40 protein-coding genes and 4 tRNA genes are annotated in these 50,765 nt (G+C 38.6%); 11 read left to right on the forward strand and 33 right to left on the reverse strand.

Annotated elements, in window-relative coordinates:
• Positions 1-4: 4 nt before the first annotated feature.
• The 14 genes from I6F66_RS10715 to I6F66_RS10780 all read right to left on the reverse strand — a co-directional run bounded on the left by I6F66_RS10715 (position 5) and on the right by I6F66_RS10780 (position 11,887).
• Positions 5-80: transfer RNA gene (locus tag I6F66_RS10715), tRNA-Lys, on the reverse strand.
• A gap of 83 nt (positions 81-163) precedes the next feature.
• Positions 164-239, reverse strand: a tRNA-Lys gene (locus tag I6F66_RS10720).
• 24 nt (positions 240-263) lie between these two features.
• A tRNA-Lys gene (locus I6F66_RS10725) sits at positions 264-339 on the reverse strand.
• A gap of 226 nt (positions 340-565) precedes the next feature.
• A complete protein-coding gene (gene ybgF / locus I6F66_RS10730) occupies positions 566-1,315 on the reverse strand; it encodes a tol-pal system protein YbgF (protein ID WP_024590479.1) in 750 nt (249 codons plus the stop codon).
• 13 nt (positions 1,316-1,328) lie between these two features.
• Entirely contained in the window at positions 1,329-1,871 is a 543-nt protein-coding gene (pal, locus tag I6F66_RS10735; protein ID WP_007580392.1) for a peptidoglycan-associated lipoprotein Pal, read from the reverse strand.
• 34 nt (positions 1,872-1,905) lie between these two features.
• A complete protein-coding gene (tolB, locus tag I6F66_RS10740) occupies positions 1,906-3,264 on the reverse strand; it encodes a Tol-Pal system beta propeller repeat protein TolB (protein ID WP_197175639.1) in 1,359 nt (452 codons plus the stop codon).
• Between the two features lie 9 nt (positions 3,265-3,273).
• Positions 3,274-4,200, reverse strand: coding sequence for a cell envelope integrity protein TolA (tolA, locus tag I6F66_RS10745; RefSeq protein ID WP_007580388.1), 927 nt, complete (start codon positions 4,198-4,200; stop codon positions 3,274-3,276).
• Positions 4,201-4,204: 4 nt separating this feature from the next.
• Positions 4,205-4,633 (reverse strand): protein TolR, encoded by a 429-nt coding sequence (gene tolR, locus I6F66_RS10750; protein WP_007580386.1) that lies wholly within the window; start codon positions 4,631-4,633, stop codon positions 4,205-4,207.
• A complete protein-coding gene (gene tolQ, locus I6F66_RS10755; RefSeq protein ID WP_007580384.1) occupies positions 4,620-5,324 on the reverse strand; it encodes a protein TolQ in 705 nt (234 codons plus the stop codon). Before tolQ ends, tolR begins: the two co-directional genes overlap by 14 nt.
• Before the next feature lie 1,067 nt (positions 5,325-6,391).
• Positions 6,392-7,399: a Holliday junction branch migration DNA helicase RuvB gene (ruvB, locus tag I6F66_RS10760; protein ID WP_138585712.1), complete on the reverse strand. Its 1,008-nt coding sequence runs from the start codon at positions 7,397-7,399 to the stop codon at positions 6,392-6,394.
• Between the two features lie 7 nt (positions 7,400-7,406).
• Entirely contained in the window at positions 7,407-8,024 is a 618-nt protein-coding gene (ruvA, locus tag I6F66_RS10765; protein ID WP_002960647.1) for a Holliday junction branch migration protein RuvA, read from the reverse strand.
• Positions 8,025-8,026: 2 nt separating this feature from the next.
• Positions 8,027-8,551 (reverse strand): crossover junction endodeoxyribonuclease RuvC, encoded by a 525-nt coding sequence (gene ruvC / locus I6F66_RS10770; RefSeq protein ID WP_002960649.1) that lies wholly within the window; start codon positions 8,549-8,551, stop codon positions 8,027-8,029.
• 131 nt (positions 8,552-8,682) lie between these two features.
• On the reverse strand, positions 8,683-11,184 hold the full coding sequence (locus I6F66_RS10775; protein WP_197175640.1) for an ABC transporter permease: 2,502 nt from the start codon (positions 11,182-11,184) through the stop codon (positions 8,683-8,685).
• Positions 11,174-11,887 carry an ABC transporter ATP-binding protein gene (locus tag I6F66_RS10780; RefSeq protein WP_165728877.1) on the reverse strand — a complete coding sequence of 238 codons (714 nt, stop codon included), beginning with the start codon at positions 11,885-11,887 and terminating at the stop codon, positions 11,174-11,176. Before I6F66_RS10780 ends, I6F66_RS10775 begins: the two co-directional genes overlap by 11 nt.
• Here I6F66_RS10780 and I6F66_RS10785 point away from each other — a divergent pair, their 5' ends adjacent.
• From I6F66_RS10785 to I6F66_RS10805, 5 genes are all read left to right on the forward strand, one after another.
• Positions 11,888-12,511 carry an arylesterase gene (locus tag I6F66_RS10785; protein WP_165728852.1) on the forward strand — a complete coding sequence of 208 codons (624 nt, stop codon included), beginning with the start codon at positions 11,888-11,890 and terminating at the stop codon, positions 12,509-12,511.
• 111 nt (positions 12,512-12,622) lie between these two features.
• A tRNA-Pro gene (locus tag I6F66_RS10790) sits at positions 12,623-12,699 on the forward strand.
• Between the two features lie 355 nt (positions 12,700-13,054).
• Entirely contained in the window at positions 13,055-14,713 is a 1,659-nt protein-coding gene (locus tag I6F66_RS10795) for an Hsp70 family protein (protein ID WP_197209260.1), read from the forward strand.
• An 88-nt stretch (positions 14,714-14,801) separates the two neighbouring features.
• A complete protein-coding gene (locus tag I6F66_RS10800; protein WP_197209261.1) occupies positions 14,802-16,904 on the forward strand; it encodes a CDC27 family protein in 2,103 nt (700 codons plus the stop codon).
• Entirely contained in the window at positions 16,897-17,652 is a 756-nt protein-coding gene (locus tag I6F66_RS10805) for a DUF1266 domain-containing protein (RefSeq protein ID WP_024593049.1), read from the forward strand. The genes I6F66_RS10800 and I6F66_RS10805 overlap by 8 nt, the downstream gene beginning before the upstream one ends.
• A 91-nt stretch (positions 17,653-17,743) precedes the next feature.
• On the opposite strand, the gene I6F66_RS10810 is transcribed toward I6F66_RS10805, so the two are convergent.
• Both I6F66_RS10810 and I6F66_RS10815 read right to left on the reverse strand, forming a co-directional pair.
• Positions 17,744-17,992, reverse strand: coding sequence for a hypothetical protein (locus I6F66_RS10810; RefSeq protein WP_007580368.1), 249 nt, complete (start codon positions 17,990-17,992; stop codon positions 17,744-17,746).
• Positions 17,993-18,095: 103 nt separating this feature from the next.
• On the reverse strand, positions 18,096-19,733 hold the full coding sequence (locus I6F66_RS10815; protein ID WP_197119437.1) for a cyanophycinase: 1,638 nt from the start codon (positions 19,731-19,733) through the stop codon (positions 18,096-18,098).
• A gap of 260 nt (positions 19,734-19,993) precedes the next feature.
• Between I6F66_RS10815 and I6F66_RS10820 the strand changes: the two genes are divergently transcribed.
• The 3 genes from I6F66_RS10820 (at position 19,994) to I6F66_RS10830 (ending at position 21,993) form a co-directional block, all read left to right on the forward strand.
• The gene (locus I6F66_RS10820) at positions 19,994-20,581 is read left to right on the forward strand and encodes a hypothetical protein (RefSeq protein ID WP_197209262.1); all 588 of its coding nucleotides are present in this window, start codon (positions 19,994-19,996) and stop codon (positions 20,579-20,581) included.
• Between the two features lie 97 nt (positions 20,582-20,678).
• Positions 20,679-21,593 (forward strand): zinc dependent phospholipase C family protein, encoded by a 915-nt coding sequence (locus I6F66_RS10825; protein WP_165728862.1) that lies wholly within the window; start codon positions 20,679-20,681, stop codon positions 21,591-21,593.
• Between the two features lies 1 nt (position 21,594).
• Entirely contained in the window at positions 21,595-21,993 is a 399-nt protein-coding gene (locus I6F66_RS10830) for a hypothetical protein (RefSeq protein WP_024593055.1), read from the forward strand.
• A gap of 79 nt (positions 21,994-22,072) precedes the next feature.
• Here the strand turns inward: I6F66_RS10830 and I6F66_RS10835 are convergent, their stop codons facing one another.
• Together I6F66_RS10835 and I6F66_RS10840 are read right to left on the reverse strand one after the other, a co-directional pair.
• Positions 22,073-24,343 carry an EAL domain-containing protein gene (locus tag I6F66_RS10835; RefSeq protein WP_197119436.1) on the reverse strand — a complete coding sequence of 757 codons (2,271 nt, stop codon included), beginning with the start codon at positions 24,341-24,343 and terminating at the stop codon, positions 22,073-22,075.
• Between the two features lie 126 nt (positions 24,344-24,469).
• Positions 24,470-27,319 (reverse strand): UvrD-helicase domain-containing protein, encoded by a 2,850-nt coding sequence (locus I6F66_RS10840; RefSeq protein ID WP_197209263.1) that lies wholly within the window; start codon positions 27,317-27,319, stop codon positions 24,470-24,472.
• A gap of 282 nt (positions 27,320-27,601) precedes the next feature.
• Here I6F66_RS10840 and I6F66_RS10845 point away from each other — a divergent pair, with 282 nt between their 5' ends.
• A complete protein-coding gene (locus I6F66_RS10845) occupies positions 27,602-28,339 on the forward strand; it encodes a hypothetical protein (RefSeq protein WP_024593058.1) in 738 nt (245 codons plus the stop codon).
• Between the two features lie 114 nt (positions 28,340-28,453).
• A complete protein-coding gene (locus tag I6F66_RS10850; RefSeq protein WP_197119434.1) occupies positions 28,454-29,374 on the forward strand; it encodes a M14 family metallocarboxypeptidase in 921 nt (306 codons plus the stop codon).
• 67 nt (positions 29,375-29,441) lie between these two features.
• Here I6F66_RS10850 and ccoG read toward each other — a convergent pair whose 3' ends face one another.
• From ccoG to I6F66_RS10900, 10 genes are all read right to left on the reverse strand, one after another.
• Positions 29,442-30,824, reverse strand: a complete 1,383-nt coding sequence (gene ccoG / locus I6F66_RS10855) for a cytochrome c oxidase accessory protein CcoG (protein ID WP_197119433.1) — start codon at positions 30,822-30,824, stop codon at positions 29,442-29,444.
• 145 nt (positions 30,825-30,969) lie between these two features.
• On the reverse strand, positions 30,970-32,388 hold the full coding sequence (locus I6F66_RS10860; protein ID WP_024593061.1) for a sigma-54-dependent Fis family transcriptional regulator: 1,419 nt from the start codon (positions 32,386-32,388) through the stop codon (positions 30,970-30,972).
• Between the two features lie 93 nt (positions 32,389-32,481).
• Positions 32,482-33,786 carry an AarF/ABC1/UbiB kinase family protein gene (locus I6F66_RS10865; protein WP_024593062.1) on the reverse strand — a complete coding sequence of 435 codons (1,305 nt, stop codon included), beginning with the start codon at positions 33,784-33,786 and terminating at the stop codon, positions 32,482-32,484.
• Between the two features lie 68 nt (positions 33,787-33,854).
• Entirely contained in the window at positions 33,855-34,409 is a 555-nt protein-coding gene (locus I6F66_RS10870; protein ID WP_197119431.1) for a DUF1439 domain-containing protein, read from the reverse strand.
• Between the two features lie 371 nt (positions 34,410-34,780).
• On the reverse strand, positions 34,781-37,462 hold the full coding sequence (locus I6F66_RS10875) for a DUF349 domain-containing protein (protein ID WP_197119430.1): 2,682 nt from the start codon (positions 37,460-37,462) through the stop codon (positions 34,781-34,783).
• Positions 37,452-37,733, reverse strand: coding sequence for a YeaC family protein (locus I6F66_RS10880; RefSeq protein ID WP_007378333.1), 282 nt, complete (start codon positions 37,731-37,733; stop codon positions 37,452-37,454). The genes I6F66_RS10875 and I6F66_RS10880 overlap by 11 nt, the downstream gene beginning before the upstream one ends.
• Before the next feature lies 1 nt (position 37,734).
• Positions 37,735-38,061 (reverse strand): hypothetical protein, encoded by a 327-nt coding sequence (locus tag I6F66_RS10885; RefSeq protein WP_024593065.1) that lies wholly within the window; start codon positions 38,059-38,061, stop codon positions 37,735-37,737.
• 139 nt (positions 38,062-38,200) lie between these two features.
• Positions 38,201-39,703, reverse strand: coding sequence for a sodium:alanine symporter family protein (locus I6F66_RS10890; protein ID WP_197119429.1), 1,503 nt, complete (start codon positions 39,701-39,703; stop codon positions 38,201-38,203).
• Between the two features lie 376 nt (positions 39,704-40,079).
• Positions 40,080-41,207: a M14-type cytosolic carboxypeptidase gene (locus tag I6F66_RS10895; protein WP_010554015.1), complete on the reverse strand. Its 1,128-nt coding sequence runs from the start codon at positions 41,205-41,207 to the stop codon at positions 40,080-40,082.
• Between the two features lie 183 nt (positions 41,208-41,390).
• Positions 41,391-42,833 carry a glyceraldehyde-3-phosphate dehydrogenase gene (locus I6F66_RS10900; RefSeq protein ID WP_197209264.1) on the reverse strand — a complete coding sequence of 481 codons (1,443 nt, stop codon included), beginning with the start codon at positions 42,831-42,833 and terminating at the stop codon, positions 41,391-41,393.
• Between the two features lie 174 nt (positions 42,834-43,007).
• On the opposite strand from I6F66_RS10900, the gene I6F66_RS10905 reads away from it, so the two are divergent.
• Entirely contained in the window at positions 43,008-43,808 is an 801-nt protein-coding gene (locus I6F66_RS10905) for a DUF2989 domain-containing protein (RefSeq protein WP_165728873.1), read from the forward strand.
• Positions 43,809-44,094: 286 nt separating this feature from the next.
• Here the strand turns inward: I6F66_RS10905 and ihfA are convergent, their stop codons facing one another.
• The 5 genes from ihfA to I6F66_RS10930 all read right to left on the reverse strand — a co-directional run bounded on the left by ihfA (position 44,095) and on the right by I6F66_RS10930 (position 49,892).
• A complete protein-coding gene (ihfA, locus tag I6F66_RS10910; RefSeq protein ID WP_002960690.1) occupies positions 44,095-44,394 on the reverse strand; it encodes an integration host factor subunit alpha in 300 nt (99 codons plus the stop codon).
• Positions 44,395-44,396: 2 nt separating this feature from the next.
• Complete coding sequence (gene pheT, locus I6F66_RS10915) at positions 44,397-46,784, reverse strand: phenylalanine--tRNA ligase subunit beta (protein ID WP_002960691.1); 2,388 nt, start codon at positions 46,782-46,784, stop codon at positions 44,397-44,399.
• 15 nt (positions 46,785-46,799) lie between these two features.
• Positions 46,800-47,780, reverse strand: a complete 981-nt coding sequence (gene pheS, locus I6F66_RS10920) for a phenylalanine--tRNA ligase subunit alpha (protein WP_182734245.1) — start codon at positions 47,778-47,780, stop codon at positions 46,800-46,802.
• A gap of 346 nt (positions 47,781-48,126) precedes the next feature.
• Positions 48,127-48,837, reverse strand: coding sequence for a DnaA regulatory inactivator Hda (gene hda, locus I6F66_RS10925; RefSeq protein ID WP_007580342.1), 711 nt, complete (start codon positions 48,835-48,837; stop codon positions 48,127-48,129).
• Complete coding sequence (locus I6F66_RS10930) at positions 48,837-49,892, reverse strand: DUF2066 domain-containing protein (RefSeq protein ID WP_197119427.1); 1,056 nt, start codon at positions 49,890-49,892, stop codon at positions 48,837-48,839. The genes hda and I6F66_RS10930 overlap by 1 nt, the downstream gene beginning before the upstream one ends.
• Positions 49,893-50,765 lie beyond the last annotated feature (873 nt).

Genomic DNA, 50,765 nt, shown 5'->3' on the forward strand with positions numbered 1-50,765 from the left:
AGAATGGTGGGTTATGATGGATTTGAACCATCGACCAATTGATTAAAAGTCAACTGCTCTACCAACTGAGCTAATAACCCGCTCTATGCGCTTATTCAATTATGAATGAAGCTTACGTATATCCGCCGATTGATGCCACACACTATTCACAAGGAATAAAGAATGGTGGGTCATGATGGATTTGAACCATCGACCAATTGATTAAAAGTCAACTGCTCTACCAACTGAGCTAATGACCCGCTCTTATATAACTTTTCATAGAATGGTGGGTTATGATGGATTTGAACCATCGACCAATTGATTAAAAGTCAACTGCTCTACCAACTGAGCTAATAACCCGCTCTTTTTGTCGCATTTCGAGTGGGGTAACCATTCGTTTGCTGCGGGCGCTTATAATACTTATTTATAAAATGAGTGCAACCGAAATTGTCTCTTTTTTTAAGTTTTTATGTCTAGATGCACAAAATTAAACCGTTTGTGCTCAAACTACATGCAAATCCAAGATTCTTCGAGAGTTTCCATGTAGTTTGCTCGCCCTAACTAGAAATTTAATCGCTAGTGAACTTTAGTTTCCTAAACGATCAGTTGCTAGTTTTGCAGCGGTTGTACTTGGGTATTGATTGATAAGATCGCTCAATATTTTTTGCGCTTGCGCCGCTGAACCTTGATCTTGTAAAAGTGTGCCTAACTTTAGCATCGCATCTGGGCGTTTATTAGAATTTGGAAATTCGTTCACAACGACTTTAAAGTGCTCTACTGCTTTTACACCATCATTTTTAATAGTAAGCAACTGCCCTAACCAATAATGCGCATTAGACGCATAGACAGAGTTTGGGTAGGTAGTTAAAAACGTTTGAAATTCAGGAATCGCTTGGTCATAGCGTTTATCTTTCATTATTAACGCAACAGCGCGCTCATAGGCTTCGTTTTCAGATAAGTCACTGCTATAGGTCTGTGCATTGCTTTGTTGTGTGTAATCAGTTGCGGGAGCTGCTGCTGGCTGTGTATAAGCCTGGCTCACGCGGTTTTCAATTTCTTGATACAACTCACGCTGACGCTGCAGTACTTTTTCAAGCTTGTAGCTTTGCTCTTCGGTTACACCTCGAATTTGGCTTACTTCGTCTTGTAACAAGTTAAGCTGTTGCTGTAACTCAACTTGCAAAAAGTTACGCTGTTGCATCATATTCTCAAGCGACGCTAATCGCTTCTCAATACTTGATTGTGAACTCGCAGCTTCTGAAACAGGAGCGGGAGCAGCCATTAACTGGGTGCTCCCGCTCAATATCATGGCTGCCAAAATAATTTTCGGCTTCATAATATCTCTTATCTTAGTAAACTAGTACCGCACGGCGGTTTTTAGCGAAAGCTGATTCAGTGCGAGACTTAACCATTGGCTTCTCTTCACCGTAGCTTACCACTGACATTTGGCTAGCTGAAACACCTAAGCTTAATAAGTATTTTTCAACTGCTTGGCCACGGTGCTCACCTAATGCAATATTGTACTCTGGCGTACCGCGCTCATCTGCATGGCCTTCAATTAGTACTTTAACTGATGAGTTTTGAACTAAAAACTCAGCATGTGCACGAAGTAAGTCTGCGTACTTGCTTTCAACTGTCGCAGTATCAAAATCAAAGTATATTACTTGCTCTTGACGAAGTGCTTCGTACTTTTGACGAAGTTGTTCTTCTGCTTGTTGCTCAGGAGAAATTGTAGCAACTTCAACCGTATCAGTGTTAGTTGATTGCTCAACAACGCCTTGATTTGATTGGTTTGCAGCACCTTCATCAATATCTGAAGATGAGCTACAAGCTGCTAATGTCATTACTGGCACAGCAATTAGCAGGCCTTTAAGTATTTTGTTAAGTTTCATTGAGTAGATTCCTATTTTGAGTAAACCAGTAATATTACTGTAAGTATGGCGACCAAGCTGGTGCCTTTACTTGTCCGTCTAGCACAGGTAACCGTGCCTTAAAGCGGCCGTCCATCGATACTAGCGCAAGTACCTGTTTATTATTATGAAGCGTGCTATATATAATCATCGAACCATTTGGCGCTATGCTCGGTGATTCATCTAGGCGTGTTCTCGTTAATACTTGGAACGCGCCTGTAGCCAGCTCTTTCTTAGCAAGATGGTACTGCCCGTTGGTACGGTTAACCATCACTAATTCTTTTCCATCTGGTGAGATAGAACCCGCAAGGTTCATATCGCCATCAAAGGTAAGTCGTTTAGACCTACCTGTTTTTAAATTTAACTTATAAATCTGAGCATTACCACCCCTTTCAGATGTAAACACAATATCTTGACCATTAGGGTGCCAAGATGGTTCAGTATCTATGCTACGGTGATTTGTTAAGCGTGTTTCTTTGCGTGTAGCTAGGTCAAGCAAGTAAATTTCTGTTGCACCCGTCTTGTCCTTAGAAAGCACTAATAATAGCTTTTTACCATCTGGCGAAAACTGCGGTGCACCATTGATACCACGGTAGCTTGCTATTATTTCGCGCTTACCTGTGTATATATCTTGAATGTAAATTTGGCTTTGACGATTTTCAAACGTTACATACGCTAACTTAGTACCATCTGGTGACCACGCTGGCGACATTAAAGGCTCTTTTGAGCGAAGTAATACTTGCTCATTAAATCCGTCATAATCTGCAACAACTAACTGATAAGGCTTATCATCATTATCACGTACTATTACATAGGCAATTTTAGTTAAAAATGCGCCTTTTTCACCAGTCAATCTTTCATAGATAACGTCACTGATTCGATGAGAGTAACGGCGAAAACCACTTTCACCAATAACACTTTCACGCGCTTCCAAAATATGATCTTGGCTTTTAACTAGCTTACCATTACTCATCATTTGTGTGTTGCCACCGGTAATTTGGCCGCGGATCACGTCAACTAACTCATAACGCACTAAGTAACGCCCATCAGTTTGCTGCTCAACTTCGCCCACTAATATCGCTTCCACACCTTTATTAACCCAAGATGCGTAATCAATTTCGCTATCTTTGGTTGGCTGTTGTGGCATTTGCGCTACATCTACAGGCTTAAATTTACCACTGCGCATTAAATCGGCAGCAATAACACTGCTTAATTTTTCAGGGATTGGGCCAACACCTTGGTACTTAAAAGGTACTATAGCAATGGGCCTTGCACCGTCTACACCCTCAGTTATTACAATTTCAAGTGCTGCATTAGCAACACCCACAAACCCAAACAGTAAAACTAAACAGGCTATTTTTATTTTGTTGAACATATCATTCCTTTAAAATTCTGGCTTGATTGTTAAATTAATATTCTTAAGTTGTTCGAATACGTCTTTATCTTTAGATACCGGTAATGTGTCGGCCATGCGCACTGCTCTTAATGCAGCTTCACATACCAACTTATCGCCACCTAATGATTTAACTTGCGTTACTAAACCATTAAAACCTAAACGAATATTTACTCGGCACTGTTGGTTTTTCATTTTTTCATCAATCAATAAGTTTTGCTGAATACGCGCCATAATTAATGCACGGTACTTATCAACTTCGCTTACCACTTGTTGTTGACGTATTTTACTACGGGCAGCCTGCTCTTTGGCAAGTTGCTCTTGTAACATTTGCTCTTGCATTGCTTGCTGGCGTTTACGTTCGGCCTCGGCTGCACGCTCTTTTGCTTCTTCTTCACGTTTTTTACGTTCAGCTTCTGCTTTTTTAAGTGCGTCTTCTTCGGTTTTACGCTTATCAGCAGCAGCTTTTGCTGCACTTTCAGCTTCTTGCTTTTGCTTTTCAGCTTGCTTAGCTTTAGCGCGCTCTTTTTGCTCAATGGCACGTGCTTTTTTAGCTTGTGCTTGCGCCTCGGCTGTTTCTTTTTCTTTAGCTTTACGTTCTTGCTCTAGCTTTTTAATATGCCTAGATTCAGATTCGCGTTGCTTACGTGCATTGGCCGCTCTGCGTTCTAAATCGCGGATACGTTTGTCTTCAGCACTTTTTTTATCTTTTTCTTTCTTTTGAAGTTCAGCAATTTTTTGCTCAACTTGTTTTTGATCAACTGTAACGGCTGATACTGCTTTATCTGGCGTAGGTATAGCCGAATTAAGCGTTACTTCCATTACTTTAGGTGCTGGCGGATGAATGTTTGCAGACGCATACAAAAAACCACCAATTCCTAAATGAAGTACTATCGATTTTACTACTGAACTATTCATACAGCTACTTCCCCTCAAAGGATTCAGTCATTAATCCTACTGATGGTACGCCTGCATTTTTCAAAAAATCCATTAGTAATAATACTTCTTGATACGACACCTTACCCGAGCCTTTAATCATAACTGGCACGTCAGGGTTTTTCATTAACTGTAATTTTATAACCGCAGCAACATCAAGTGCTTCCATAGGCTCTTCAGGATCAGTACCTACGCTTACATAATATTTACCCTCTGCATCAATTGAAGCAATAATGGGCGGAGTATCTTTAGTATCAACTAAATCAGACTCTTCCATTTTAGGTAAATCAACTTTTACACCGTGTGTAATAAGCGGTGCTGTTGCCATAAATATAATAAGTAATACCAACATTACATCAATGTAAGGTACTACATTAATTTCTGCGACCGGACGGCGCTTTTTACGCTGATACATTCGCTTGTGCCTCTATTTGTGTAGCTGCTTGACGGTGTAAAATATTAGCAAACTCTTCCATAAAGTTAATATAGTGAGACTCAAGCTTTTCAACACTGTTTGAAAAGCGGTTATAAGCAATAACGGCCGGAATTGCCGCGAATAAACCCATAGCAGTCGCAATAAGTGCCTCTGCTATACCGGGTGCTACCATTTGTAATGTAGCTTGCTTAACTTCACCTAGTGCAATAAAGGCATTCATAATACCCCAAACTGTACCAAACAAACCGATGTACGGACTAATAGAACCTACCGTTGCTAAAAACGATAAGCTAGATTCAATTTTTTCAATTTCACGAGAAAGCGCAACACGCATAGAACGATGCGTCCCTTCCATAACAATACTCGCACTTTGAAATGTATTCTTTTTATGACGAGCAAACTCTTTAAAGCCTGAAGTAAATAAGGCTTCAATACCTTGAGACTGACCGCTGCGTGACGATATTTCGTTATACAATTTACTTAGATCAATACCAGACCAAAATTTTTGCTCAAATTTCTTAGCATTTGATAGTGCATCTGATATTGCTTTTTTACGCTGAAATATAATTGTCCACGACATTACAGACATGGCAACTAGCCCTAACATCACTAACTGAACAAGCAAGCTTGCTTCTAAAATTAGGTCTAAAAAATTAAGCCCTGATCCCACGTTAAACTCCTAAGTAATTTCAAAATACGGCAAATTGGTTAATTTGTGTAAATATGACCGTTTATACGGTCAAAAGTTGCATCTAGTGTATCTAGTCCATTTCAAGCTGACAACGGTATTGCTATGAATAGGCAACAAAAAACGTTAAAAAACAGCTTTAGTTGGCATTTCCCTTTGCCTCAGTATTTTATTTAATCTTTTAAATAAACTCGCTAACTATAAATATGCGTAAATATATAAGTAAAACGTCATAAAATGCGCCGTTTATTCAAAATAAGAGCATAAACACTCAAAACCTATAAGCCTTACCTTCACGTAACAGTAAAACTAATACCGAGCCACATCAAAAGAAATAACTTAAGCCATAAATTTCATTAACTTATAAATTTAACGATTAATTAACGCGCAAGATTCAAACAACAATAAAATTCACCGAATTAGTTTTTCTAATCCGAAAATACAAATTTTCTAGTTTGAACAAATAAAGGTTCTTACGTATTATTCTCCCATACCGAACTAGCGCACCGAATGAGATAGTTTCATTAAGCCAAGTTCTTAGTAATAGGATATTTTATCGTATTACATTGTTTTACTCTTTATGGATAAAACCAAATTAAGTAAAACATAGTTCCCTAGATTACTTCCTTCAACTTGTTGTTTGCCCGCATTTTTTGCGGGCTTTTTTTTGTCTGCAATTTGGTGCGCTACACACTATATTTATAAACTAGTAATCGCTTTACTCAATCTACGATAAGTAATTCGCTTACTAGTTTGAATGGTACGCAGGATAGCTTCGCTAGTCTTAACGCCCTGTGAATTAACAGTTAACTATAGAGCATATCAGTCTTTTTAAGTAACATTTGCAACAGTGCGTTTAGGTTTTAGGGATAATATCAACCTTCATAAACACTTAAACAATTTAACGAATTAAATAACTCTGTAGTGTTGTTAAAAGCTTTTTGTTTAAAACAATTTAAGCAAATTAGTATAATAGTTTGCGGGTAAGGGATACAAATGCAGTTACCTGCTGCGCACTAAGACACAGCAAGTAATGAATATATATAAGTTTAGTCTTTTTTAGGAAGTAAACCAAAATGGTGATATGCGCTGTCTGACACTATTCGCCCACGTGGTGTGCGCTGAATAAACCCTTGCTGAATTAAAAATGGCTCTATTACGTCTTCTATTGTTTCACGCTCTTCGCCAATAGCAGCCGCTACATTGTCGAGCCCTACGGGGCCGCCCATAAATTTTTCAATTATGGCGAGTAAGTATTTGCGGTCCATATAATCAAAACCACTTTTATCTACGTCAATCATGTCAAGCGCTTGCTTAGCTACTTCGGCATTTACTGTGCCGTCAGACTTTACTTGTGTGTAATCGCGTACACGGCGTAATAAACGGTTTGCAATACGCGGTGTGCCGCGCGAGCGCTGTGCAATTTCGGTTGCGCCATCGTCGCACATTTCTAAATCAAGATAATGTGCAGAGCGCCCTACTATATGTGATAAATCTTCTACAGAATAAAACTCTAATCGCTGCACAATACCAAAACGGTCACGTAGTGGCGATGTAAGTGAGCCTGCTCGCGTGGTTGCACCTATGAGTGTAAATGCTGGTAAATCTAATTTAATAGAACGTGCAGCTGGGCCTTCACCAATCATTATATCAAGCTGATAGTCTTCCATCGCTGGGTAGAGTATTTCTTCAACTTGCGGGCTTAGTCTGTGTATTTCATCAATAAACAGTACATCGCCTTCTTCTAAATTAGTAAGTAGTGCGGCTAAATCGCCCGCTTTTTCAAGTACTGGGCCTGATGTTGTTTTAATGCTTACGTGTAATTCGTTGGCCACAATGTTTGCAAGCGTGGTTTTACCAAGCCCTGGAGGGCCAAATATTAATAAATGATCGAGCGCTTCACCACGGGTTCGAGCAGCTTCAATGAAAATTTCCATTTGCTGCTTAACATGAGGCTGGCCTCTGTAATCGGCTAAAAGTTTTGGTCTTATTGCACGATCTATAGAGTCTTCATTTGTTTTTTCAGTCGCATCAATTAAGCGATCCGCTTCAATCATGGGTTACTCACAACATTGATTTTAAAGATTCTCTAATAAGAACCTCAGTAGACATATCGGGTTTGCTTATCGATTTTACTGCTTTTTGAGCTTGTGGCAATTTATAACCTAACGCAAGCAGTGCTGATACGGCATCGTCTGCTGCATTATTAGCAATTGTCGCATCGCTCATTGGCTCTATTACTGCGCTATCGCTAAATGGCGTAAATAAATCATTGCCCCAATCTTTTAATCTGTCTTTCATTTCGAGTACTAAGCGCTCGGCTGTTTTTTTACCTACACCCGGTAATTTAACAAGCGATGTTGAGTCTTCGTTATTCACACAACTCACAAATTGCTTAGCTGACATACCCGATAAAATAGCTAAACCAAGTTTTGGCCCTACGCCATTTGCTTTTAATAGCTCTCTAAATAAGGCACGCTCAACTTTATTATTAAAACCAAATAATAACTGAGCATCTTCGCGCACTACAAAGTGCGTATAAACAATCGCGTTTTCACCAATTTTTGGTAAATCGTAAAAACAGGTCATTGGCATTTGTACTTCGTAACCTACTCCACTTACTTCGAGTAAGATTTCTGGTGGCTGTTTTTCGACTAAAATACCATTTAAACGGCCTATCATAGTTATTTCCTTAAACGTCCTCTAACGGTTTTGCTTGCGCTACCCGCTAGTTTAATTAAATTTTGTTCTGAGTGAGCATGGCAAATCGCAATAGCCAGTGCATCAGCTGCATCGGCCTGTGGCGTACCGGGTAGTTTTAAAATATTTTTTACCATGTGCTGCACTTGTGTTTTATCAGCGCCACCGTTGCCTACTACCGCTTGCTTAATTTGCCTTGCTGAATATTCAAATACGGGTAAGTCGGCCATTGCAGCGCCCACAATAGCAGCGCCTCTAGCTTGGCCTAGTTTTAAAGCAGAATCGGGGTTGTGCGCCATAAATACTTTTTCAATGGCAAAGGTTTCTGGTGAAAACTGCTCAATAAGCTGTGTAATGCCTTGGTAGATCATTTTAAGTCTAACCGGAAAAGGATGATCGGCTAACTTAATACAGCCACTGCCTAAGTATGTAAATTTAGAACCTTGGTGGGCAACAACGCCATATCCGGTCAAACGTGAACCAGGATCGATCCCTAAAATAATGGCCAAACTTGCATTCTCATTATTGTTATTTTTAAATTACGCTAATAATGCCAGAGCACTGTATAAATTACCAGTACAAAGAAAACAAAAATGCCCACGTGTTAGGTGGGCATTAGAAGGAGCATGTTAGTTTAAGCTTACCCTAGGGCACGCACTAATCCTTGAGTGTTTTGTTTAAGTGTTCGGGCAATCATTAAATAGCCTAAACCTGCTACAAATACGCCGCCCGCTACCGGCCCAATAATCCATATATGTGGGTGTAGCTTACCGGCTAAATCAAACATTTGTTGCTGCACAATTAAAAGCGCTATATCACTAAAAAATGCAGCGACTAAACCGGCTAAACCACCGAGTAATAAAAACTCATACAGGGTCGCGTTTTTAATTAATCGGCTTTTAGCGCCAAGCGTTCGCAGTATTACAATTTCTTGCATACGTTCACCCAAACTAGCTTGCACTTGCGATATAAGTACAAGCGCCCCACACAGCACAACAATAGCCAGTACAAAGCCAATGGCGAGAGAGACTTGCGAAATAGTTGTTTGTATTTGCTTAACAAAATTATCAATGTCAATGGCTGTAATAGTTGGGTAAGTGCGCAGTAACTGGCTAAAGTCACGCTTTTGCTCTGGGTTTATGCGTACCGACGAAATATACGTTGCCGGAAAATCTGCAAGTACATCGGGGCTTAAAATAATAAAAAAGTTAGGTTTAAGCGTGGCCCAATTAACTTTACGAACACTGGTGATTTTAGCGTCGAACGACTGCGAACCAATTAAAAATGTAAGCGTGTCGCCTATCTCAACATCTAAACGCTCAAGCATCGACTCCTCTACTGAGGCTTCAGCCATCGCATTTTCACCAAACCACGTGCCTTGTGTTACTTCATTTTGGTCAGGCACATCTTTAAGCCATGTAAGGTTTAGCTCGCGGCCAATACCTGCACGTGCTTCTTCGTCTTTTTTCTCGTTGTCTTGCAGCGATACAGAACGTGCTACCAACTCGCCGTTTACCGCATTTACGCGTCCACGAATAGTGGGATAAAACTCTGATACCTGAATATCTTTTTGTGCTAAATACTCATTAATTGGCTCAAGCTCATTTTGCGTAATATTAACTAAAAATGCATTAGGCGCATCGTTTGGTAGTTGCGACTGCCAATCAGATATCATGTCGTTTTTAAGTACCACTAAAAACAGCAGTAATTTAATCGCTAACGAAAAACTAATTAACTGTACCGCGTTCACATTTGCACGCTTTTGAATAGATGCAATTGCAAGCGACCAACTGTTACCTGGCTTAAGCCCTAATTTTCGACCGCCACCAAATATTAATTTAGATATCAAAAACAACACACCAATTAGCGCAAGCGTTGAGGCAAACAAAATAAGCGTTATTTTTATGTTGTTACTAAATAACCACATTAATAAAAACACAGTTAGCGCACTCATGCCTAAATGCACACGACTTACTGCCAACTTGTCACCTAAGTTACGGCGCAGCACTCTAAGCGGTGGAATATCAAATAAATCAAATAACGGTTTAATAGAAAACATAACAGCACAAATTACGCCAGTGCTTATAGCCACCAGCCAAGGTTTAAAGCCACCTAAAGGTAGCTCTGTGCCCATACTTTTTGATAAGTAACTTGTTGCTATTTCTTGCAAGCCATAACCAATTAAAAGCCCAATACTTACCGCCATTGCACATACAAGCAATAAATGGAGCATGTATATTTTGCGGATCATTGAACGGCTACCGCCTAGCGTTTTCATCATCGCTACTGGATCGTATTGGCGTTCACAATAACGTTTTGCTGAAACGGCTATAGCCACTGCGGCTAAAATAATACCCAATAAGCCAGCGAGCAATAAAAAGCTCTCTGCGCGGTTTAAACTATTTGAAATAGGTGATTGACGGTCTTTAACGCCGTACCATTGTTGGTTTTCTTTCATTTGTGGTTTGAGCCACTCGTAAAAGCTATTTATGTCAGCCTCACTACCGGCATAAAGTTGGCGGTAATAAACACGACTACCCGGTTGCACAACTTCGGTTTTTGCCACATCGTCAATATTAATAAGCACACGACGGCTGCTTGAAAATACATTAAATGGCGCATCGGGCTCTTCTACAATAACTTTTGAAACATTAAATAATGCAGCGCCAAGTTCTACTTGCGCACCTATATCAATGTTTAAACTGTAAAATACTGACTCACTTAGCCACACATTACCAGGCGCTGGACCGCTATTAGCAACCTTAGTTTCACCTGTTAAGGTATCTTTAACTTTTAACTGCCCTTTTAACGGGTACGCATTAGATGCCGCTTTTACTGAGCTAAACTGCATTTCATCATCGGCAAACAACATAGTGTCGAAGTACACCATTTGCGCCGTTTTTAAATTTTGGCTCTGTGCTTTAGTAATAAAAGCAGTGTCGAGCACATGATCACTGGCTAGAACGCGATCTGCAGCAATAAAAGCACTGCTTTTTTGTGCAATACTTTGCCCTATTCGCTCAGTAACCATCGACAGTGTAAGTACGGTTAAAACAGCAAGTGCGATAGCCGCGCTTATAACGGTTAACTCACCACGGCGAAATTCTCGCGAAAATAACTTAAGCGCTAACTTAACCCACATCGGCAACGTCCTCTACTTCGCTTTTTACCAGTAAACCCGCTTCTATTTGAATAATATGCTCACATTTTTGTGCAAGCCCTTCATCGTGAGTAACTAAAATAAGCGTAGTGCCATGTTGAGTATTTAAATCAAATAATAAGGATTCAATCATTTTACCGTTTTTGCTGTCTAAGTTAGCCGAAGGCTCATCAGCAAACAGTATTTTAGGTGTACCAATAAAAGCACGCGCTATAGCAACACGTTGTTGCTCACCGCCAGATAGCTGCGACGGGTAATGATCAATTCGATGGCTCAAGCCTACTTTTTCAAGTAGAGCTATTGCTTGCTCTTTCGCATCACTTTCGCCAGCAAGTTCTGCTGGTAGCATAACGTTTTCAAGTGCAGTTAAGCTCTGTACTAACATAAACGATTGAAACACAAATCCAATTTTAGCCGCGCGCAGTGCAGCACGTTCTTCTTCATCTAAATTGTGTAATGGCTCGCCATCTAAAAATATTTCGCCGCTGCTTGCAGTGTCCAGCCCTGCTAATAAACTGAGTAACGTAGATTTACCAGAGCCCGACGTGCCAACAATAGCAACAGACTCGCCATGCTTGACATTAAAGCTGATGTCGCTGAGGATGGGCAGCTCACCTTCAAAGGTAGAGACTACTTTAGACAAACCATTAACTTGTATTATATTTAATTGAGAAAGCGCTGACATATGACTCATTCAATCCTACGTTTAGTATTCATTTTATTTTTAGTTATCAAACCGCTGAGTGCAGCAGCCAACAACACGATTTTAATACTCGGTGACAGTTTAAGTGCAGCCTACGGACTTCAACAAGAAGAAGGCTGGGTAAAATTGTTACAAGATAAATACGATGACGAACAAACCGACATAGAACTTATCAACGCCAGTATTAGTGGCGAAACATCTGGAGGCGCCCTACGTCGTTTAGATGCATTGCTTGAGCAATACGAACCCACTCATGTACTTATTGAGCTAGGTGCTAACGACGGTTTACGTGGTTTTCCAGTTAAAAAAATGCAAGCTAACTTAACGTCTCTTATTCAAAAAAGCCAAGCAGCTAATGCGATGACCGCCTTAATGGAGATTTACATTCCCCCTAATTACGGTCCGCGTTATAGCAAAATGTTTACAGACACTTTTACAGACGTTAGCGAAGAAACAAATGCGCATTTAATGAACTTTTTTATGCTAGATATTGCCAGCCAATCTGATCTAATGCAAAACGATAGTTTACACCCTAACAAAAAAGCCCAGCCATTAATACGAGATGAGATGTATGACTCGATCAAAAAGTGGTTAAATAAAGACTAGCCAATTAATACACCGCAAGAGAGCTATTTTATGCCTCTTGCGTAATAAACATCCAAACAAACAATCGCTTATTGATTTTTAAAAAAATACACGTACTATTGCATACAAAGTCGGTATGTGGCGCAGCTTGGTAGCGCACTGTCATGGGGTGGCAGGGGTCGAGAGTTCGAATCTCTCCATACCGACCAATTAACTCCTTTTTAAACAACAACCCTCGTTAATCAAAACCTAACCATCAGTAAACTTTACTTCCAGCAATTCGATAATACTGTATATCTACTTCATATTTTTTTATTATTAATCTTAATACCAACCTGTTTACACTGCACCACTGTGTCTTGTTTTAAAGACCTCTTACTCTCACCAAAAACGTTATCTATTTTAATAAAATAAAGTTAAGCGTATAATTTTCAATCAAATATTAATAATAGGTTTTTAATTAAACTGTACAATGATATCGGTGCGAAACTAAGTTGAATTTAAGGTTCTGTATTAAGTAACTTAGCATAGCGATGATTTAAGTCATTCTGTAAGGGAAATAAAATGAAGATAGGGATAGATCTCGGTACAACTCATAGCGTAGTTGGAATTTGGCAAGATAACGCCGTTAAGCTAATTCCAGATATGGAGGGCAATGTGCTCGTCCCTTCAATTGTTGGCTTGTCGGAAGACAATTATATTCTTGTAGGCCAAGCCGCTAGGGATCGATTAGCAACACACCCTGCACATACCATTTCAGAATTTAAACGTTTTATGGGCACTGATAAAACCTTTTCATTGGGCGAACAAAATTATAGCGCAACGGAATTATCTGCCATTTTATTAAAAAGCCTAAAAGAGCAAGCCGAACATTATTTGCAAGAGCCAATCACTGAGGCTGTTATTTCGGTACCTGCCTATTTTAATAATAAACAACGCCAAGCAACGCAACAAGCCGCTTTGCTTGCAGGTTTAAAAGTTGAGCGATTACTTAACGAACCCACCGCCGCAGCACTCGCTTATGGGCTCGATAATAAAGACTGTGAGCAAACTTACTTAGTACTGGACCTTGGTGGCGGTACATTTGATGTGTCGGTTATTGAGGTGTTTAACGATATTTTTGAAATACACGCCTCAGCAGGTGATAACTACCTAGGCGGTAACGACTTTACTAACGTAATTGAAGAAGACCTTTATAAGAAAAATGATTTATACAGAGGTTTTTTCTCAGATAGTGAAAATCGTAATATTTGGTCTTTGTGTGAGCGCTTAAAGTGCCAATTAACTAACGAGCCAGTAGCGAGTTTTAACTTTGAATATAAAGAAAAAACATACCCATATACTCTCACGCTCGAAGATTACCGTACATTGTGTAGCGAGTTAATAGAACGTATTAAGTTTCCTATTAACCGTGCTATGTCTGACGCCGATTTAACACTTGAAGACGTTGATGGGCTTATTCTTGTTGGTGGCGCTACACGTATGCCTATTTTTCAGCAGCAAATTAGTCGTGTATTTTCACGTATACCACAAACCCAATATAACCCTGACCATGCTATTGCCACCGGTGCTGCAATTCAGGCAGGTATGAGCGCACGTGATAAAGAATTAAAAGATGTAATAATGACTGATGTTTGCCCATTCACTTTAGGAGTTGAGGTAAATAATAAACATGGTCAGTCTGAGTTTTTACCTATTATAGAGCGTAACGCAACTATTCCCGTAAGCGAAACTCGTTCTGTTTATTCAGCTCACCTTGAACAAGAAAAAGTGCTAATTAAAATTTACCAAGGTGAACATTACCTCCCTAAAGATAATGTTTTTTTAGGTGATTTAGAAATAGAGCTTGAGCAGTTAAATATAGTACAAGAGTTATATTTAACTTATACCTACGACCTGAATGGTGTACTTGAGGTTGAAGTGACTAATGTTGCAAGTGGCAAAAAATACCGTACTTATGTAGGTGAAAATGAAGAAAGCCTGAGCGAAAGTGAATTGCGTGAACGTTTTGCACGACTTAACGCACTTAAGGTTTTGCCTAAAGATAAACTGGTAAATACTGCATTTAAAGCAAAATTAGAGCGCTTGTTTCAAGAAAACCTAGGAGATAAAAGGCGTGAAATTGGCGAGGCGATTGGCCAATTTATGGAAGTATTGGAAACACACGATAACCACAAAATAGAACGTATGATCGAAAATATAAAGCGCTATCTTAGTTATTAAAATTAGCTATTAAAGTTAGTTATTAAAGTTAACTAATAAAAAATAGTTTCAGTTAAAAAATTACATGCATTAAATAAAGAGTGAAGTAATGAACCATTGGAAAATATTAGGCATTGAAGCCACAACAGATAAACGCCTTATTAAACTCGCTTATACAGAGCTGCTAAAAAAAACATCGCCAGCTGAGTTCCCTCAAGAATTTAAAGATTTACGCAAAGCATACGAGTTAGCCATTAAAGAGGCTAAACAACCTACTCAAAATGAAGACAAAGCACCCAATCAAGTATTTGAAGACGAGTACGAAAAACAAGGGGTTACTAACGAGTCATTTTTTGATGAAGAAGCGCCCTCCTCTGCATCTACAGAAGTTGAAATTGTTAAGCCTCAACCAATTGAACTCAATTGTGTTCGCTCTATTGCAGAGCTGCAAATAGCGCTCAATGAATTATATTGTAATGTGTCATCTCGTAGCGATGTTGAACAATGGAAGTTATTATTTTCAGCCCCATTATTTTGGGATGTTGATCAAAGTCAGCAAGTCTTATTCACTTTAATTGATTTCTTGTCAGAGCATTACTTTTTATCTGCCACGGTATTTAAGTTTTTAGATGAGAGTATAAAAATCTCTAGCGAACTCGTCACTAGTAAAAATAATCACTACCGTGAACTTGCTATTGCACTGCACCATTATATTCAGAGCCTACCACTGCGTATAGAATCACCATCAAATATTGATGAGGATATTAGCTTTGAACAACTGCATCAGCATCTTCAGTTACGTAACTTAATAGAAGAACAATGTATATATTCTAAGCTGACAGCAAAGCAGCTAATGATATTAATGCAGCGAGTCAATTTGGTATTTTATAATGACGAGTCACTTTATCTTTATGTGGCTAACTATTTATGGACATTGGATGCATACACAGAAATCAGTAAGTTAGTTGGCTCGTTACCGCCACCTACCGATGCAAGCATAGAACACCTGCGAGATTTACAAGCACACGCAGAATTTAAGCTTGAAAACTATGATATTGCACTCACTATTTATCTTGCGCAGCGAGAACTTATAAAAAGTTTTTATGCGATGAAGATGACTAAAGAGATTGGTCTGTGTTATTTGCACCTTAAATATTATGAAAAAGCTTATATATTTTTAAACTCTTATTTTTATATTCGTCCTGAGGAAATAGACCTTCGCTCTGCTTTGATTATCGCTCGTCGATACTACATAAAAGATCTTAAAAAAAATGAGGAAAGTAACGCGCTTAAAATAGCGACGTTGCAATTTGAAAATGGTCGCTATCAAGATGCGTTAATAACGACTCAAACATACTCTTTGGTTTTTGACGCTAATTGTAATTATTTGCAAGCTTTATGCCTTGCTAAGCTAGAACGCTTAGATGAAGCATTTGACGTTTTTATCGCCTTTATGAATCTTCATTTACAAAAGCTGGTAGATCCTTGGCCACTACTCGTTGATTTATTTATCTACTGCCCAGACTCAATTGATTTTAATTTGATAATGGAAACTATAGCTAAAAAAATACAGCCATCTCCTAATAAGTTTTACAAAACCCCTCGTGTACTAGGTTCTGTACAAGAGAATATATACTCACAATTAGAACTCAAAACATTAGATCTCCCAGCGACTGACCATGATGGAAAACCCACTAAACCAATGGGTTATGCCCTATATCCAGATTTAGAGTATAAACAGCAATATGCTTGGGCAATGCTACATGCGTTAATGGCTAAATTAGTAAATATCGAAAACGAAGCTGTTAAGAAGCAAGTAAAACAAGCCGCTATTTATGCGATTAAACAAGCTATGCCAAAAATCACACACCAACCAAGTTGGAGCTTAAAGTTTATTCACTTAGCTTTTGATATAGATGATTTTGATACCTGTATTAAGCTTGTAAACATTGCAATTAGCGAGTTTTCTAATTTACCACAAGCTTACTATTACAAAGGCCGATCGCTAGCGGCGTTAGAGCAATATAATGAAGCAATACCCGTATTACTATTAGCTGCAGATAAATATGGTGATCAGAGGCTTGGGATATACTCACTTGAATTTGCAGTGGAGTGTTGTGAAAAGCTCGTTGAACTTGGGCAACCAATGCATGCTAATTACAACGATATATGCTTAAAACTACAAACAACAAAGGAGATTGTAGATGCATAATCAAAGTGAAGTACCTTGTGTAATTAAGGATGATACGGACTTAAGCTCAGAGCAAAAATTATGGCTTATTAGCCTCTCAGGGCACCTTTCAATGCAAAATGGCTATTCATTGGATGTCCTAAAACATCATAATAAAAACTATACTGACGAGGCTATTGCTAAAGGAAATTTAAGTATTTTAGATAATGGTTATGGCGTTACAACAAAAGAAGAATTGATTGAAACTTTAAATGTTTTTTATAACACGTCAAATAGCCAAGTTTTTATGAGCTGCATGGCTGAACTCACCAGAAATGATTTATTAGCAACATACAACATTGAAGATAAATTTACCGCCTATCAAAATACGCCTATAGGTATTATGTCTGACTGGGCAGGAATACATAAAATCTCACTGGCTCGTTGTGGTATTAGAGCTTTTGATATTGGTCGCTATGCTTTTTTGTGTCGTTGTGGTGTTACCATTAATTTTTTAACTGAAGAAGAAGCATGGTGTTACCTCAAGCATATTGGAAAACTGGCACAGACCTTATTTGTTAGCTGGCAAGAATATGCAACTAGTTATGTGGTTGGTCGATGTATATGGCAGAAAATTAAAACTCAAGAAATGTACAGCGAGCCAAACCCTGATTTTAATTTTAGTCATGATTTATTTGAAAAAATAAATGATACGGCTGCTACATTGCAAAGTATATTAGCTGATGACGAGCACCCATGGTGCCAATTAGATTGGAAAATAGACTTTTGATCCCAATTGAAACTACAATATTTTGATTTTATAAATACAGATTGAATAACTCCTTTTGCAGCAGAGTTATTCAGTCTAGTTAGTATCAGTATTAGTGCTTGCGTCCTACACCATTACGTACCATGTCTTGGCCTGTTTGGAATACGTCTTCTGTAATCATGCGTGCTAAAAGTAGCTTTTGATTATCGTCAAACACAGCAACAAAACGGCTGCCATCTTTGTTATTAGTAGCCATACCAACACCGGCAACACCTTTAAGTCCAAAACCACCGTTTTCGACATCTATTAAAAAGCTTTCTAGTTCGGCTAAAGTATCAATTACGTCATTTTCATTATTCATTTTAAAACTCTTTTAGTAAGGCCTTGGCTAGGCTTTTAAATCATTATGGTGGCTATTTTATAGAGAAGAGCCAAAAACTTAAACCCTTGGCTCAGGTTAGTAACTAAATCGACTTTATAGCTAACTCTAAATTGCTTAGCGCACAACCAAACTCTTTTGCATTAACGCGATGATACTGCGTGTCACTCGTTGCAGTAAGGCTAATTATAAACTCATCTTGTTGGGCTACCGCACTTTGCTCTTGGCTTAGGCACATCGCTTGAGTAAGTGATCGCAGTTTTGAATTTGTTAAAATTGAGCCAAAACGCTGCACTGGCAGTGGAGGTATTTTTATAGCGGGTAACGCCTCATCTATTGTGCGCTTGCTTAGAGTAAACGTGTTATTGGTAATTTCAATTACACTGCTTGTAGGCCAATACGAGTAGCTATAGCTCTTACTCTCAGGTGGTGCTTTACCTTGGTTAGCTAAATGCACTACACCACTTTTGCCTATTACGGTTATTAAACTACCTTCTGGCGATTTAATAACAACCAAAGCTGTATTTTCATCAATACCAAAGCCATGCTGCATTTGTGTTTTAGTATTACTCGCTTCGCTATTATTTAGCGCAGCTGCGAGTCTAAACGTGCGGTTTTGTTCGCTAAATTGAGTATCTATAACACCAAAATTAAAGCTGCCAAGTCCACCAGCATTAGTGTTATTTTCACCTTTACGAAGTGCCTCAAGGCTTGTCGTATTTGTAAGCATACCCGTCACTTTACTTTGGATTGCTGCGCCCGCGCCTTCACCTACAATTACTGGGCGAGTTTGCAATGCTTGCGTCCACGGGTATGGATTATTGTTTTGATCAAATAATACCTTGTGAGTTAATGCTGCATTACCGCTATTAAACATCACACCGGTACTATTTTTAATAAGTGATACAAGTGCATTAGTGCCACTTTTGCATAAAGCGTATTCGGCCTTTGTGTACTCTGGATAAATTGCTTCCCGGTTATACACATTCATTAATGTATTTCTGAGAGCGGGTAATTCATCGCACGAGTTACTCGTAATCGCTTTAGCAAGTGCTGGCGTTAGTGCTAACCATTGAGTGCTTATATTTGATTGTGCTAAAAGACTCTGCGCTACATCTGCCGACTCATAAGGGTCGCGGCTCGATGCCGTAATAGCAAGCATGGTGGGTTTTGCGTTATTAACTTTTAAACTGCCCGACACAAATTGTAAAATACTATTAGTCGCGACCTCAATATTAAAATCGGTATTTACTTGCTCTTTTAAGCGCTCACCGTTTTTATCAAGTAGCGGCACTTCTAGCATATCAAATACAAAGTTGTATTCTTGCTGAGTCAGGCTTTCTAATTGCTGGTTATTTATATCGCGCCATAGCCATAATAAATCTGTTTTAGATACGCTATTTGACGATTTACCTAGCAAGGTTTTAAGTGTTTTTAATACAGCCGTTTTTGCCTCAACGTTATTATTAGGCCAGTGCTGTGTGATGTTTTTTATTTGAGAGTTATTAACCCTATATAGATTATGTAATTTACCTTCAACAACAGTCTCTTTTTCGCAGTTATTAAGCTTTGCGCTAGTACAAGTTGCAAGCTCTGAGCCCACTAAAATTAAAGTTTGGTTTTGCTCTTGAGCCACTGCATTTATTGAAAAACCAGCACCCAGTAACGCCACTAACATAACTCGTAATTTAGGCTGTTGATTACGTAAAAACGCACATATCATAATGTAAACTCTAATATAAATTATAAAACTAATGTGTTGCAGTTTAACAGCTAGCCACTTGAGCCTAAATATATTTTTATAAATGTTAAATAATTCAAGTCTCTGAAAAGCGATAGGGTTAAGCACTGCATTTAAATACATTGTTTAGTTTGCCAGCTACTCTCGCAAATATTGACTAAACAAATTTAAACCGAGCATTTATTGATCAAATCCATTGTTTAAATTACGGTGGTGCATTGTTTTAGTAACTGAGGTGGAATATGGACTTTTCTAATGAAGAGGTAAATTTTTTAGCTGAGTTATTCAAACCAAATACAAAGCAGCGCTCTCCCCGTAATCATATGCTTACAATGAAAAGCTCTGTACCCGCGAGTATTGCTCACCTTTTTACCCATGCAAATTTAACTTTGCTTGCTGAAGTTGCTAATTACCAACTTTGGTTTCCCCTGCAATTAAAAATTGATGAGTTAGGTGTAATTAACCCCACTTTGAGCGCACCAGAGGTAATTGATACAAAGGGCACTCAGCGAAGTTGGCGTTGGAGTGAGCTAAATATTAAAAGCCAAGGTTTTAATATTGAATCAATTTCCAGTACGGGCATATTTTTAAAACCATTGAAAAATGGAAAAAGCTTAAACAAATTACAGCACATGAGCTTTAACTTGCCTAACAAAGAAAGTATATCGATAGATGTAGAACCCGTTAGGCAAAGTAGCTTAGGGATTGCAGCAAAAATAACTCAAATTCATAGCGGGCAAGAGCAACTAAGAGCTTATCTTTTTGAAGAGCACAAACGTCAATTTGCTAAATTATACGAAAACGGCCAATTAGTTGAACAATTAATTTAATAGCCTTAACCACCCTATACTTGCATTTAGTTAACTTTATTTAACGCTGTCTCAATGTTAATCTGTACCCCTATTTATAAATCATAGGGATATGACAATGCCAGGTGCTTTTGCGCACATTACTGCGGTTAATATTGCAACGCAAACCAAGTCACTCACTAAAATGGATATGCCTAAAAAGGCAAAACTTATTTTAAGCAAACGTCAAGCATACCTTGAACTAGGTTGTGTAGCCCCCGATTACCCTTATTTAGCTGTAGCGCAGCCTAGCCAAAATGCATGGGCCGATTTAATGCATTACGAGCGCACGGGTGATTTACTTAAAGCCATGATTGAATACTGTAAAACACTTGAAGATGAAGCATTTGAAAAGTGCTTTGCTTGGTTATGCGGTTATATGGCCCATGTTGCTGCAGATATAACGGTGCATCCAGTTGTTGAATTAAAAGTTGGCCCATATGAGCAAAACCAAACTGCGCACCGTACCTGTGAAATGAACCAAGATGCGTTTATTTGGCAACGTTTAAATTTAGGTGAGTTAGGCTACGCTGATCGCGTACAACAAAATATTGGGTCTTGTACTAACAAAGACGATAATTTTGATACCGATATTGCACAAATTTGGCAACATGCTTTATTAACAGTTCACCCACACTACGCCGCACAACACACGCCTAACTTTAATACATGGCATAACGGTTTTCAGTTTGTAGTAAATAATGCTGAAGAAAGCTATCGGTTATTTGCCTGTGCACGCCATGTTGCTGCTGATTTAGGTTTGTTTTATCCTCGCCCAAACGAAGTAGACTCCACTTTTATTGAACAGCTAAAAACACCGCACGAGCCAATGCATTACAACGATATTTTTGACTTTGCCGTTAGTAACATTCAGCACTATATAACCATTATTGCCAATGCCGTATTTTTAGATACTGATTACAGTGAAATTAAAAACTGGAACCTAGACACAGGCTACGATGAGCACAACACAATGACGGTATGGAGCAAATAGCATGAAACACTTACTCTGCATAAGCTTAATTGTATTACTTAGCGGTTGTTACACTTCAAAAAATAACAATCCAGAAATAATGGCCGATTTAGCCTCGCAATTAAAAGATATTGCTACCGCTGTAGACGGCACTTTAAAGTTTAGTGAAACACCCTATTCATCCACTGATGAGTTATTAAAAGCTGCCGTTAATAACGATTTAAGCAAACTTACGCCCTTTAACGAGTACACGTTTATTGTGGATGTACAAGATGATAACGCCGTATTACTTTTATGTGATGCTGACACTGCTTTAATTGAAGATGCAGGCTGTACTGCGCAATCAGACATACAGCATTGGAAATCGGGAGCTGTGCAACAGTGCAAAATAACTATAAACGCCCAACAACTCTGTAATTAGGTAATAAAACCAAGCTAGCTTTATAGAGCATGCATAGCTCTTAGGTGAGCATGTTCTATATAGTGGCCACTAAATACATTTAAAGTTGAGCTGTCACTTCTTCAGGGTTAAACACTAAGCCATGGCGGCTAACATGTTCTGCAAATCTTTCGGCTGGCATTGGTTTAGCAAAGTAATAGCCCTGAAATTCTTTACACCCCATTTGCGCCATTATTGCTACTTGTTCTTGGGTTTCTACCCCCTCAGCTACACACTTAATATCAAGCTCTTTACACATAGCATGTACTGCCTTAACTAAACTTTTTTGACGCTTTGAGCTCGTTACTTGGCTTATTAATGAGCGATCTAACTTGAGTTTGTTAATTGGGTAGTCGGCAAGGCGTGCAATATTAGAATATCCCACCCCAAAATCATCGACCGAAATAGTAAAACCCCACGATTGCAGTGTTTGCATAAGCTTTAACGAATGGGCTTGGTTAGCCTCAAGGGAAGTTTCAGTCAGTTCTAACTCTATTTGAGGCGGCTTTACGTTAAAGTCGGCAAGGTATTTAACTAGTTTTGACATAAAATCGGTTTGGCTAAAATCAATTAGAGATATATTTATTGCCACCGGCACACTCGGTAAACCCGCTTTAGTCCAATCGGCAATTTGAGCGCACACCTTTTGAATAATCAGGTCGGTTAGCCGACTAACCATTCTGTATTCTTCGGCAATAGGAATAAATACCACTGGCGACACATTACCCAGTATTGGACTGTTCCAACGCGCTAAGGCTTCAAGCCCTATACATTGACCCGTTGCATCTACTTTAGGTTGATAGTGCACCGACAAATCGCCCTGCTGAAGCGCTTCATCTAATAACATTGAAATTTCGTATTTTTCGATAAAAGCTTGTGATTGTTTTTTGTTATAACCACTAAGGGCCATATTACAATTTGCTAGTTTAAGTGCTTCGCATGCATTGCTAAGTACTGTTGCGCTGTTTTTTCCATGATCAGGATACTTTGCAAAACCAAATAAAAATGATTGCTGACACTTAGTACCAAACACATTATATTTTTTATCTAATGTATTTTTTATTTGTATTAATAGCTTATCTTCAAGCTCGTTTTGCGAGTTTGCCACAATTATAAAAGCGAGCTTTCCGACTCCTATATGAGCACACAACAGCGGCTCATCTGGCATCGCTTTTAAACGCTTGTATGCGTTAATCAGTAAGGCTTGAGAGTCGGCTTTAGTGAGCTTTAAATTTAAGTATTCACTATTTGCACTTTGCGCAACAACAATATAAAAACCTTTTTGGTACTTACTTGTTAGCCTATCGCATTGCAGTTCAAACCATTCTCTATTAGGTAGCCTTGTTCGCGAGTCTCTAAAGCGTAATCGTTTGTTTTCTTGTTCCATCATCGATAAATTTTGTTTAATGAGCTGCTCTTGCGTGCAATCGTAAAAGTCGTATACACGGTAGTTTGTGCTCATTGTTATTTGCTGATAACTGGCTTTAAAATAGCTTTTTTTGTACTTCACAATTTTATTTTGCGCATTTGGATCGTCAAAAGATAAAGTAGGAAATAAATGAGAGAGGTTAACGCATTCTTCTTTTAATTCTTTTTTTATACCAAACATATCAATAGCATGTTGATTAAAATCAGTAATGACAAGGTTTTCGTCAACAATAATTTTGGCTTTATTTGATTCGGTGAATAAGCTTCGATAAAGCTCATTTTTGTCTTTAAGGTGTGTATTAGCGCTTATCATTGTTTTGTTTAAACGCTTAGCAGCCACAATTGTGCGTGCTACAGCAAGGGGAATACATATGTTAAAAAATAAAAATATAAGCCCTGTAATGTATAAGTCCGCGTCGGGAAGTTGTTGAGCTATGCCGGTTAAACCCGAGACATCAACGTTATTGATGATCATATAAAACGGCGCAATATTTAATACGCCATAAGCAAGGGCTGTTCTATAACCAAGTAGCATAAGTGCGATTATCGGGCAAGAATACATATACATAGAGCCCACTTTAGCAAGCTCTAGGTCTGTTAAAAATAAGTTCATTGACACGCTAGCAGCTACAATGGCTATTAAAAGTGCATGAGCGCTAAAGTGATAGAAACGCTTACTTGCTATAAGTAAACCACATGCAGTAGCAAGAAAGCTGCTTGTTAATACAACAATATAAATTAAGTTAAATTCAATAGCGCTTGTGTACGTGTGGCACGCCACAGCAAAACATAACACCATTACTAATGATAGAATAATGCGCAGTGCACTTATTCGCCAATTAGCAACCTGACCAGGGGCTGAATAATGGTCATTTAATAAAAAGAATCTATTGAAAAAATGCATAATAAACAACAGTTAAAGCTCATTCTTCTATTAGACATTGATAGCTTGTTAAAATCAATCTAATGAATGTAATTTCTATTTACATAGTTCTATAAAATAGACAAGTGTAAACCTACTTGTTAGCCGTTAAACATTCATTTTTCGAGTGTTTTTACAGTTATCTTCTTTAAGAGCGAAACCGCTGCACCCTAAAAATTCACCGTGCTTAGATTTGCGTTTACGCATTTCGCGACCACACTTTTCACAAATTGGGTGCTGCGTTTTACACTCTGTATTCACACATTGTGAGTACGTGTTTTTATCAATCGATGGGCTACTACAGCTTTTACACACTCGTAATTTAGTTTCGCAAATTTGCGTATTAGTACAACTATAATAATCACCATATTGACCCGTTTTTGGCACAATTAAACCGTCGCTGCACGTACTACACTCTCTTTGCTTTAGTTGCGACTTATTAAACAACGTTGAAGCGATTTGAATGGGATAATTGTCATCTACTAGTTCTTTTACAAACGCTGAGCATGCATAAGGGTCTGCAATTAAATACGCTTTATGTTTAGCGCGCGTAATACCTACATAAAGCAAACGCCTTTCCTCTGAGTGAGTGAATTCATCTTGCTCTGGTAATAACGCCTCCACCAGCACATTATTTTGATTATCGCTAGGAAACCCTAATTTACCTTGTTCAAAACCAATAATAATACAGTAATCGGCTTCAAGCCCTTTGGCACTATGCAATGTCCAAAAATAAAGAGAGTTTGTATGCTTTTTATCTTTTAAATGCTGCTGCACGCTATTTAACATGTATCTATATCGACTAAGTATGGCAATGCTCGCTGATGCATCATTTTTTTGAATAGTGCTTATGCTCTGCTGCACTTTTATTTCTATCGATTTAGTACCTTGGTATAAATCGTCTAATAAAATAACTTGTGGTGTGGTTACTTGTGTATGTGTGCTGATCTGCTTTTTATATTGCTCAGGGTTTTGCATTACAAAACGCCCTGCTACATCACTAATACTATTGTTATATCTAAATGTTTTTTGCAACATAGTAAGTGAGTGGCTGCCCACTAATTCATTAAAGCGTGTAGTAAGCGCTAAATTACCACCCGAGAACCGATAAATTGCTTGCCAGTCATCACCAACAGCAGTAAAGCGTATTCCGTTACCATGTTTTAATATGGCATTTATGAAAGCCATACGCGCGCTTGATATGTCTTGAAACTCATCAACTAAAATGTGGCTCCACACAATATTAAAATCTCCGCTTACTATCGCCTTTGTTGCTTGAATAATCATGTCGTCAAAATCAATGGCACTTTGCGCGTTTAGTTCATTTATATAAGCATCATGAATTTGCACTAACAAGTTTGCATATTGCTGGTAATTTTTAATACCACTTTGCTTAATGCGCTGTGCTATTTGCTTATTATTTAGTTGCTCCACTCGAATAGCTTGTAAACATTTTATGTACTTATCAATGCCTTGCTGTAACTGCCCTGAGTTATTTAAAGTATGAAATATTTCGTCGTTACTTAAAGGTGTTAATTCAACATTATGCTGCTTTAATTGCTTTGCGAGGGTTTGCTCTAGCTTTCCTTCTACCCAGTTGTAATGAAAGGTCTCGAGTAAGGTGGTGCCATTTTGTTTATGCAGTTTTCGCTTAAATGCAACTTGCTCATTATAGTGTTTTTTATCTATATCAGCACGTGTATTCCCTTGCCTATCAATGCCAAAGTGCTCTAGGTAAATATCATATTGAGGTATATAAAAGTCTGGTTGGTATTGCCCACTTAGCTCTGCGCCTTGGCTAAAGTGATAATTCACCTCATAACTGTGCGGTACGCAATTCAAATGTAGCCAGTTTGAAATAAGCACTTCCTGATAACTTTTTACTTTATGACCCGCAAGGCTACGGTATTCGTTATCGCGTACGTACCGCTCGTACTGTGCATTATCTTTAAAGCTAAATATATCAATCGGCTCATGGAGTAAATCTACAAATGCTTTTAAAAACTGTGGCTCGGTTTGTATTTTTTTACTTACCCACCCAGTTAACCAACTATTTAATTGAACTGGGTCAGTTGCAAATTTTGACAACTCGATTGGCTTTTTAGCACTTTGTAGTAATTTAAGCCCAAGCGCATGAAACGTTAAAATAGTGGGTGCTTTGGTATGCAATTTTGCATGCGTGGCGCGTTTAATAAAGCGCTCTTTAAGCTCATTTGCTGCTGTTTTATTATAGGCCAGCACTAAAATTTGCTCAGGCTTGGCAATATTGCATGCTATTAAATCTAAAGACTTTGCTACCATCACAGATGTTTTACCTGTGCCTGCTGCCGCTAATACTAAATTTTTATCGTTATCGCGTATTACCGCTAAGCGCTGCTCTGTTGTTAATGGATTTGACTCTACTTGATTAAAAAAGTCATTTTTAAGAGTTAGTTGTTTTTTTTCATATTTATGGCGCAACTGTGCAATTGCATCGTGAGTATTGGGTGTAGTGCTCAGTATATTTAAAAATTTAATACTACTTTGCGATAAGTGTTGTTGCCACACACTTGTACTTTTAGCGTACTGCTTGGTAAGCAAAAACACATCATTATTAAGTGTTTTTATGGAACTATCACGTAAAAACTCATCTAAAGCATAACGCTTGAGCGAAATCTTTGCGTTATTTACCTTTTGCTCAAGCAGGACTGAAAACCGCGTGTTAAGGGCAGTATTTAAGGTGTTCGCTTGTGCTTTGTTTAAAAAGCTAATTGATGTATTGCTACTGTCGCACAAATTAATTTTGGCGCTAAATAAACGGTTTTTAAGTATTGAGTAATTATAAAAGTCTTTAATTAAAAATGTCCGCGCGGGAGCACGTCTAAAATGCACAACAAGGCGCTCTTGTTCAATAGTTACGTGTTTAATACGGGTAAAAAAACGGCCTAGCCAACTTGGAGTAGCAATATACTGCGCCATAATACTCAATATGAAGATATGCTTTACCTTAATTGTAACATACTCTTTTATAATACATTTAGCGCTAAATCGATGCTTACTTAGTAAACAATTTAATTGGTAAGTTAGTTTTTAAACCTGGTGATTAATGTTTTATTTACACCCGTTAACAAATTTAAACATTTATAGATAGCTTGTTGTGTAACAATGCACATATACAAACTTACACTTCATATAATTGTTAGGTATATCCCCAATTAAACAATTATTTACAGCCTAATTAAGTGGTTTAAAGGAGCTAACATGCTTAAAAAATGCATTACCACAACGGCTTTAATTTTAGCATTATGCGCTTGCACGTCAGAAACAGAGTCGGATTTAGTAAAAACACAAGGTATTTGGGCAGGTTTTGAACTAGTTTCTGACGGTAACCGCACGCGTGTTAACGCAGAACTAAATGCAGGCGATGCTAATGGCTCTAACATTGTTTTAAGCGATAGCGACTCATTACAAGCTGTTGTTAATAGCACTGCTATTGTACTTACAAAAGATACCGACTTTTTAGACGTTGATTACCAAGCGTATATAAATGCCACTGACGATAACCAACAGTTTGATATAAAATTTAAACGGGATGATGGCATAAATGCTAATTCGAGCGTGGAGTTGCCTTTAAATTTTATTATTTTAACCCCGAGTAACAGTCAAAATTTTGGTATTAATAGTACTCTTACAGTTCAATTAGATGGCACTGATCCTAACAGTACAAGCCAAGTAGAACTTAGCAGTAGTTGCACTACCAATAATAATGAAACGCTTTTGCAGTCAACATTTTTTGCGCTTAATTCATCTCGCCTTGAAATAAATTTACAAAGTTTAGATATGTTTAGCAGCTCGCAAGTAGATCAAAGTAAAACGTGTGATTTAACAATTAGTGTAAAACGCGATCGATTCGGTAGTATTTCGGGTGAATACGCTAACCAAAGCTATATTAAATCCCAGCAATCGCGCGCTATAAAAAATATGACTTTAACGTTTTAATTTGCACGCTAATTTACTCAGCGTTAAGCTACGCCTTTATTAAGTAACTCTACCAATTGTAGTTGACCTCCTTATTTACAGGAGAGCTAATAACAATTGATATAAAGGTTTATTATGACTAACAGCACATACCCTATTGGCACACCTGGCAAAAAATGGAATAACAACGATAAAGCCCAGTGGTTAGCGCGCCAAAACATTAAACGCAGTTACCAAAACGAAGTCGTAACGCTAATTAATGATCTTAAAAACACCTTAGATATAGAGCAATACGGCGAGCTTAATTACGCCGCTGGCACTTACCCATTATACATATTAAAAACGCCTAACTTTAATGCTAATAAACCAACTGTTTTAATCACCGGTGGTGTACATGGCTATGAAACCAGTGGCGTACATGGCGCACTTAGGTTTGCTAAAACATCGGCTATGCAATATTGCGAACAGTTTAATATTATAATTGCACCCTGCATTAGCCCTTGGGGATATGAAACTATAAACCGCTGGAACCCAGACGCCATTGATCCTAACCGCTCATTTTACGAGGGCAGCCCAGCTCAAGAGTCAGCCGCTATTATGGCGTTTGTAAAATCACTCGATGTAGACTTAGTCGCTCATATTGATTTACACGAAACAACTGACAGCGATAACAGTGAATTTAGACCCGCACTTGCTGCGCGTGAAGGCACTACTAACAATAACTGGAACATACCTGATGGGTTTTATTTAGTTGCAGATACCAAAAAGCCTGAGCCGGAGTTTCAAAAAGTCATTATAGAAAGCGTTGCAAAAGTCACTCATATTGCACCGAGCGATGAAAACAACCAGCTAATAGGCGTACCTCAAGAGCAATTTGGTGTGATTAACTATGCAGCTCGAGAGTTAGGTTTATGTATGGGCTTTACTGATGCACCCTATGTAACTACTACAGAAGTGTACCCAGATAGCCCAACTGCAACAGATGAAGAATGTATTTTGGCACAAGTCGCCGTTATAACAAGCGCACTGAAATATATAAGTACAAACACGCAATAAAAACTGCATATAAAAAATGCCCAAGGAGAATATCTACTTGGGCATTTTTTATGAAACTTTACCAATCTTAGTTTTTATAAAACTGGCTGTCTTTGGTTATAGTGATGCTGGCATCTTCTTGCGCTGTTACTATAAATTTAAGTTTAGTTACTTTTCGTTCAATGTCGTAGCCATCGGCTGTTACGGTCACTGGTACGCTTTTCATAACACCCGGTTGAACAAGTGTAGAGCGTGGGCTTGAGAGTATTGCACCAGGTAAACCCTCTATAGCGATGCTGTAATGCAGTGCTTGTTGGGTTTTATTAATAATAGTAAGTGTGTAAGGGTTTTCTACTAAGCCTTCGTAGTTCACTCTGTAGAGCGCATTTCTGTCGCGTAGTACCGAGGCTTCTATTGGAGTACGTTGCAGCATCCATGCAAACATCGATATTATTAACAAAGCCGTTAATGCGCCATATCCTACTAGTTTTAACCTAAATGGATTGGTTTTCCCCCCTTCCATTTGTTTTTCACTCGCGTATTTAATTAAGCCTTTTTCGTAACCAAATTTATCCATGGTATCGTCGCAGGCATCAATACATAAGCCACAGTTTATACATTCATATTGCAATCCATTTCGAATGTCTATTCCTGCAGGGCATACCTCTACACACAAGTTACAGTCTACACAGTCACCTAAGTTAAGCTCTTTTGGATCAGCTTTGCGTTTACGTGGTCCTCGGCTTTCACCTCGCTCGTTATCATATGTAACAAGCAACGTATCTTTATCAAACATAACAGCCTGAAAACGAGAATAAGGGCAAGCAATTGTGCACATTTTCTCGCGTAAAAACCCAGCATTACCGTAGGTGCAAAAAGCAAATAAAAACACCCAAAAGCTCGTTATACCTGACCACTCAAACGTAAGCATTTCCATATACAAACTTTTTGCCGGAATAAAATATGCCATAAACGAGGTAGCGGTTAAAACTGAAATAACAATCCACGCACTGTGCTTAGTTATTTTTTTGCGCCAAGTGCTTAGCGTCCACTGTGATTTATCTAATTTAATTCGCTGATTTCGAGTGCCTTCTATGCGTTGCTCTACCCACGAAAACATGAGCATCCATATAGTTTGCGGGCACGTATAACCACACCAAACCCGACCAAGCCAGTTAGTTACAAAAAATAATGCAAAAGCCCCCACCATAAATAGCAGGGCTAAAATCATAAAATCTTGAGGAAGGAGTGTTAGACCAAAAATAGTAAAAGTTTGCGTTGCCACATCAAGCAGCACAGCTTGTTGTCCGTTATATTGGATCCACGGTATTGCAATAAAAGTTAGCATTAACAGCCAACCTAAATTACGGCGTATGCGCTGAAAAAATCCTTTTTGCTCGCGGATATAAATTGGCCCTTCGGTGTTATAGGGCTTAATGATCATGTCTTCTTCTTTAATATCAAACTTCATAGTACTTGCTTCATAATGACGGGTATTATGCAAGTATTTGCAACTTTCAGACCAAGCTGAAACTTTATTTATATCATTGATATTAAACAGTTTATTTCAACGCAGTAAAATAGAATTCGCGATATTAAACGCGCTGCGCGATATATCACGAATTTTTAGCAATCCCTAACTTTCGCATTTTTGAGCGTAGTGTACTCTCAGGTAAGCCCAATTTAACTGCTGCCCCTTTATCACCCGATATTTGCCAGTGCGATAACGCGAGAACAGAGGTTATATGCTGCTTTTGGGCCTCATCAAGCGTAAGTGAAGGGTTAATAACTACTTCACCACCCGCTTGCAAAGGCTGACTTAGCTGTAGTACAGCCTGATTAGATAAAATAGCTTCGCGTTCAAGTACATTTTGCAGCTCTCTAATATTGCCTGGCCAATTGTAGGCTTGCAGCTGTGTAATTGCTTTTTTACTTAGTCCTTTTAAGTGTTTACCCAGTCGTTTATTTATCTGCGCAATTAAATTAGCGCATAAATAAGGAATATCCTCTTTTCGATCTTTAAGGGCGGGTACTTTTATAGGAAATACATTAAGCCGATAATACAAATCAATTCTAAACGTGCCTTTTTGTACCATTTCCCACAGGTCGCGGTTAGTCGCTGCAATCACTCTAATATTTACTTTTAGCGTATTGCTGCCACCCACACGTTCAAACTCTTGTTCTTGCAGGACTCTCAGTAATTTACTTTGCGCCTCAAGTGGAAGCTCTGCTATTTCATCTAAAAACAAGGTGCCTTTATCAGCAAGTTCAAAACGCCCTTTACGGCGTTCATTTGCACCTGTAAACGCGCCTTTTTCATGGCCAAAAAGTTCCGATTCTAGCAAACTTGGGGTAAATGCGGCGCAATTTACTTTTATAAAGGCTTGTTCGCTACGCTTGCTTAGTCGATACAAATTACGAGCTACTAATTCTTTACCCGTGCCATTTTCGCCAAGTATAAGCACTGTGCTGTCGGTTTCACTTACCAGTTTTATTTGATCTAACATGGTTTGAAATATATGACTTTGTCCAACTAGCCCTGAGTCTTGCCAATCTTCGTTAAGTTCTGCAATTAAGTAGTTGTTTTCATCTTTGAGCTGCTCACTTAAATGATTTACTTGCTCAAGTGCCTCTTGCAAAGCATTTTGTGTTTGTTGTTGCAGTGATATATCGCGAAATACCGCTACAGCACCAATTAACTCATCATTTTTATAAACCGGTGTTGAGGTGTATTCCACTGCAAATGAGCTGCCGTCTTTACGCCAAAAAACTTCATTTTTAACTTCACGACGTTTGCCGTCAAACATGGTGCAATATATTTGGCATTCATCAGCGGGATAAGGTGTGCCATCAGCATGAGTATGGTGATGATATTGGTGTATTTTTTTACCTAATAGTTCGTCAGCGCACCAACCTGTCATGCGCTCAGCGGCAGGATTAACAAACACCGCATTACCCGACAGGTCAAAACCGTATATGCCCTCACCTACTGCGTTTAGCAATAATTTAGGATCGTTTAAAAATTGTTTTATCATAAATGCACCTCGCGAAATATCGCGAGCATTATGGCAATTTTATACATTAAGTGCACTCATTACTTAAAATGCACTTACGTGTAAATTAAAACGCTATAAATAGTGCTGAAATAGCGTTTTTACATCTATTTTTGCACCTAGCCTTGCGGCTATTAAGTAAAGTCCTGCAAGTTTTCGGTGAATAAATAGCGCATCAACGGGCGGTGTATGCCATTGCTGAGATTGCCCACTAAGAGCAAGCCCTGCATTTTTAATTTTGAGCGCTAGTTCGCTATTTTTAAAATCAAACTCCCCTTCTGCTCTCAGTGGCTCGCACGCCATTATGAATAAATCAATGACGTTGTTTTTATACTCATCAACTAAGTCATTTTTAAAATAACCAATGTGTAAAGCCGCTCTAAGTAGGCCTTCTCGGTTGTTTTCACTGCCCGCTTTAAATAAGGCCAAATAAGCGCGGCTGAGCTCAGATGATATTTCTCGCGTTGCACCAAAATCAAATAAAACAATTTTTTGTGTATCAAGCTGATAATGAAAGTTGGCAAAGTTAGGGTCGGTTTGAATGAGTTTAAAATCAAACATCTCTTTAAAAAACAAATCAATTAGTTGTGCTGCAACAAAGCTTTTTTGGTTATTAGGTAGCTCTATAATACTCTCAATCGGCTCAGCCTTTACATATTCCATGGTAAGTACTTGCTGCGTACTATGCTCTGGATATACGTTAGGCACTTTAAAATGGGGATTAGTTGCTAATGCATTTTTATAACGTATTAAGTACTGAGCCTCCCTCTTATAATCAGCTTCGGCCAATAACTGAGCTTTGGCTTCACTAATAAGCGGTTTAATATTAAGATCTTTTGGCAATAATCGAGAAATCGTTAATAACGAAATAACATTGTCGACATCACTCACAACACTTTTTGCAATACCAGGATATTGAATTTTAACAGCCAGTTGCTCACCATTTTCCTTATAAGCTAAATGTACTTGCCCAATAGAAGCCGCAGCAAAAGGTCTTAATTCAATATGAGAAAAACGCGCTAGCCAGTCATCTCCCCATTGCTCTTTTAATACCTCTACAAGTTGTTTATGAGGCATTGGGTTGGCATCTGAGCGCAGCAAAGCAAGTAATTGAGCTAATTCAGGACTGAGTAAGTCACCGGCATCCATTGAAAGTAATTGCCCGAGCTTCATTGCAGCGCCACGTAAATGAGATAGCTGTGTGGCTAGCTTTTCAATATTTTTAGGTTGTAGTAGCAAGCTTTTATTGTCCCAACCTTTACCGGTTAGCGCGCTCTTAGCGCCATCAACTAACATATTGGTAGCAACACCTGTGGCAAGTGAGCCTAATTTTGCAAAGCGAGAAAGCCGAGAAGTGGGAACAGTACGAGGAGCCGCCATAATATTAAAACCTAATTAGCCTGAAAGTCAGGCTAATTAATACGTATATTTTAAGTAGGTCGATCTACTTATAGACTAGGTACTAGCTTAATTGCGCCTTCAACAATTTGTATATCAAGCGGTAGCTTGCTTAATAAAACCATTTTAGGATCGTCCATATTTAATGTATAAACAGGATTTACTGCTAAAAAGGCATTAATTACTTCCATTGCTTGGCTATCAAGTGCGCCTAAATTACCGCTAAAACCACCGGCATCTACACTCGAATCAAGTAACTTAATATTACGTAAAAACACCGCATTTTTCTCACTGTCGTAAAATGGGCTGCCTTCAATTTGAAGCTGTAAACGTACTGGGTATTTTAAAGCAAAAGCGTTAATTTCAGCGCTTGAATCTGCGCCAAGCACAACAACATCGCGGTTATCGGGTCCAATATTCACACTTAAGTCGTTTACATCAAACTGAACTGGCAAACCCATTAAGCTTACTTTCTCACTTAACTTTGGTAATTGTTTACTAAGTACAGACTCAACCTCAGAGTTAGTAAATGAATATACTGATATGCCTTGCGTGGTATTACAGGCAGTTAAAAATAACGCTGCAATAATAACTAAAATTCTCATGAGAACCCTTTTATTTATAATGAAGTAATGATGCTTATAAAAAAGCCGCTATTAAAGCGGCTTATTAAAATAGTAACCAGCATATATTAAACTGGTTCTAGGGCGTGTTGACCTTTGTGGATTGAAATTTGTTCAATCTAGGGTCGATTTAATCGCGGCGTGAGGTTTGTAACCTAGCGGGCTAAGTCAAAACCGAGCAACAAAGAGTTAATCGTCCCTAGAAAGAACCCAAAGGGCAGCGCATGTTTGGCATTTATGCTGCGTTATCGCCTATTTATGGGGAATAACCACACTACATAGACTCTGCCTTGCCTAAATACCAAACAGTCTGCTGCAAATTCAACCACGAAAGGTCAACACGCCCTAGTGTATTAAGCTGCAAGTATCGCTTTAAGTCGCATTAGTGTGTCAGGTTCAACTGAACCGCCACTGAGCGCTAGTAACTGTTTTAAATAATAGTTTAAATCAGCATGTTCGCCACGATGCTTGTCATCTAACATGGCTACTTGTTCTGCCATTCTAAGTGACTTATCAGTTGAGCTTACGTTCGCTAGTATTTCCATGCGCGTAATAAGCTGTTCAGTATTTAATGTTGTTTTAAGCGGTGCTTGGTACTGACTTGGTAACGCTTCATTGTTCTCAAGTGCTGTAATTAGTGCATCTAAATTAGCTTGCTCTGATTTGCTTGTAAGCAATGCAAGTTTATCTTCAATGGCCGCTAGTAGCTTAGTCACTTTTGGCGCTAACGATCTAAACTGTGCATACCCTTTCACTTTTGTTTCTAGGTCGTGCAACTGTGCTCTTTGATTTACATCGCTAAGTGCTGCTTCAAGCTCAGCAAGTTCTGAAACGGCTTGCTTATCTGACTCGTTTTGCTCAAGTTTTTGCTGTTCAAACTCACTACTACGCTTAGTAAATGTTTCATCGTTAAATTGACGAAATTTTTGCCATAACGCATTTTCAGCTTTCAAACCTGCAAAACCAATGGTTTGCCATTGTTGCTGCATTTGCTTCAACTCTTGGCATGCAGCGGCTAAATCATCACTTTGTGACAACTGCTCTGCTTTTTCTACTAACTCATTTTTAAGTGCAGCATTACTTTTATGAAATGCATTTAATAAAGCCAGTACTTGCTGTTGCTCATTTTTATAACGATCGTTTAATGTACGGTATGTTTTAGGATCAACTTTACCTACACTGCGCCACGCTTTGTTTAAACGATTGTATTGGCTTTCATATTGCTTCCAATCAAAATCATCCTCAGCAGTAGGCTGTAAATGAAGTGCATGCATATCGCTAATAATACTTTCGCGTTGTGCTTTAGATGCTTCGCGTTGTACTTCTTGCTCTGCGAAGTAACTACGACAAGGTGCAAATAACAGCTCGATTTTTTCATCAAACTGAGTGCCTTGTTGCTTCTCTTCGTCTGTATCTAAACGACCTAACTCATTCCAACGTTTACGTAGTGCTTTTACCTGCTCAGCACGTTGTTGTGGGTCAGTACACTCTTCACTTACTAATGCGCTTACTTCTTCTAATAAAGCTTCACGCTTTGGTGCAGCAGCGTATTTTTGCCAATCTTTAGCGTCTGCAAGTTGCGCTTCAAGCTCTGCTTTTATGTTTACAAGCGGCTGTTGGTATTGTTCAGTAAGGGTATTAAATAATTCTTCAAACCCTTTAAATACGCCAAAAGCAACGTTAAATCGACCTTCTTCAATCAGGCGTTTAACATCACGTGCTTTGCGTTTTGCTTGGCTTTGATTTTTTTCAAGCGGCTTAACGAGTTCATTCATTGGTGCTAAAAATTGCTTTTTATGCGTGTTTAGCTGTGTTTTAAACGTACTTTGCAGTGCGCCATCTAATATATTTAAATGATTACGCGCTGCTTTAAAGCCATTGTTAAACTCAGTTAAAGTAACATCGTACTGCGCTAAGTCTTCTGCTGGTTTAATTTCACACAATGCTGTAAAAGCGAGCTTGTACTCTTTAATGGCAGCGGTTAGCTCAGGTAGCTTAGCAACTTGAGTAAATAACTTTTCTAACTTACTTACAGCAAGTTTTGATTGCGTGTTATTAGCAAGCTCTGTTTCGCTAATAGCGTGCTTAGCTTGCGCTACTTTTGCATCAAGCCAATCTTGTTGAATTTGCTCTGGCGTTTCAAGACCAAGTTGTAAGGCATTTTCAATTTCTTCGCTTAACGCTTCAAGCGTTGCAAGTGCTAGTAATTGGCGCTGTTGTTGCGCTAATTGTTGCTGCTCTTTATCGTGTACCGCTTGTAGCTGTTCAATGTGTGCATTTAACTTAGTGGTAATCGAAGTATATTTTTCATCAAGCAACTTAACACGGTCATCACTTAACCATTTAAGCTCAAGTGCTTGCCACTGAGCCATTAGCTCGCCCGCTTGTGGATTAACAACACCAAAGTCTGTTTTTTCACGCAAAGCATTTAACTTCGCTAAAATAATACGTGTTGCACCCTCTACTTCAAGTGGCTTTTCTATTGCTAGACGTTCATTTTCAATATGCGTTTCAAGTGCTGTTTTTGCGCCACCCTTTGCATGTTTTACTAATGGCTTAATTAATTGATGAGTAATAACAAGTTCAACTAATTGAGTTTGTAGCTCTTCGCTACCTTCTTTAAATGCTTTTTCTACTAGTTTTGGATTTGCTAAACGTTTTAATAATTTAACGCGTACTTGCAGCTCTTTTTCTGCAAACGCTAACTTTTCTAGTGTTTTTACTGGCGCAAAGCGCTCAATATATTCATTTTTAATTTGCGGTGTTAGTGCACTTTCGCTATTTAAAACAGCATTTGATATTTGCAGCTCTGCTATATCTTTTAATGCCTGATCTTGTTTATACGCTTTCCACCAAAGTGGTAAATCGTTTACTTTTTGTAGTGCTTTGCGGCGTATTTCAGCTGAGCTATCTTCAAGTGCTAACGTGTTTAATATGGTTGCATCACGTTCAATGTCTAATTTTTCGATAGCATCAAGACGTACTTGTTGCTTAGGGTGTTTCCACTTCGGTGTAAAAAGGTGCTTAAAGATCATGTTCACTAAACCTAGCTATTTCGTTGTCTGATTTGAATTCTTTTTGTAGTTGAGCTTTTGTCTTTTGGATCATTTCACCATTAGCACCAATCGTAAATTGCTCATTAGATTGAGCCACCTTTGCTTGATACAACATAACCAACTGCACTGTTTGTTGCTTTTGCTCATCTGATAAAACGGTGCCGTCTGGCCATTTGCCAGTAGAAGCACCGTATTGTAAGCGTTCGAATAATTCGGGAGTAATATTTTGTACAAGATTGTCGATATTCATGTCATTTTTTCTTTTTTAGAGTCACTAAAATAATACGGTTTATAATATACCAAATACAACCTACGCCAATTGCGGCAGTATAAGCATACCACTGAAGCGTTTCTTCTTGCGGTTGTAAAAAGTACAAACAGAAAAAACCACCTAAAAATAAGATAAGCGCCAAAAAGGAGTGATTTAGAAACATCTGCTTTTTTTTAATTCGCTGTTCGCGTTGAAGCTGTAAAACTTGCTCGTCGTTTAGCTCTGCAATGTTACTTTCACAATGCGGACATTGTTTATGTTTATCTGAAATTGATTTTGCACATTTTGGGCAACGAATAATCGCCATACTTCTCTCCATACTACGCATAAAAAAAGCGCCTTTCGGCGCCTTTATTGTACTTGTTTTATTTCTCGTTGTCTTTTTTGAATTTAAACCAATAAGTGATTTAGAAACGATAAACATCCAAGTTACTCACTAAGTTTAATTACTCAGCGTCTTTTGACTGTTTTGCTAGGCGTTTTTCCCAAAAAGTGGCATTTTTAATGCCTAATTTAACTGGGTCAAATATGATTTTTCCGCCCTTTTTCTTCTGTTCTTCATAATCACTTAAACATAATAAAGCAGGCTTAGCTACGAAGAAAATAGCTAAAATACCTAATATGTTAATCCAAGCCATTAAGCCAACGCCAATATCACCAATAGTCCAAATATAACCTGAATTGTTGACCATGCCGTATGCAACCATAAACATAATCACAAATTTCACGATAACAAGCGGAATACTGCCTTTAAAATAACGATTTAAGTAAGCAATATTAGTTTCTGCAATAAAGTAATAAGCAAGTATTGTAGTAAAGGCAAAGAAGAACAATGCAATACCCACAAATGCTTGTCCAAAACTGCCAAATACACTAAATAAAGCCATTTGAGTAAAGGCTGCTGAGCCTACTTCAGTGGCTGCATCAACATTTTGTACAATAAACTGTCCTGCTGGTAACTCACCCACAACATTGTATTGCTGCGTTATTAAAATCATCAACGCTGTTGCTGTACACACAAAGATGGTATCAACATAAACAGAGAAAGCTTGTACTAACCCCTGTTGAGCAGGATGGTCTACTTCTGCAGCAGCTGCTGCATGGGGCCCAGTACCTTGGCCTGCTTCATTAGAATATATACCACGTTTGACGCCCCAACCAATAGCAGCACCAAAACCGGCCTGCGCGGTAAATGCATCACTAATAATTAAATAAAATATATCGCCCACTTTATCTAAGTTTAAAAATACAACGATTAGTGCCAATACTATGTAACCAAGCGCCATAAATGGCACCACAATTTGCGTAAAGTTAGCAATACGTTTTATACCGCCAAAAATAATAAATGCTAAAACAATAAGGATAATTGCCAATGCGACTAACTTAAAGCTGCCTACGTCACCAAAGCTAGTAGTGACCATATTTCCATCGCCAAATACTTGGGTAAACGCATTACCTACCGCATTTGCTTGTACGCCGGGCAGAAAAACACCACAGGCAATAATTGCCGAAACAGCAAATAACACAGCTAGCCATTTTTGCCCTAAACAACGGTCAAAATAATATGCTGGGCCACCACGATATTGCCCGTTTTCTTCTGTTTTATAAATTTGGCCTAAAGTAGATTCTGCGTATGCGGTACTTGCTCCTAGAAAAGCAACAACCCACATCCAAAAAATAGCACCTGGCCCACCAAAACCGATAGCTGCTGCAACACCTGCGATATTACCTACACCTACTCGTCCAGATAACGATACTGCAAGGGCTTGAAAAGATGAGATACCTTTATCTGACGTGTTAGGACTAAATAATAGTTTACACATTTCTTTAAAATGTCTAACTTGAGCAAATCGAGTTAACACTGAATAAAACAAGCCTGCGCCTAGGCATAAATAGATGAGTGCATTACTCCAAACAACATCATTAACAGCGCTTACAAAAGCTTCCATGGATATCCTCTATAGTTATATTTATTATTTTTAATTACGAGACTCAGCTTTAGCTACTACGCAACATAAGTTTCACGAAATAAGGTTTTACCTTTCCCGTCCCGACTCATTATTTAATTAATCTTAACTTAAGTACCCCAACCTTGTTAACACTTAATTTTCAAAATATCTAATTACGTAGCTATTGTAATGCACCACGTCAGTTGTATTTAAATGAAAGTAGATTGATTTGTACCGATACGGTGATGATACGCCGCGAAGAAACGTTAAAAACGTTTTGAAATGAAGTTGCTATATGATTATTATTTTTTGTAAAAGGGGGTTTACTAAAAGTAAAAAGGGCATCAAAACTATTGATACCCTTCAAATAAACGTTTTATCTTAAATTATCAACAACATTAACAATAGCCGCTAATGTATCTTGACCAAACTGATATGAACGACGGTCAGACCAGCCGTAATCTGGATCTGGTAAATCGTTGTTATCTTTAAATGGCATTTCAATTGTGTACGTTAATGCTTTAAATTCTTCAGCTGTAGCTGATGAGCCTACTGTAAGGTTAGCTTGGCCGGGCTCATCTTTTGGATAGCCATGTTCATCTTGAAACTCTGGAGTAATAGTTAAAAGCGCTGCTTTAAAGCTATCTTCTAGGCCTTTAAGGCGTGCATCGTAACTTGGAATACCTTCACTGCCTGCAACAAAGTTATACGGGATAGCTTCATCACCGTGTATATCAAGGTGCATATCTAGGCCAGCTTCACGCATTTTATTAAGCACTAAGTAAACCTCAGGGCTATTTTCCATGCTTGGTGTTTGCCATTCACGATTTAAGTTAACACCTTTAGCATTAGTACGCAGATGTCCGCGTGCGCTGCCGTCAGGATTCATATTTGGTACAACGTAAAATACTGCTTTTGATAATAATGCAGCTGCGTGTGGGTCTTCGTCATCAAGTAATTTGTGCAATAGCCCTTCTACATACCACTGCGCCATTGTTTCACCTGGATGTTGACGGGCTGTGATCCAGATATTTTTCTTATCTTCACTTGGCTCACCAATTTTAAGCACACTCATATCGCGGCCATCTAGTGTTTCACCGAGCGTTATTAGTTGGCAAGCGCCTTGGCTTTGTGCCCAAGACAATAAATCTAAATGGCGGTCGTAACTGTATGGTGCAAAGTAAGCAAAATACACGCTGCCGCACTCTGGTTCAATTTCAAAGCTTAATGTGCCATTTTCATAGCTTGATGGTACACGAAACCATGTTTGACGGTCATATGATGCAACGGCTTGATACCCTTCCCAACCATCTGGGTAAGCAGATTTATCAAGCTCATTAATATTTAACTTATGCAATTGGTAAGGTGTTGTTTCAAGACGAAAGTGAAACCACTGATAAAATTCAGACTGGTGATCTTTATTAATTTCTAATTGAATATTTAAAGGATCGGTGGCTTCAATAACTTTGATATTACCACTGTCGAAATTGCTGCTGATTTTCATGAAAAAACCTTTAGGTTGAATAAGTTTATCTGCTTATTAATTCACAGAACTGACATTATTTTGTAAATAGTAAAACGAATGTGCATTTTCTTAATTAAAGCCTATCACAAGGCATACGCTTTAAAAATAATACACGACCAAAAAAGCCAGCAACATGCTGGCTTTTAAGTCACTGCAAATAAATTAGCGAGGTAAGCTTGGGAATGACACTTCGGCCATATCGCGCATACAACGAACTACTTGGCAGCTGTAACCAAATTCATTGTCGTACCATACATATAAAACAATACGGTTATCTTCAACAATCGTTGCTTGTGAATCAACAACACCTGCGTAACGGCTACCTACTAAATCGGTAGATACAATTTCCGTTGATGCGGTGTAATCAATTTGGTCACGTAAGTCTGAATGAAGTGCTGTATCGCGTAAAAATGCGTTTAGCTCTTCAACTGATGTGCTTGTTGCTAAATTAAGGTTCAAAATAGCTAGCGACACATTAGGTGTAGGTACGCGGATTGCGTTACCTGTTAATTTGCCTTCAAGCTCTGGTAATGCTTTTGAAACTGCTTTTGCAGCACCTGTTTCAGTAATTACCATGTTAAGTGCTGCGGCACGGCCACGGCGCTCTGCTTTGTGGTAGTTATCAATAAGGTTTTGGTCGTTCGTGTACGAGTGTACAGTTTCAACATGACCATTATTAATACCAAACTTATCGTTTAATGCTTTAAGCGTTGGTGTAATTGCATTAGTTGTACAGCTTGCTGCACAAACAATTTTATCTTCAGGTAAAATATATTTGTTGTTAACACCATATACAATGTTTTTGATATTACCTTTTGCAGGAGCTGTTAATAATACTTTTGCAGCGCCTTTACACTCTAAATGCTGGCCAAGGCCTGCTTCGTCTTTCCAAATACCGGTGTTATCAACAATTAATGCATTGTCGATACCGTATTGAGTGTAATCAACTTCGCTAGGAGAGTTGGCGTAAATAACTTGAATGTAGCTACCGTTAGCTTTAATTGCATTACGCTCTTTATCAATAGTGATTGAACCATTGAACGGACCGTGAATTGAATCACGACGCAGTAAACTAGCACGCTTTTCTAGATCGCCATCTTTACCGCCACGCACAACAATAGCGCGTAAACGTAAATCTGCATATGGACCTGATTTTTCAATTAATAAACGCGCTAGTAAACGACCAATACGACCAAAACCATACAATACAACATCGCGTGGTTCTTTCGCTGGTAAGTCAGCTATTTCTGCAAGTTCATCTTTTACAAATTCTTCTACTGAGCGGCCTTTAGCTGCTTCTGTAAACAAATAGCTGTATGCAAGTTTACCAATATCAATGCGTGCAGAGTTTAATTCCATTTTGCTGATAGCTTCTAAAAATGGGAAGCTTTCGCGTAAACGTAATTTAGTGCCTTCAAACTGAGCAACGGTTTTGTGAGATTTGATAATATCGATAGTACTGGCATTTACGAGAGGACGGCCATATACAGCGATTTCAATACCACGATTACGGTAAAGCTTACCAATGATTGGTTGCATGCTTTCTGCGTAATCTTGGCGCTCTTGCCAACTATTTGTGTATTCTAACTCGTGAGATGAGGTCATTTTATTTACCTAAGTTTATCATTTTGAACGGATAGCCTTTAAAAATGCACTATATTTTGAGAGTAATGCACTTCAGGCTGGGCTATTCTAATTTAATCTGAAGTTATTCTCTACTGTTAGGCGTTAAATGATTGCGTTAGAATAACAAAGTAAATATTCATTTGGGGTTAAGGGATGCTTAAAAAAGCAAGTGTACTATTGGGTTTGCTTACGTTGACAGGGTGTGAAGAGACGTTGACACTCGAAAAAGTATGTAAAGAAACACCTGGCTTTTGTAGCGACTTAAACAAAGACAGTCACTGCAAGGATGAACGCTCTGATGTAATTATTAAACGTTACATAGAATACAAAGACCCAACCGATGAGAACAAGTACCAGTTACTAAAAGGCTTTGAATCTTATAACCAATGCATAACTGTGGCTGCCAAAATAGAGCATATTAAGTTAAAAGCTAAAAAAACGTCACGTATTGACGGTCAATTAACGAGCATTAAAGAAATGACTCGGTTATATCAAGATACCCAAAATACAAATCATCCCGGTTTGCTCTACTACCAATGGTCACGAAATAATAACCAAAGTGCACTGACTAAATTATTGGCGATAGAAAATGACAAAAGTGTAACGCAAAGTGCCGAAATGCAGTTTTTTCTAGCATCTTACTATATTAAATTTGATGATGAAAAAACCATAGATTTGCTTTATAAAACTTTAGAGCTTAATAAAAAAGATAACGTACCTAACCCTGAAGTGTATACATCACTTATTAGTCTTTTTTATAAACATGATAAATTTAAGCACGCTTATATATTTTCTAAAGTAGCGCAAATGTCGGGGATTGAAAATATTGATGGGTTTGAAATTGAGCAACAATTAATAACAAATGGTAAAAGCTTAGACGGCCTAGATGTACTTGCAGAGCAAACATTTCAGCAAATAATGGCAGGTGATTTTGTATCGCCTCGAGAATTTTAATTTATAATCGCAAAAATAACCTAATACCAATCTGCTTATGTATGGGGTCTATTTAACGTTAAGGAAATTACGCTAGAACTAGGCAAAATTTTTGTATCTAGTTGTTCTCGGCAATTGCTCCCTGCATTGCTCTACCTCCTGCATCCATACAGTCGTAAATAAAACGTTTTTAACGACGTTATAGTGCAATTTAATTCGTTAAATTGATCAAAGATTTATGCAGGTTGGTATAATTTAATAACTAGGTTATTCAGGCAAATAAAAAGGCAGCTTACGCTGCCTTTTTTTATTTTGCTTTGCTTGTGCCCACTTCTACGCGGGTTTTAAGCTTTTGACCTGGTCGAAAAGTCACCACGCGACGTGCCGAAATAGGAATATCTTCGCCTGTTTTCGGGTTGCGGCCTGGTCTTTCTTTTTTGTCTCGAAGATCAAAGTTACCAAATCCAGAGAGCTTAACCTGCTCGCCTTTTTCTAGCGCTGAGCGGATTTCTTCAAAAAACGCTTCAACTAAATCTTTGGCATCTTTTTTATTGATCCCGAGCTTTTCAAATAGGTGTTCAGCTATGTCGGCTTTAGTAAGCGCCATATCTAGTCCCTCAACGATGCATTAAACTGTTCGGCCAATTCGGCCACCACGTTATCAACTACTAGATTGATATCTTTCTCTTCGAGTGTTCTATCAACCGCTTGCAGTGTTAGAGCAATCGCCAAACTCTTATAATTTGGCTCAATACCTTTGCCCTTATACACATCGAATAAGTTTAGGTCAACCAATTGATTTCCGCCAACTTTTTCGATCACGCTTAAAATGTCACCAGATTTAACGCTGTCTGCCACTAAAATCGCGATGTCGCGGCGATTTGAAGGGAATTTAGACACCCCTTCTGCTTGCGGTAAATTTCTTTTTTCTATTGCTGACATTTCAATTTCAAAAACAAAAGTTGCGTTGTTGATATCTAACGACTTTTGAGCTTGAGGATGTAAAGCACCAAAAAAACCAACCTTTTTGCCATCAACATATATTACTGCTGATTGACCAGGGTGAAGTCCATCTGACTGCTCGGCTTTAATTTCAAAGCGAGTAATGTCATTGGTAATTGCAAGTAAGGCTTCAACATCACCTTTTAAATCGTAAAAATCAACGTTACGTTTTTCTTCAACCCAATGTTCACCATTTACAAGACCCGTAATAACGCCGCCAATAACCGGTACTTGGTAAACACCATTTTCTGCACTTTCGTCGCTTATAAATTTAAGACCATGTTCGAATAAACGAATGCGAGGCTGTTGGCGATTTTGGTTATACGCTACAGACGCTAATAAACCCGGCATTAAACTTACACGCATCGCTGACATTTCAATTGAAATAGGGTGCGGTAATACCATTGCTTTACACTCTGGGTGTAAAATAGCTTGTGCTTTAGGGTCTACAAAGCTGTATGTAATTGCTTCTTGGTAACCACGAGTCACTAACGTATTACGGAACTTGCTAAGTGCAATAGTTGCTTCGTTATGTGTCGTCATTTTAAGTTTTGCAGTTGGTGCAACATTTGGAATGCTGTTGTAACCGTAAACACGTGCTACTTCTTCAATTAAGTCTTCTTCGATGCGAATATCAAAACGGTAGCTTGGTACGTCCGCACTCCAGCTTTCATTTTCTACTTTAACATCAAGACCTAAACGCGTAAGAATATCGGTTACTTTAGCATCTTCAATATGATGCCCAATAACACGGTCTAAACGTGCACGGCGAAGACGTACTTCAGTCACTTTTGGTAGTTTGTCAGCTGCGACAGCTTCAACCACTGGACCTGCTTGGCCGCCCACAATCTCAAGAAGAAGTGCTGTTGCACGTTCCATTGCATCGTGTTGTAGAGCAAAATCAACACCGCGTTCATAACGGTGTGAAGCATCAGTGTGTAAACCGTAGCTACGTGCTTGCCCTGCAATTGCTACAGGATTAAAGAACGCACTTTCAAGTAATATATCAGACGTTTTATCTGTAACACCTGATTGCTCACCACCAAAAATACCCGCTATTGCAAGTGCTTTATTATGATCGGCTATCACAAGTGTTGTGTCGTTTAGTTTAGCGGTGTTACCGTCTAATAAAACAAGTTCTTCACCTGCGTTTGCACTACGAACTTTAATACCACCTTCAATCGCATTTAAATCAAACGCGTGCATTGGGTGACCAAGCTCAAGTAATACATAGTTAGTAACATCAACTACTGGGTCGATTGAACGTACGCCACTGCGACGTAATTTTTCAACCATCCAAAGTGGTGTTTCTGCATCAAGGTTAATGCCTTTTATCACACGGCCAAGGTAACGAGGACATGCATCTTCGTTAACTAGCTCAATTGATACTTTGTCATCAATTGTTGGAGTAACAGCTGGAATATCTAATACGTTTACGTCAATACTATTTAAAACGCCTACTTCGCGTGCTAGACCTTTTATACCTAAGCAGTCACCACGGTTTGGTGTTAAATCAACATCTATAATATTATCATCAAGACCTAGGTAGTCACGTAAATCAGTGCCTACTGGTGCATCGCTTGGCAATTCCATAATGCCGTCGCCTTCTTCGCTAATACCTAGCTCAACAAAAGCACATAGCATTCCGTTTGAAGGTTGGCCGCGTAGTTTGGCTTTTTTAATTTTAAAGTCACCAGGCAGTACAGCGCCCACAGTTGCAACAGCAACTTTAATACCTAAACGACAATTTGGTGCACCACACACGATATCAAGTAGCTCATCGCCACCTACGTTAATTTTGGTAACACGCAGTTTATCTGCATCAGGGTGTTGTCCACATTCAACAACTTCACCAACAACTACGCCATTAAATTTGGCAGCAGCAGGCTCAACGCCATCAACTTCTAGACCAGCCATTGAAAGCTGTTCCGAAAGAGCTTGCGTATCAATAGCAGGATTAACCCACTCTCTTAACCACTTTTCACTAAATTTCATTTTATTGTTTCACTCTTAACGGAACTGGTTTAGGAATTTTAAGTCATTCTCGAAAAATGCACGCAAATCGTTTACGCCATAGCGCAACATAGTTAAACGCTCTACACCCATGCCAAAAGCAAAGCCGGTGTATTTTTCTGGGTCAATGCCCACAGACTTAAGTACATTTGGATGTACCATGCCGCAGCCTAGTACTTCTAACCACTTACCGTCTTTACCCATAACATCTACTTCAGCTGAAGGTTCTGTAAACGGGAAGAATGAAGGACGGAAACGAATTTCCATATCTTCTTCAAAGAAGTTACGTAAAAAATCATGCAAAATACCCTTAAGCTCAGTAAAGCTAACATCGGTATCAACCATCAAACCTTCAACCTGATGGAACATAGGTGTATGTGTTTGATCGTAATCGTTACGATATACACGCCCAGGTGAAATAATGCGCAGTGGTGGCTGCTCAGTTTCCATAGTACGAATTTGCACGCCACTTGTTTGTGTACGTAGTACTAATTTAGGATTGAAATAAAAGGTATCATGATCAGCACGAGCAGGATGATGTTCAGGAATATTTAGCGCATCAAAGTTATGAAAATCATCTTCAATTTCTGGACCTGATTTAACTTCAAATCCTAACTCACCGAAGAAGCTTTCAATACGCTCAATAGTGCGCGTAACTGGGTGCAAACCGCCAGTTGGCATAACACGCCCTGGTAGTGTTACATCGATAGTTTCAGCAGCTAGCTTTTCTTCAAGTGCCTTACCTGCTAGCAATTCACGCTTTTCGTTAATAGCAGCTTGTACATCTTGTTTAGCTTGGTTTATAACTTGGCCTGCTTCTTTACGTTCTTCAGGTGCTATTTTACCTAACGTTTTAAGTAAGCTAGTGATTTCGCCTTTTTTACCAAGGTAATTAACCCTGATATCTTCTAACTGCGCTATTTCACTGGCACTGGCTACCGCCTCAAGTGCTTGCGCTAATATGTTTTCTAAGTTCATTCGATACCTGATCTTTCACAGAAGGTGATTGCTTAAGAGCGTGTTGGCCTTTCAAGATTGCTTTACAACAGTGTTATTGGTTCTTAAATGAGGCTAAGCACTGCGGTGTAGTTTCCTACATCATCATGCTGTAACGCAAAATAAAGACCAAATACATGCTGCCTGAAGTGCTTTACTGTGGGTGGCTTATTTTTTTATTGCTCGGATTTTGTATACAAATACTATGCTACAAACTTTGCAACGTGATTAAAACACTCTTCAGTAAAACAAATTCCAATCAGGAAAGGTAAACACGCTCTGATAATAGCTTATGATAACTGAAAGCAGGGTCTAGATTCTAGACCTACTACAGCTTTAACGTTGATTTTATAAAAGGAATAGTTAATTTTCGTTGTGCGGCCATAGATGCATGATCTAATTTGTCGAGTACATCTAATAAAGCACGCATATCACGGCTTAAACGCGTTAATAAAAAGCGTGCACACTCATCACTTAATTCAAGGCCACGCATATGAGCGCGCTTAACAAGTGCTTGGGCTTTATCGTCATCACTCATAGAGCGAATTTGAAAAGTTGTACCCCATGTTAAACGGGATTCTAAGTCAGGCAGCGAGATATTAAGCATGCTAGGAAGTAAATCGGCAGTTACTACTAACATTTTTCCGGGTTCGTTAAACCGGTTAAAAAAGTTGAATAGTGCTTTTTCCCATGCATCATTGCCTGCAACTAAATGCACGTCATCAATACATAGAACATCAAGCGCTTCTAAACCGTCTAATACCATAGGTCCAAAGTCAATTACTTCGCGCATAGACAGCAGCATATTAGATAAGCCACGCTCTTGTGCTTTAATGCAGGTTGCATACAAAAGGTGAGACTTACCCGAATCACCTAACCCACATAAATAAGTATACTGAAACTTTTTAGCTAACTTCGAAAAGCTATCTTTTAAATGGTTAACCTCTAACGAATCTTCCCCACCAAAGTACGATGCAAATGTTTCGTCATCCGGCAAGGTAACCGGTAATGCCATTTGCATCGGCTCAGAAGTTAGCATTATGGCGTTATCCATTGATACTCTAAGCTATTTTTATCAACAACATGATAAAAAGCGCGTGGATCCTCATAATCTTTAAATGAGGAGTCTAACCCTAACCCTTTTTTAAGATCGCTTAGGTTACCAGTGTGGTTTAGTTTAAATTCTACAAATTCTGGTGTTTTACGAACAATATTAACTTGCGTAACAACGCTTAAGTTCAATAATCTTTGTTTTGCTAATTCAACATCAACAAAACTTTGCGTGCCTTTTAATGTTAGCGTGGCCGCGGCTTGTTCATAATAAGCATTTGGATCAATAGCGTACTCGCTTGCAAGGCCTCGAGCTAAGGTATCAATCATTTGACTCACTATTTGCTGCTTATCGCCCGTTAATCTATTTGAATCAAATTGATCATCATTAGTAAAACGCCAATCTAAAATCCAATTTTCGCTATCCGCTTCTTTATACATTCTTGCTGTAATACTTCGCTCAGCACTGTATCGTCTAGAGGCCTCTTCTACTGGTTCTGAAAAGTTACCCCATACCTCAGGAATACCTACTAAACGTCTATCTTGTAAATCAAGTAATGGCACAACGACAGGCAGACCACGGCGTCCTGCTTTGTCATAAATTAACTGCTCTAATTGCGGGTAACTTTCTTGTGTTACTAATTCTCTGCGCCAATTGTCTTCAATACCTAACCATATTGCGACTAATGGGCGTTGTACTCCCCATAAAGGTAAGTTTAACTCTTTGATTAGCGCGTTGATCTTTCGAGCTTCAAATTTAACAACGAGTTTCAATTGTCCATTTGCTCTCTCGTCATATTCAAACTTAAGCATATAATCAGAAATATCTTTAGTACGTTGCTGCGCTAATTTATTTTGATCCGCAGTTTCATCACCACTTACTTTCACTAAAACATTGAGCAAAGCTTTACGACTCGCAGCTAATCGAGTGTCTCGTGTTTTGTCATCCACTTTTAAAATATCTTGATATAGATCAGCTACTTCAACTGCCGACACAGAAAAACAAAATAAAATGGATATGGCGCTAATTAATAATCTATACACAGGCTGTTAGTTCTTGGTTTTAAACTGATTTGATCCTAAATCAAAGACAGTAACAAAGCAAAATTAAATTTGTTATCTAAGGAAATGAGAGTAATTAGCTTTTATAGAAAGTAAAAAAGATTAAATATGAATTAAGATAGTTAAATAAGTAGTACGCTATTCACCTACGTTTAACCTTACTACACTTTTCAAAAACGAGAACCTTTCGGGTTTAGTTTCATCATGAAGGTATTTAATGCAATTACTCGATGATGTTATGGCATTGATTGTTCGTTATTGGTTCACATTTTACTTTCTGCAGACGTAAAGAGCCCGAATTTTTAGATGTTGGCTCTCTACAATTTGAAGCTTGTATAATGTCATAGTGCCCACAGCGGTGGAGAGTCATAGTGAAAATGCTGCGCATTCATTGCTGAGCGGAGATTTTTCATGATTTTAGCGTCGGGAGTCGCTGCGCTCGCCCGACCTACGTGATAGGTGTTGATGTAGTGTGTGTTAATTGTGCGCATTTCACTTTTCTGCAGACGTAAAAAAGCCCGAACCGTTAGATCCGGGCTTTCTACAATGTGAAGCTTGTGTAATGTCATAGTGCCCACAGCGGTGGAGAGTCACGTAGTAAATGCTACTGTATTGGCCGACTGAGATATTGAGGGATTTTGTTGTGATTCTAGCGTCGGGAGTCGCTGCGCTCGCCCGCCCTACGTGATGGGTGTAGATGTGAGTGTGTATTAATTGCACGTATTTTACTTTTCTGCAGACGTAAAAAAGCCCGAATCGTTAGATTCGGGCTTTCTACAATTTGAAGCCTGGTAATGTCCTACTTTCACATAGCAAATGCTACACTATCATCGGCGCTGTTTCGTTTCACTACTG

This window comes from Pseudoalteromonas sp. NZS100_1, from assembly GCF_015864285.1.
Lineage (GTDB): Bacteria > Pseudomonadota > Gammaproteobacteria > Enterobacterales > Alteromonadaceae > Pseudoalteromonas > Pseudoalteromonas arctica.

What these genes read in the sequence shown, in the direction of transcription:
- ybgF (WP_024590479.1), bottom strand. Translation starts at nt 1,315, where the DNA reads ATGAAGCCGAAAATTATTTTGGCAGCCATGATATTGAGCGGGAGCACC.
- pal (WP_007580392.1), bottom strand. Translation starts at nt 1,871, where the DNA reads ATGAAACTTAACAAAATACTTAAAGGCCTGCTAATTGCTGTGCCAGTA.
- tolB (WP_197175639.1), bottom strand. Translation starts at nt 3,264, where the DNA reads ATGTTCAACAAAATAAAAATAGCCTGTTTAGTTTTACTGTTTGGGTTT.
- tolA (WP_007580388.1), bottom strand. Translation starts at nt 4,200, where the DNA reads ATGAATAGTTCAGTAGTAAAATCGATAGTACTTCATTTAGGAATTGGT.
- tolR (WP_007580386.1), bottom strand. Translation starts at nt 4,633, where the DNA reads ATGTATCAGCGTAAAAAGCGCCGTCCGGTCGCAGAAATTAATGTAGTA.
- ruvB (WP_138585712.1), bottom strand. Translation starts at nt 7,399, where the DNA reads ATGATTGAAGCGGATCGCTTAATTGATGCGACTGAAAAAACAAATGAA.
- ruvA (WP_002960647.1), bottom strand. Translation starts at nt 8,024, where the DNA reads ATGATAGGCCGTTTAAATGGTATTTTAGTCGAAAAACAGCCACCAGAA.
- I6F66_RS10775 (WP_197175640.1), bottom strand. Translation starts at nt 11,184, where the DNA reads ATGTGGGTTAAGTTAGCGCTTAAGTTATTTTCGCGAGAATTTCGCCGT.
- I6F66_RS10780 (WP_165728877.1), bottom strand. Translation starts at nt 11,887, where the DNA reads ATGTCAGCGCTTTCTCAATTAAATATAATACAAGTTAATGGTTTGTCT.
- I6F66_RS10785 (WP_165728852.1), top strand. Translation starts at nt 11,888, where the DNA reads ATGACTCATTCAATCCTACGTTTAGTATTCATTTTATTTTTAGTTATC.
- I6F66_RS10795 (WP_197209260.1), top strand. Translation starts at nt 13,055, where the DNA reads ATGAAGATAGGGATAGATCTCGGTACAACTCATAGCGTAGTTGGAATT.
- I6F66_RS10800 (WP_197209261.1), top strand. Translation starts at nt 14,802, where the DNA reads ATGAACCATTGGAAAATATTAGGCATTGAAGCCACAACAGATAAACGC.
- I6F66_RS10805 (WP_024593049.1), top strand. Translation starts at nt 16,897, where the DNA reads ATGCATAATCAAAGTGAAGTACCTTGTGTAATTAAGGATGATACGGAC.
- I6F66_RS10810 (WP_007580368.1), bottom strand. Translation starts at nt 17,992, where the DNA reads ATGAATAATGAAAATGACGTAATTGATACTTTAGCCGAACTAGAAAGC.
- I6F66_RS10815 (WP_197119437.1), bottom strand. Translation starts at nt 19,733, where the DNA reads ATGATATGTGCGTTTTTACGTAATCAACAGCCTAAATTACGAGTTATG.
- I6F66_RS10820 (WP_197209262.1), top strand. Translation starts at nt 19,994, where the DNA reads ATGGACTTTTCTAATGAAGAGGTAAATTTTTTAGCTGAGTTATTCAAA.
- I6F66_RS10825 (WP_165728862.1), top strand. Translation starts at nt 20,679, where the DNA reads ATGCCAGGTGCTTTTGCGCACATTACTGCGGTTAATATTGCAACGCAA.
- I6F66_RS10830 (WP_024593055.1), top strand. Translation starts at nt 21,595, where the DNA reads ATGAAACACTTACTCTGCATAAGCTTAATTGTATTACTTAGCGGTTGT.
- I6F66_RS10835 (WP_197119436.1), bottom strand. Translation starts at nt 24,343, where the DNA reads ATGCATTTTTTCAATAGATTCTTTTTATTAAATGACCATTATTCAGCC.
- I6F66_RS10840 (WP_197209263.1), bottom strand. Translation starts at nt 27,319, where the DNA reads ATGGCGCAGTATATTGCTACTCCAAGTTGGCTAGGCCGTTTTTTTACC.
- I6F66_RS10845 (WP_024593058.1), top strand. Translation starts at nt 27,602, where the DNA reads ATGCTTAAAAAATGCATTACCACAACGGCTTTAATTTTAGCATTATGC.
- I6F66_RS10850 (WP_197119434.1), top strand. Translation starts at nt 28,454, where the DNA reads ATGACTAACAGCACATACCCTATTGGCACACCTGGCAAAAAATGGAAT.
- ccoG (WP_197119433.1), bottom strand. Translation starts at nt 30,824, where the DNA reads ATGAAGTTTGATATTAAAGAAGAAGACATGATCATTAAGCCCTATAAC.
- I6F66_RS10860 (WP_024593061.1), bottom strand. Translation starts at nt 32,388, where the DNA reads ATGATAAAACAATTTTTAAACGATCCTAAATTATTGCTAAACGCAGTA.
- I6F66_RS10865 (WP_024593062.1), bottom strand. Translation starts at nt 33,786, where the DNA reads ATGGCGGCTCCTCGTACTGTTCCCACTTCTCGGCTTTCTCGCTTTGCA.
- I6F66_RS10870 (WP_197119431.1), bottom strand. Translation starts at nt 34,409, where the DNA reads ATGAGAATTTTAGTTATTATTGCAGCGTTATTTTTAACTGCCTGTAAT.
- I6F66_RS10875 (WP_197119430.1), bottom strand. Translation starts at nt 37,462, where the DNA reads ATGATCTTTAAGCACCTTTTTACACCGAAGTGGAAACACCCTAAGCAA.
- I6F66_RS10880 (WP_007378333.1), bottom strand. Translation starts at nt 37,733, where the DNA reads ATGAATATCGACAATCTTGTACAAAATATTACTCCCGAATTATTCGAA.
- I6F66_RS10885 (WP_024593065.1), bottom strand. Translation starts at nt 38,061, where the DNA reads ATGGCGATTATTCGTTGCCCAAAATGTGCAAAATCAATTTCAGATAAA.
- I6F66_RS10890 (WP_197119429.1), bottom strand. Translation starts at nt 39,703, where the DNA reads ATGGAAGCTTTTGTAAGCGCTGTTAATGATGTTGTTTGGAGTAATGCA.
- I6F66_RS10895 (WP_010554015.1), bottom strand. Translation starts at nt 41,207, where the DNA reads ATGAAAATCAGCAGCAATTTCGACAGTGGTAATATCAAAGTTATTGAA.
- I6F66_RS10900 (WP_197209264.1), bottom strand. Translation starts at nt 42,833, where the DNA reads ATGACCTCATCTCACGAGTTAGAATACACAAATAGTTGGCAAGAGCGC.
- I6F66_RS10905 (WP_165728873.1), top strand. Translation starts at nt 43,008, where the DNA reads ATGCTTAAAAAAGCAAGTGTACTATTGGGTTTGCTTACGTTGACAGGG.
- ihfA (WP_002960690.1), bottom strand. Translation starts at nt 44,394, where the DNA reads ATGGCGCTTACTAAAGCCGACATAGCTGAACACCTATTTGAAAAGCTC.
- pheT (WP_002960691.1), bottom strand. Translation starts at nt 46,784, where the DNA reads ATGAAATTTAGTGAAAAGTGGTTAAGAGAGTGGGTTAATCCTGCTATT.
- pheS (WP_182734245.1), bottom strand. Translation starts at nt 47,780, where the DNA reads ATGAACTTAGAAAACATATTAGCGCAAGCACTTGAGGCGGTAGCCAGT.
- hda (WP_007580342.1), bottom strand. Translation starts at nt 48,837, where the DNA reads ATGCTAACTTCTGAGCCGATGCAAATGGCATTACCGGTTACCTTGCCG.